Source organism: Curtobacterium sp. VKM Ac-2887 (assembly GCF_015350935.1).
In the GTDB taxonomy this organism is placed as follows: domain Bacteria; phylum Actinomycetota; class Actinomycetes; order Actinomycetales; family Microbacteriaceae; genus Curtobacterium.
In genome coordinates, this window is sequence record NZ_JADKSB010000012.1 from 1 (window position 1) to 56,021 (window position 56,021).

General features: G+C 70.9%; 56 protein-coding genes and 4 tRNA genes (1 of these 60 running past the window's edge). 18 read left to right on the top strand and 42 right to left on the bottom strand.

All coding sequences use genetic code 11. The features are described from left to right. The first annotated feature begins 122 nt into the window (after nt 1-122). Nucleotides 123-248, top strand: coding sequence for a hypothetical protein (locus ITJ69_RS20765; protein ID WP_260154802.1), 126 nt, complete (start codon nt 123-125; stop codon nt 246-248). 609 nt (nt 249-857) lie between these two features. Here the strand turns inward: ITJ69_RS20765 and ITJ69_RS14010 are convergent. Beyond that, complete coding sequence (locus tag ITJ69_RS14010; RefSeq protein WP_123938073.1) at nt 858-1,088, bottom strand: hypothetical protein; 231 nt, start codon at nt 1,086-1,088, stop codon at nt 858-860. A 647-nt stretch (nt 1,089-1,735) separates the two neighbouring features. Then, nucleotides 1,736-1,951 (bottom strand): hypothetical protein, encoded by a 216-nt coding sequence (locus ITJ69_RS14015; RefSeq protein ID WP_194673063.1) that lies wholly within the window; start codon nt 1,949-1,951, stop codon nt 1,736-1,738. A gap of 78 nt (nt 1,952-2,029) precedes the next feature. On the opposite strand from ITJ69_RS14015, the gene ITJ69_RS14020 reads away from it, so the two are divergent. Then, nucleotides 2,030-2,290 (top strand): hypothetical protein, encoded by a 261-nt coding sequence (locus ITJ69_RS14020; protein ID WP_194673064.1) that lies wholly within the window; start codon nt 2,030-2,032, stop codon nt 2,288-2,290. 157 nt (nt 2,291-2,447) lie between these two features. On the opposite strand, the gene ITJ69_RS14025 is transcribed toward ITJ69_RS14020, so the two are convergent. Beyond that, nucleotides 2,448-3,026, bottom strand: a complete 579-nt coding sequence (locus ITJ69_RS14025) for an NADPH-dependent FMN reductase (RefSeq protein ID WP_228505728.1) — start codon at nt 3,024-3,026, stop codon at nt 2,448-2,450. Nucleotides 3,027-3,353: 327 nt separating this feature from the next. Between ITJ69_RS14025 and ITJ69_RS14030 the strand changes: the two genes are divergently transcribed. Further along, the gene (locus ITJ69_RS14030; RefSeq protein WP_260154805.1) at nt 3,354-3,467 is read left to right on the top strand and encodes a hypothetical protein; all 114 of its coding nucleotides are present in this window, start codon (nt 3,354-3,356) and stop codon (nt 3,465-3,467) included. A gap of 875 nt (nt 3,468-4,342) precedes the next feature. On the opposite strand, the gene ITJ69_RS14035 is transcribed toward ITJ69_RS14030, so the two are convergent. The 3 genes from ITJ69_RS14035 to ITJ69_RS14045 form a co-directional block, all read right to left on the bottom strand. Beyond that, nucleotides 4,343-4,417: transfer RNA gene (locus ITJ69_RS14035), tRNA-Val, on the bottom strand. A 48-nt stretch (nt 4,418-4,465) separates the two neighbouring features. Next, nucleotides 4,466-4,539 (bottom strand) — tRNA-Cys (locus tag ITJ69_RS14040). A gap of 82 nt (nt 4,540-4,621) precedes the next feature. Further along, nucleotides 4,622-4,693, bottom strand: a tRNA-Gly gene (locus tag ITJ69_RS14045). A gap of 359 nt (nt 4,694-5,052) precedes the next feature. Between ITJ69_RS14045 and ITJ69_RS14050 the strand changes: the two genes are divergently transcribed. The 5 genes from ITJ69_RS14050 (at nt 5,053) to ITJ69_RS14070 (ending at nt 11,565) form a co-directional block, all read left to right on the top strand. After that, nucleotides 5,053-5,125, top strand: a tRNA-Val gene (locus ITJ69_RS14050). A gap of 100 nt (nt 5,126-5,225) precedes the next feature. Continuing rightward, entirely contained in the window at nt 5,226-6,755 is a 1,530-nt protein-coding gene (locus ITJ69_RS14055) for a DUF3375 family protein (protein WP_123938077.1), read from the top strand. Further along, nucleotides 6,752-7,540 carry a DUF4194 domain-containing protein gene (locus tag ITJ69_RS14060; protein WP_194673065.1) on the top strand — a complete coding sequence of 263 codons (789 nt, stop codon included), beginning with the start codon at nt 6,752-6,754 and terminating at the stop codon, nt 7,538-7,540. The genes ITJ69_RS14055 and ITJ69_RS14060 overlap by 4 nt, the downstream gene beginning before the upstream one ends. Beyond that, nucleotides 7,537-10,902 (top strand): ATP-binding protein, encoded by a 3,366-nt coding sequence (locus ITJ69_RS14065; protein ID WP_194673066.1) that lies wholly within the window; start codon nt 7,537-7,539, stop codon nt 10,900-10,902. The genes ITJ69_RS14060 and ITJ69_RS14065 overlap by 4 nt, the downstream gene beginning before the upstream one ends. A 363-nt stretch (nt 10,903-11,265) precedes the next feature. Further along, complete coding sequence (locus tag ITJ69_RS14070; RefSeq protein WP_194673067.1) at nt 11,266-11,565, top strand: hypothetical protein; 300 nt, start codon at nt 11,266-11,268, stop codon at nt 11,563-11,565. 181 nt (nt 11,566-11,746) lie between these two features. Here the strand turns inward: ITJ69_RS14070 and ITJ69_RS14075 are convergent, their stop codons facing one another. Then, a complete protein-coding gene (locus ITJ69_RS14075; protein ID WP_131846848.1) occupies nt 11,747-13,210 on the bottom strand; it encodes a peptide MFS transporter in 1,464 nt (487 codons plus the stop codon). A gap of 215 nt (nt 13,211-13,425) precedes the next feature. Between ITJ69_RS14075 and ITJ69_RS14080 the strand changes: the two genes are divergently transcribed. After that, nucleotides 13,426-15,561 (top strand): acyl-CoA dehydrogenase, encoded by a 2,136-nt coding sequence (locus tag ITJ69_RS14080; RefSeq protein WP_194673068.1) that lies wholly within the window; start codon nt 13,426-13,428, stop codon nt 15,559-15,561. A 95-nt stretch (nt 15,562-15,656) separates the two neighbouring features. Here ITJ69_RS14080 and csrA read toward each other — a convergent pair whose 3' ends face one another. From csrA to ITJ69_RS14145, 13 genes are all read right to left on the bottom strand, one after another. Then, nucleotides 15,657-15,932 carry a carbon storage regulator CsrA gene (gene csrA / locus ITJ69_RS14085; RefSeq protein ID WP_123938082.1) on the bottom strand — a complete coding sequence of 92 codons (276 nt, stop codon included), beginning with the start codon at nt 15,930-15,932 and terminating at the stop codon, nt 15,657-15,659. Nucleotides 15,933-15,936: 4 nt separating this feature from the next. Then, nucleotides 15,937-16,869 (bottom strand): hypothetical protein, encoded by a 933-nt coding sequence (locus ITJ69_RS14090; RefSeq protein ID WP_194673069.1) that lies wholly within the window; start codon nt 16,867-16,869, stop codon nt 15,937-15,939. After that, nucleotides 16,844-18,898, bottom strand: a complete 2,055-nt coding sequence (locus tag ITJ69_RS14095; protein WP_123938084.1) for a flagellar biosynthesis protein FlhA — start codon at nt 18,896-18,898, stop codon at nt 16,844-16,846. Before ITJ69_RS14095 ends, ITJ69_RS14090 begins: the two co-directional genes overlap by 26 nt. Next, complete coding sequence (locus ITJ69_RS14100) at nt 18,895-20,088, bottom strand: EscU/YscU/HrcU family type III secretion system export apparatus switch protein (protein WP_194673070.1); 1,194 nt, start codon at nt 20,086-20,088, stop codon at nt 18,895-18,897. The genes ITJ69_RS14095 and ITJ69_RS14100 overlap by 4 nt, the downstream gene beginning before the upstream one ends. Nucleotides 20,089-20,094: 6 nt before the next feature. Continuing rightward, nucleotides 20,095-20,853 (bottom strand): flagellar biosynthetic protein FliR, encoded by a 759-nt coding sequence (locus ITJ69_RS14105; protein ID WP_123339580.1) that lies wholly within the window; start codon nt 20,851-20,853, stop codon nt 20,095-20,097. After that, a complete protein-coding gene (fliQ, locus tag ITJ69_RS14110; protein WP_111084131.1) occupies nt 20,853-21,128 on the bottom strand; it encodes a flagellar biosynthesis protein FliQ in 276 nt (91 codons plus the stop codon). The genes ITJ69_RS14105 and fliQ overlap by 1 nt, the downstream gene beginning before the upstream one ends. Nucleotides 21,129-21,137: 9 nt before the next feature. Then, nucleotides 21,138-21,956 carry a flagellar type III secretion system pore protein FliP gene (gene fliP, locus ITJ69_RS14115; protein ID WP_123339579.1) on the bottom strand — a complete coding sequence of 273 codons (819 nt, stop codon included), beginning with the start codon at nt 21,954-21,956 and terminating at the stop codon, nt 21,138-21,140. After that, nucleotides 21,953-22,492, bottom strand: coding sequence for a FliO/MopB family protein (locus ITJ69_RS14120; protein ID WP_194673071.1), 540 nt, complete (start codon nt 22,490-22,492; stop codon nt 21,953-21,955). The genes fliP and ITJ69_RS14120 overlap by 4 nt, the downstream gene beginning before the upstream one ends. Before the next feature lie 7 nt (nt 22,493-22,499). Beyond that, on the bottom strand, nt 22,500-23,204 hold the full coding sequence (gene fliN / locus ITJ69_RS14125; protein ID WP_194673072.1) for a flagellar motor switch protein FliN: 705 nt from the start codon (nt 23,202-23,204) through the stop codon (nt 22,500-22,502). Then, complete coding sequence (locus tag ITJ69_RS14130; protein WP_133936637.1) at nt 23,204-24,082, bottom strand: flagellar motor switch protein FliM; 879 nt, start codon at nt 24,080-24,082, stop codon at nt 23,204-23,206. Before ITJ69_RS14130 ends, fliN begins: the two co-directional genes overlap by 1 nt. An 88-nt stretch (nt 24,083-24,170) precedes the next feature. Beyond that, nucleotides 24,171-25,100 (bottom strand): OmpA/MotB family protein, encoded by a 930-nt coding sequence (locus ITJ69_RS14135; protein ID WP_159573533.1) that lies wholly within the window; start codon nt 25,098-25,100, stop codon nt 24,171-24,173. Between the two features lie 2 nt (nt 25,101-25,102). Further along, nucleotides 25,103-25,927: a motility protein A gene (locus tag ITJ69_RS14140; protein ID WP_194673073.1), complete on the bottom strand. Its 825-nt coding sequence runs from the start codon at nt 25,925-25,927 to the stop codon at nt 25,103-25,105. 1 nt (nt 25,928) lies between these two features. Beyond that, complete coding sequence (locus ITJ69_RS14145) at nt 25,929-26,210, bottom strand: flagellar FlbD family protein (RefSeq protein ID WP_111084138.1); 282 nt, start codon at nt 26,208-26,210, stop codon at nt 25,929-25,931. 127 nt (nt 26,211-26,337) lie between these two features. On the opposite strand from ITJ69_RS14145, the gene ITJ69_RS14150 reads away from it, so the two are divergent. The 3 genes from ITJ69_RS14150 (at nt 26,338) to ITJ69_RS14160 (ending at nt 30,251) form a co-directional block, all read left to right on the top strand. Continuing rightward, complete coding sequence (locus ITJ69_RS14150) at nt 26,338-27,282, top strand: hypothetical protein (protein WP_194673074.1); 945 nt, start codon at nt 26,338-26,340, stop codon at nt 27,280-27,282. A gap of 107 nt (nt 27,283-27,389) precedes the next feature. After that, the gene (locus tag ITJ69_RS14155; protein ID WP_185002989.1) at nt 27,390-28,958 is read left to right on the top strand and encodes a helix-turn-helix domain-containing protein; all 1,569 of its coding nucleotides are present in this window, start codon (nt 27,390-27,392) and stop codon (nt 28,956-28,958) included. A 147-nt stretch (nt 28,959-29,105) separates the two neighbouring features. Next, a complete protein-coding gene (locus tag ITJ69_RS14160; RefSeq protein ID WP_194673075.1) occupies nt 29,106-30,251 on the top strand; it encodes a DUF475 domain-containing protein in 1,146 nt (381 codons plus the stop codon). Nucleotide 30,252: 1 nt separating this feature from the next. On the opposite strand, the gene ITJ69_RS14165 is transcribed toward ITJ69_RS14160, so the two are convergent. Continuing rightward, nucleotides 30,253-31,593: an MFS transporter gene (locus ITJ69_RS14165; RefSeq protein ID WP_323743115.1), complete on the bottom strand. Its 1,341-nt coding sequence runs from the start codon at nt 31,591-31,593 to the stop codon at nt 30,253-30,255. Nucleotides 31,594-31,809: 216 nt separating this feature from the next. Here ITJ69_RS14165 and ITJ69_RS14170 point away from each other — a divergent pair, with 216 nt between their 5' ends. The 3 genes from ITJ69_RS14170 to ITJ69_RS14180 all read left to right on the top strand — a co-directional run bounded on the left by ITJ69_RS14170 (nt 31,810) and on the right by ITJ69_RS14180 (nt 36,934). Next, nucleotides 31,810-34,782: a glycosyl hydrolase gene (locus tag ITJ69_RS14170; protein WP_194673076.1), complete on the top strand. Its 2,973-nt coding sequence runs from the start codon at nt 31,810-31,812 to the stop codon at nt 34,780-34,782. Further along, nucleotides 34,779-35,273 (top strand): MarR family winged helix-turn-helix transcriptional regulator, encoded by a 495-nt coding sequence (locus tag ITJ69_RS14175; protein WP_173168525.1) that lies wholly within the window; start codon nt 34,779-34,781, stop codon nt 35,271-35,273. The genes ITJ69_RS14170 and ITJ69_RS14175 overlap by 4 nt, the downstream gene beginning before the upstream one ends. A gap of 80 nt (nt 35,274-35,353) precedes the next feature. Continuing rightward, nucleotides 35,354-36,934, top strand: a complete 1,581-nt coding sequence (locus ITJ69_RS14180; protein WP_123292869.1) for a Na+/H+ antiporter — start codon at nt 35,354-35,356, stop codon at nt 36,932-36,934. A 58-nt stretch (nt 36,935-36,992) separates the two neighbouring features. Here ITJ69_RS14180 and ITJ69_RS14185 read toward each other — a convergent pair whose 3' ends face one another. From ITJ69_RS14185 to ITJ69_RS14205, 5 genes are all read right to left on the bottom strand, one after another. Continuing rightward, on the bottom strand, nt 36,993-37,841 hold the full coding sequence (locus ITJ69_RS14185; protein ID WP_131880222.1) for a formylglycine-generating enzyme family protein: 849 nt from the start codon (nt 37,839-37,841) through the stop codon (nt 36,993-36,995). A gap of 50 nt (nt 37,842-37,891) precedes the next feature. Continuing rightward, nucleotides 37,892-39,433: an arylsulfatase gene (locus ITJ69_RS14190; protein ID WP_123292748.1), complete on the bottom strand. Its 1,542-nt coding sequence runs from the start codon at nt 39,431-39,433 to the stop codon at nt 37,892-37,894. A gap of 103 nt (nt 39,434-39,536) precedes the next feature. Then, nucleotides 39,537-39,800 (bottom strand): hypothetical protein, encoded by a 264-nt coding sequence (locus ITJ69_RS14195; RefSeq protein WP_228505730.1) that lies wholly within the window; start codon nt 39,798-39,800, stop codon nt 39,537-39,539. Between the two features lie 38 nt (nt 39,801-39,838). Further along, a complete protein-coding gene (locus ITJ69_RS14200) occupies nt 39,839-40,345 on the bottom strand; it encodes a DUF1269 domain-containing protein (RefSeq protein WP_194673078.1) in 507 nt (168 codons plus the stop codon). Further along, nucleotides 40,342-40,761 (bottom strand): SHOCT domain-containing protein, encoded by a 420-nt coding sequence (locus ITJ69_RS14205; protein ID WP_123339567.1) that lies wholly within the window; start codon nt 40,759-40,761, stop codon nt 40,342-40,344. The genes ITJ69_RS14200 and ITJ69_RS14205 overlap by 4 nt, the downstream gene beginning before the upstream one ends. A 154-nt stretch (nt 40,762-40,915) precedes the next feature. Between ITJ69_RS14205 and ITJ69_RS14210 the strand changes: the two genes are divergently transcribed. The 3 genes from ITJ69_RS14210 to ITJ69_RS14220 are packed head-to-tail and all read left to right on the top strand — an operon-like array spanning nt 40,916 to nt 43,539. Then, nucleotides 40,916-41,833 carry an HAD family hydrolase gene (locus ITJ69_RS14210; RefSeq protein WP_194673079.1) on the top strand — a complete coding sequence of 306 codons (918 nt, stop codon included), beginning with the start codon at nt 40,916-40,918 and terminating at the stop codon, nt 41,831-41,833. Then, the gene (locus ITJ69_RS14215; protein ID WP_194673080.1) at nt 41,830-42,891 is read left to right on the top strand and encodes an alpha/beta hydrolase; all 1,062 of its coding nucleotides are present in this window, start codon (nt 41,830-41,832) and stop codon (nt 42,889-42,891) included. The genes ITJ69_RS14210 and ITJ69_RS14215 overlap by 4 nt, the downstream gene beginning before the upstream one ends. An 18-nt stretch (nt 42,892-42,909) precedes the next feature. Then, a complete protein-coding gene (locus ITJ69_RS14220; RefSeq protein WP_228505732.1) occupies nt 42,910-43,539 on the top strand; it encodes a hypothetical protein in 630 nt (209 codons plus the stop codon). A gap of 86 nt (nt 43,540-43,625) precedes the next feature. On the opposite strand, the gene ITJ69_RS14225 is transcribed toward ITJ69_RS14220, so the two are convergent. The 16 genes from ITJ69_RS14225 to fliD all read right to left on the bottom strand — a co-directional run. Beyond that, the gene (locus ITJ69_RS14225) at nt 43,626-44,168 is read right to left on the bottom strand and encodes a DoxX family protein (RefSeq protein WP_123292743.1); all 543 of its coding nucleotides are present in this window, start codon (nt 44,166-44,168) and stop codon (nt 43,626-43,628) included. 160 nt (nt 44,169-44,328) lie between these two features. After that, a complete protein-coding gene (locus ITJ69_RS14230; protein WP_123292728.1) occupies nt 44,329-45,504 on the bottom strand; it encodes a flagellar hook protein FlgE in 1,176 nt (391 codons plus the stop codon). Nucleotides 45,505-45,560: 56 nt separating this feature from the next. Continuing rightward, nucleotides 45,561-46,004 (bottom strand): flagellar hook assembly protein FlgD, encoded by a 444-nt coding sequence (locus tag ITJ69_RS14235; protein ID WP_123292727.1) that lies wholly within the window; start codon nt 46,002-46,004, stop codon nt 45,561-45,563. Between the two features lie 25 nt (nt 46,005-46,029). Beyond that, nucleotides 46,030-47,487 (bottom strand): flagellar hook-length control protein FliK, encoded by a 1,458-nt coding sequence (locus tag ITJ69_RS14240; RefSeq protein WP_194673081.1) that lies wholly within the window; start codon nt 47,485-47,487, stop codon nt 46,030-46,032. After that, nucleotides 47,484-48,209: a C40 family peptidase gene (locus ITJ69_RS14245; RefSeq protein WP_194673082.1), complete on the bottom strand. Its 726-nt coding sequence runs from the start codon at nt 48,207-48,209 to the stop codon at nt 47,484-47,486. Before ITJ69_RS14245 ends, ITJ69_RS14240 begins: the two co-directional genes overlap by 4 nt. Continuing rightward, nucleotides 48,206-48,637, bottom strand: a complete 432-nt coding sequence (locus ITJ69_RS14250; protein ID WP_194673083.1) for a flagellar FliJ family protein — start codon at nt 48,635-48,637, stop codon at nt 48,206-48,208. Before ITJ69_RS14250 ends, ITJ69_RS14245 begins: the two co-directional genes overlap by 4 nt. Next, nucleotides 48,637-49,980, bottom strand: a complete 1,344-nt coding sequence (locus ITJ69_RS14255; protein WP_194673084.1) for a FliI/YscN family ATPase — start codon at nt 49,978-49,980, stop codon at nt 48,637-48,639. Before ITJ69_RS14255 ends, ITJ69_RS14250 begins: the two co-directional genes overlap by 1 nt. After that, nucleotides 49,977-50,639 (bottom strand): hypothetical protein, encoded by a 663-nt coding sequence (locus tag ITJ69_RS14260; RefSeq protein ID WP_194673085.1) that lies wholly within the window; start codon nt 50,637-50,639, stop codon nt 49,977-49,979. The genes ITJ69_RS14255 and ITJ69_RS14260 overlap by 4 nt, the downstream gene beginning before the upstream one ends. Next, nucleotides 50,632-51,708 carry a flagellar motor switch protein FliG gene (fliG, locus tag ITJ69_RS14265; protein WP_260212467.1) on the bottom strand — a complete coding sequence of 359 codons (1,077 nt, stop codon included), beginning with the start codon at nt 51,706-51,708 and terminating at the stop codon, nt 50,632-50,634. Before fliG ends, ITJ69_RS14260 begins: the two co-directional genes overlap by 8 nt. After that, on the bottom strand, nt 51,705-53,378 hold the full coding sequence (gene fliF / locus ITJ69_RS14270; protein WP_194673086.1) for a flagellar basal-body MS-ring/collar protein FliF: 1,674 nt from the start codon (nt 53,376-53,378) through the stop codon (nt 51,705-51,707). The genes fliG and fliF overlap by 4 nt, the downstream gene beginning before the upstream one ends. Further along, complete coding sequence (fliE, locus tag ITJ69_RS14275) at nt 53,378-53,713, bottom strand: flagellar hook-basal body complex protein FliE (protein WP_194673087.1); 336 nt, start codon at nt 53,711-53,713, stop codon at nt 53,378-53,380. Before fliE ends, fliF begins: the two co-directional genes overlap by 1 nt. Then, nucleotides 53,713-54,108: a flagellar basal body rod protein FlgC gene (locus ITJ69_RS14280; RefSeq protein ID WP_235035933.1), complete on the bottom strand. Its 396-nt coding sequence runs from the start codon at nt 54,106-54,108 to the stop codon at nt 53,713-53,715. The genes fliE and ITJ69_RS14280 overlap by 1 nt, the downstream gene beginning before the upstream one ends. After that, nucleotides 54,105-54,449: a flagellar basal body rod protein FlgB gene (locus tag ITJ69_RS14285; RefSeq protein ID WP_123292719.1), complete on the bottom strand. Its 345-nt coding sequence runs from the start codon at nt 54,447-54,449 to the stop codon at nt 54,105-54,107. The genes ITJ69_RS14280 and ITJ69_RS14285 overlap by 4 nt, the downstream gene beginning before the upstream one ends. A gap of 216 nt (nt 54,450-54,665) precedes the next feature. Next, nucleotides 54,666-55,022 carry a hypothetical protein gene (locus ITJ69_RS14290; protein WP_194673088.1) on the bottom strand — a complete coding sequence of 119 codons (357 nt, stop codon included), beginning with the start codon at nt 55,020-55,022 and terminating at the stop codon, nt 54,666-54,668. Beyond that, nucleotides 55,012-55,485 (bottom strand): flagellar export chaperone FliS, encoded by a 474-nt coding sequence (gene fliS / locus ITJ69_RS14295; protein ID WP_131879945.1) that lies wholly within the window; start codon nt 55,483-55,485, stop codon nt 55,012-55,014. Before fliS ends, ITJ69_RS14290 begins: the two co-directional genes overlap by 11 nt. 10 nt (nt 55,486-55,495) lie before the next feature. Further along, nucleotides 55,496-56,021 carry the 3' end of a flagellar filament capping protein FliD gene (gene fliD / locus ITJ69_RS14300; RefSeq protein WP_194673089.1) on the bottom strand. It continues 875 nt past the right edge of the window, so 526 of the gene's 1,401 nt are visible here — the last part of the coding sequence; the start codon falls outside the window, past its right edge; its stop codon occupies nt 55,496-55,498.

Here is a 56,021-nt window from a genome sequence, read left to right on the forward strand (position 1 = left end):
TGCGGAAACGACGACACCGAACGACCCCGCTCACAGGCGGCGTGTTGCGCGAGTCTGACGGTGTCCGGAGGACGATCCGTCATCGAACCTCCCGTGCCTCACATCCGGTACAAAGTGGGATCATGAGCGACGAAGAACGCCGGGCTGACCGGCTGGCGGCAATCATCGGTTGCGTAGCCGCTTTCGTCGCCATCATCGTTGTGATCGTGTGGGCTCTCGCGACCCAGTCCTCCGCCATCGCGACCTGACCAGTGGACCGTGGTCGACGACGGGCTGACGGTGAAGCTGTCGCGTTTCGCGACCCTCCACCGGGCGAAGCCACGCGGGCTGGGCGGCGTTCGTTGAGCCACCGGTCATCGGGACGGTCGGTTGCCGACCCTGGGAGCTATGTTGAGGGCCATGAGCAACCCGAATGCTTCTCAACATTCCAAGACGACGCTGGTCGTAGCCGGATTCATCCTGTTTGTGGCAGGAGTCGCCATGGCTGTCGTTGGATTCACCGACACGGGCCCATTCCTCGGTGCGGTGGGGTCATCATCGCCGTGTGCGGGGTCGTCGCAGTGATCGTGGCGGTCAGTAGGACGCCGGTCCGCTGAAGGATCGATTAGCGGGCACCGAGCGATGACCTGCCGGTGCTGTCAGCGGCCTGACCGACCAGCTCGTTCAGAAGAGATCAACACCACGAACGCCATAACGACGCACGCTGCTCCGATGATTTTTGTCGGTACACCTGGTGGCAACACGAAGAGCCCAACTCCGCAAGCCGCGAGCACGATCAGGAGCGTGAGAGTCCAAGGGCGGATGCGCATGCGTCTGCTTACCATCAACAGCGCCTCGCCGGCTCGATAGCCGATCTGCTAAGGGGCGCTCGAGTGGTCTGCGGGACGCCGAGGGAGCACGGCGGTGAGCACACCGCCGACAAGGAGGACGAGACCGAGGCCGGCGATGAAGAATTCGCCGATGACGTCCGGGGCATCAAAAACAGCATGCTCGTCGAACCAGGTCCCGAGGATCGCGCCGTCGACGTAGTCGACGGCCAGGATGACCAGGCCCAGGAAAGCCGAAATCCAAGCCCACAACCGCTGCATGCATCCGAGCATGGCCGATGGATCCGCCGCGCTGCTGAGAGCGTCGACGCCTAGCCAAGGCAAGCGATGGAAGCAGCTCCGGCCCGCCCTGCTGGCGGATCCTTCGCCGGGCGTTCGCGGCGTTGACCGGCTCTACTTACACGCTGGCAGTGCTAGGAATTCCGCGCAGCTATGTACGGTCCAACCGCTCTGACCGTAGGAGTCGTATGCAGATGTGGAAGCGACCTTGACTGCGGTGCCATTCACTTGCGCGAAGAACGGGACGGGATCGCCTTCGGTTGTTCGCTGGATCCAGGTAAGGGTGGCAGTTCGTCCGTGACGTGCAACCTGATCGAGGCACCGCAGTGCCTCTCCTGGCAGTTCACCGTTCCCGTGAACTTCCACCTGCCCGCAGTCCTTCCCCGTCGGTACGTGTACCCAGCTCGGTGCTCCGTCGAGTTTCCGAGCGGCGTCGACGGGATCAGCGGGGGTGCCACTGCAGGCTGCGAGGAGCGCCACAACGACGAGCGCGAGCCCTGCCCCGATGATCTGACGCTTGTCCACGAGATGAGCATGGCCGATATGGAAGCGCTCAACGGTCACGATCCAGCAACGTGTCGATAGCCGCTCGGTCAGCGGGACGGTGACGCGACGCCGCCGCGGATGGGTCAGTAGCCGCGGCGGTAGAGCGTTTGAAACACGAACACCCAGACGACGAGGGCGGCCAACCCGACCCCGCCGATCCACTTCGCGGTCGTGCCACCGGTGAACAGCAGCCAGAAGCACAGCGCGGTCAAGAACCCGGTGCCGACTGCAATGGGGATTCGATAGCGCGTTGTCCATGTCTTTGGGATGGGGTCGTCAGGTTCGTCAACATCGCTCACGACGTGAGCGTAGTTCCGGCGACGACAGGCAAAGTGGCCTCGGCGAACTTGTGCGGCTTCACGCCTCGACGAGTTCCGTTGGCCGATCAGCTGCCGGACGCCGCGAGTGGAGGGTTGAATGCAAGCATGTTGTCCCGCCTGCCGCCTCGTGTGCTCGGCCTTGCAATCGACGCGGGGGCTCTGGCCGCAGGACTCGTCATTGCGCTCATCGGCGGCGGCGTCGGGTACGTCGGGCTCATGGCCGGAGGGCTGGTCATCAGCGCGATGGGATTCGTGGCCGCGATCGTTGGTGCGATTGGCTTCGCACTGCACGGGTCCGCCCGATCCGACGGTGAGTGAACGGAACAATCCTGAGCCGATGGGAGTGTCCGATCGGCGATCGGCGATCGGCTACCGGCCGCGCTGGTTGTCGCTTCCTCGTCGCCACTCTCCGCCGGCGCACACCCCAATCCGCGTCCCGATGAGCGATCGCTCACCGAACACCGAATTGGCAGGCTCACACCTCCCAGTCCGACCGGTAGGTTCTGCCGCTGAGCAGACTCGCGAGCTCAGCGTGCACCGTCATGGTCTTGCTCAGGCGGGCGGCCCGGTCCTCGCTGAGCGTGTCTGCTTCCCAGTCCCGCTCCGAGAAGTACGCCGTGTACGGGTTCACCACGCATTTGAAGTCCAACATCAGGGACTGTGTGAGCGCGCCGGTCGCCATGTAACTGTGTGGCAGACCGGCAGCGCACACGAAAGTGACCACTTTGTCGAACCAAGCCGCACAACGGCCGTCGCCGGTCGCGCCTGTGGCCTCGATGAGCGATTTAACGGTGGACGACGGAGCCCAGTTGTAAATCGGGAACGCCAGCACCACCCCGTCAGCCTCACGGACGAGACTGTGGAGCGCGCCGAACGCATCACTGTCGAACACCCGGTCGTTGTCGAAAGCCGGCAACGCGACCGATGCGAGGTCAATGACGTCGGATCGGTGTCCCGTCGCGGTCAGGAGGGCTGCCGATTGCTCGGCGAGACGGCGACTGCAGCTGGCGGGGTCGAGGCTGCATGAAATGACGGGCAGGCGCAGGGAGACCATCAGGTCACGGTACCGAGTTGTTCGCAGGTCGAACTGGCGCGATCTGTACGGCCGGTGTCACGACGCTCGCTGGTGCCGCAGGACCGAGTCCGATTGGCTGATCGTGTGACCGACAAAGACGTCCGCGACTCTCGCAAAGCGGCGAGCCTGGGCACTCGACCGCCTCCAGTACGATCTCTCCTCGCCGCCCTTGCACGCCAAGCGAACGTGTCGGCGCGGACGTTCTCACGCCGGTTCACGGCCGACACCGGCGTCACCCCGATGTAGTGGGTCCTCCGCGCCAGGATCGACCTGGCCAGAGAACTCCTCGAACGCACCGACTTCACCATGACCCAGATCGCCGAAGCGACCGGGCTGCGATCCGACGCAAACCTCCGCCGCCACTTCGGCAGCATCGTCGGCGCCTTCCCCACCGCGTACCGAACCACGTTCCAGGAATGAAACCCTGTCGCAGTAGCGCATCGGTCATCGGGACATGCATGCTGCAGGTGCTGCGACGAGTACAACGACGTCAGCCCTGGGTCCCTTCTTGCGACCGTTGTGGTCTTCGCGCCGACGGCGCATGGTGGCCAGGCAATTCCGCAGCCCCTCACGAGGCCGTCCGCTGGCTCACCAGGTCAGTGAGCGCGCGTCCCCTGATCTGTGTCACGTCGGGCCCTACGCCTCGTTGCCCGACGGAAGCCCATGAGCACGGCGCCGCACACAACCGTCGCGATGATGCCAATGGCCGTGTCGCCGGTCGACTCGCTTCCGTAGTTTGACCAGGGCAGTCCGAGAGTCCATTGCAGTGCAGGGCCCGCTACGAGTAGCGCTCCGGCCGGTACGACGACGATGAGCAAGGCGCGGCGGCCGCTCCAAGCAGGATGAAGCAGAACGACCAAGGAGGCCGCGGCGACGACCGCGAAAGCACCGTAGATTCACGATGCTCCGGACATCCGCCAGCCGTCGTGTGCGAACCAGTCTTGGACCCCACGGATGGTCCGTGCCCAAGCATGCTGACCTCGGCCATGTGTCGACGAGATGACAGGCAACGGCCACCCGATGATCGCGAGAACTCCGGCGATTGCGCTCGCGATTCCAAGCAAGACCGCCCCGGAGCGCGACCCGGTTCTGGGCTCGACGTCGAAGTCGGAGATGCTCACGCGGAGGAGGCTATCGGGCGAGAGCGACGCGCGGAGGGACAGCGCGGTTCCGATGCGGTGGGACAGCAGAACGTGCCAGATCCGTGCCGAGTGTCCTGTGTGAACCAGAGGACGTGGCCGCAGGAACACGAAAACCCCCGGCCGGACCTGATGGTCCTGCCGGGGGCTTCTCGGTGGTGGGCGATACTGGGATCGAACCAGTGACCTCTTCCGTGTCAGGGAAGCGCGCTACCGCTGCGCCAATCGCCCAGATTCCCTGTCTGAACCGGAGTTCGCACAGGATCTGGAGGGTGTTGCTGGAGGTGGGGACGGGATTCGAACCCGCGTGGACGGCTTTGCAGGCCGCTGCCTAGCCTCTCGGCCACCCCACCATCGAGGTTCACGTCTCCGTGAGTACCCGAACGGTGGGATACCCTCTGGTGAGTCGCAGGGCTTCGAAAAGCCCCACACTCGAGCGGATGACGAGATTCGAACTCGCGACCCTCACCTTGGCAAGGTGATGCGCTACCACTGCGCCACATCCGCATTTGTCTTTCCGCTGTCGCGGCGACGACGTAAACTCTATACGAACCCAGGGTCATCCACCAAAATCCATCCCGTTCACCGGGCGTGTCCCCCGAGTTCATGCGGATTCGGCCGGTTCGAGCCCCCTCGCACGGCGCAGTCTTCGCCATGTGGTGCGCAGTTGCGTGCTCCGTGCCTGCTTTCAGGCCCGCACCATGCGGTCAAGCTCGCACGGAGGCGCCAATGCCGCACCGTGCGAACGTGCCCCAACGCCGCACGGTGCGCCGCTGCACACGCGCAGCGCGCCACACCCGGGGCGCGCGCCGTGTTCGATGCACCGCCGGACTTCCGCTACTATCGACTCGCACGAACAGTGCAGGGGGCGATTGGCGCAGTTGGTAGCGCGCTTCGTTCACACCGAAGAGGTCATCAGTTCGAGTCTGGTATCGCCCACCCTTGAGACAGAGCCCGACGCAGCAGCGTCGGGCTCTTGTCATCTCACCCGGCCGCAGTACGCGGGCCACACCACCAGCACGATCGGACGAAGGGGCGCATGACCGACGTCGACCTCGAGTTCGCCCGGGTCCGAGCGGTCCTCGACCGTCCGACCCTGCGCCTCATGTCCCGCCCGACGAGCGCGACGGTCCTCGCCGTGTTCCGCACGGTGTTCGACCGCGACGTCCAGTACGTCCCCGCCGACCGTATGCACCTGCAGGTCGAGGAGCACGTCGCGCGCCTGCAGGCATCGGGTGCACGCGTGCCGGCGAGCGAACAGCACGAGCAGAGCGAGCAGGACCCCCGACCGAACGGCCGTGCCCTCTGCCGTGAGTGGGTGGCGGCCCAGTGGCTGGTCCGCTCCAACTCCCCCGACGGCGACGAGCAGTACTCCCTGACGAGTCACGCGCTCGAGGCCCTGAGCCTCGTCGACGCCCTGTCGGCCGACCGCGCATTGATCAGCGAGAGCCGCCTCGCGATGATCGTCGACGCCGTGCACCGCTGGGCCGCCCGTGCCGAGCCGGACCCCGACGTGCAGATCCGCCGCATCGACGCCCAGATCGCCGAACTGCGGGCCGAGCGTGAGCGCCTCGAGCACGGCGACGACGTCGTCACCGTCGAGGACGACCGGATGCGCGACGGGTACACGAACATCTCCGACCTGATCCGGCAGCTGCCGAGCGACTTCAAGCGCGTCGAAGAGGCCGTCGCGACGATGCACCGCTCGATCGTCGAGGACTTCCGACAAGAGGTCCGCCCGATCGGCGAGATCCTCGACGACTACCTCGCGCGCACCGACAACCTGATGCAGGCGACGCCCGAGGGCCGCGCGTTCGAGGGCGCCTTCGAGCTGCTGCGCGACGACGCCCTGCTGCTCCGCCTGCGCGACGACATCGCGACGATCCTGTCCCACTCGTTCGCCGACGGCCTCGGAGCCGGTGAGCGTCGCGCGTTCCGCAACACCGTGACGATCCTCCGCCAGGGCATCGAGGACGTCCTCGCCCAGCGGCGTCAGCTCACCGCGACCCTGCGCGACCAGATCGTCGCCCACGACGTGGTCCGCGACCGTGAGCTCGACGCCGTGATCCGCTCGATCAACCGCGGCCTGGCGACGCTGATGGACCAGGGCGGTGCGCGCGACCGCATCCCGCTCCCCCTGCTGCCGGCGGCGGCCGAGGTCGGCACCCTGCGCGAGCGCTTCTACGACCCGGACGCCGAGTCGGTGCCGCCACCCATCGAGGAACCCGACGACGACGTCTTCGAGGACCTCGACGTCGAGATGCTCCGCAAGCACGGCGGACCGCTCCTGACCGAGCTGCGCGCCGCGCTCCGGTTCGCCGAGGCCGACTCGAGCGTCGACGCCTTCCACGGGCTGCCGCCAGAGCAACGTCGACCGGTCGAGCTGTTCGGCCTCGCCCACCTGCTCACCGGACGCGACGACTTCGAGTCCGCCGCGCACGTCGCCGAGCACCGCACGGTGCGCCCGGACGGCAGCCCGGTCACCTTCCACATGCCCACCGCTGCGCTCGCTGCCGAGCACGCGCCGGTCGGCGATCCCCACGACGACAACGCACAGGAGGCACGGTGAGCGACACGACGCCGGCACCGGTCGACGAGACCGTCCCGTACGACGACCCCGCAACGGTCGTGCAGGACGACGAACGCGACGAGTCCAGCTTCGCCCTCTTCGAGGGCGACGAGGGCCGGCTCGACGAGCACCAGCGCCGCGCGCTGGTGGCGCTGCTCCGGCACTCGTACGTCAGCTCCCGGACGCACCCCGACGAGTGGCGTGCGGTGCTCGACGCCGAGTACCAGTTGCGGTCGCGTCTGAACGACCTGTTCCTCGAGCTGCACGTCGACCGTGACCGCGAGGTCGCGTGGAAGCGCCAGGCCCGTTCGGAGAGCCAGCGCCGCACGTTCCCGACGTTGCTGCGCGACCTGCCGTACACCCGCGAGGAGACGATCGTCCTCGTCTACCTGCGGATGCGCCTGCGCGCCGACGCCCGACCTGGTCCGGACCAGGTGGTCGTCGACCGCGCGGAGATCCTCGGGCACGTCGCCGGCTTCCGACCAGCGACCGCGACCGACCGCACGCGCGACGAAGGCCGGGTGGCGAAGGCCGTCGAGCGCCTCGTGACGGCACGCATCCTCATCCGCACCTCGGACCCGGACCGCTTCCGGGTGGCGAGCGTCGTCGAGGTGCTGCTCCCCCTGGAGCGCCTGCTGGAACTGGACACGTGGCTGCGGACCACCACCGCGCACGAAGACGCGACCGACCAGGGCGGCGAGCCGACCGACGGAGCCGCCACGGGCCTCCCGGCAGACGGCGAAGCCGAGACCGACACCGATGACGACGGCGAGACGGAAGCATGACCGACACCTTCCAGATCCCCGCGCTGTTCGACACGGTCGCGCAGTGGCGCGCCGAGTCGATGCAGGTCGTGAACTGGGGCGGGTTCCACGGCCACCGGCAGGTCGAGCTGTCCGGCACCGCGACGCTCATCTCCGGCGCGTCCGGCACCGGCAAGTCCACGCTGATGGACGCGTACCTGGCCGTGATGATGCCGTCCGACGTGCCGTTCAACGGCGCCTCGAACGACGCCACGACGGGTCGCGCGCGCAGCGCCGACCAGCGCAACCTGCTCACGTACCTGCGGGGCAAGGTCGACACCCGCCGTGACCCCGAGTCCGGTGCCCTGCGCGACGTCAACCTGCGCGGCGACGACCAGACCACCTGGGGTGCGGCCGCGGTCACGTTCCGGAACGACGACGAGCGGCGCTTCACGGTGCTGCGGGCGTACATCGTGCCGAGGCGTGCGCGGGGCGTCGGCGACATCCAGATGACCATGGCGACGGTCGACGACACCTTCGACCTGCGTCGGCTCGAGGAGTTCGTGCCGACCCGCTTCCACCACCTCGAGCTGACCGGACGCGTACCGGGGCTGGTGATCCGCGACACCTACCAGGAGCTCGCGTACACGCTGCAGACCCGGCTCGGCATCGGCGACTCCGGCGGCGGGAACCGGGCGATGCGCCTGCTCGCGCGCATCCAGGCCGGGCAGCACCTGCCGACCGTCGACGCGCTGTACAAGTCGCTCGTGCTCGAGACCCCGGGCACCTACGAGGCGGCCGACCGCGCCCTCGCGCACTTCTCCGCGCTCGACGAGGCGTACGAGGCGATGGACACCGAGGAGCGCAAGGTCCGCATCCTCTCCCCGATCACCGACCTGCACGACGAGATCGAACGCTCGAAGGCCGCGGCCGAGGCCCTGGACGGCATCGCCACCGGCGCCGAGGTCTCCCCGTTCGCGCACTGGACGGCCTCGCGGAAGCGGGACCTGCTCGACGCCGAGGTGGACCGCAACGGCCGGGAGCGTACCGCCTCCCGCGCCGAGGTCGCCGCCGCCGAGGCCCGGCACGCCGCCGTGGAGATCGAGCTGCGTGACGCCGAGGCGCGGCTGCGCGACCAGGGCGGCAACGCGCTCGCCCAGCTCGAGGACCGCATCGAGCGACTCACCCGTGAGCGCGACGCGGTGGTCCGGACCCGGGCGACGTTCGACGAGCGCACAGCGGTGCTCGGCACGTCCGTCGCGACCGAGGCCGACTTCACTGCCGCGCAGCGCAGCTCGCACGAGTTCCTCGGTTCCTACGCTGCTTCGCGCTCGTCGTTGGACGACCGCCGCGACGCCCTGACGCGCGAGGAGTACCCGCTGCTCGACCGGGAGCGCTCGCTGCGCCAGGAGCGGCAGTCGCTCGAGCACCGTCAGGGCGCGATGCCCCTGCCGATGCACGAGGCCCGGCTCGCGATGGCCCGGGCCGCCGGCATCGACCCCGCCGACCTGCCGTTCGTCGCCGAACTGCTCGACGTGCAGCCCGGCGAAGAGCGCTGGCGCACGGCGATCGAGTCCGTGCTGGCCCCCGTCGCCCGCACCCTGCTGGTCGACCAGGACCGCCTCGGCGCGTTCAGTGAGGCGATCGACGCGCTCCGCCTGCCCGTCCGCGTGCAGTTCGAGGGCGTACCGACCGGACCACACCTGGACCTCGACGGCGATCCCGCGATGGTCTCCGGCAAGCTCGCCATCAAGCACTCGCCGTTCAGCACCTGGGTGCGGGAGCGGATCGAGTCGGACCGCACCGACGCCCGTTGCGTCACCGACGCCTCGGAGCTCGGTGGTGGTGGCCGGCGCGTGACCGAGTCCGGCCAGCTCCGCGACGGCCGGCGTGGTGCGCACGGTGACCGCCGCCAGGCGAACGTCATCGGCTTCACGAACGAGGCCCGCGTCGCCGCCGTCGAGCAGGAGCTCGCGTCGATCGCGCAGGACCTCGCCACGCTCGAGGCCCGTCGCACCGACGTCGCACAGGACCTCACCGCGCTCGACGTCCTCCGCGCCGCGCACCAGCACGTGGTCGACGTGACGTGGGACGCCATCGACGTCCAGGGCGTCGAGACCTCGCTGGCACGCCTCGACGAGGAACGGCAGGCACTCCTCGCCGCCGACGACGGCCTCCGGACCCTGCGCGCCTCGGTCGCCCGCCTGCGGAAGTCGCTCGACGAGACCGCGGACCGCCGCTCCGCTGCACGGCTCTCCGTGCAGCGCCTCGAGGAGCGGCACGCCGTGCTCGTGGACGGCCAGGACGCCGCCGCCGAGATCCTGTCGCGTTTTGACGACACCCCCGAGTCGTTGCCCGACGACGAGCAGTCGCGACTCCTCGCCGAGACGTTCGCCGAGGTCGGTGCACCGGACGGTGTGGACGGTTTCGACGACGCCACCCGACGGCTCCGACGGCGCCTCGAGGAGCGGCTGTCGCAGGCACTCGACGGTGCCGCAGCGGCCTCGACGTCGTTGACGCTCACGTTCCAGCGGTACCAGGACGCCTGGGCGGACCCGAACCTCGGCACCGGCGTCGCGTCGTACCCGGACTACCACGCCATCCTCGACCAGATCGTCGCGACCGGCCTGCACGCCCGCCGCACCGAGTGGCGTCGCCGGCTGTCGCAGTGGAGCGGCGAGGACCTCGTGCCGCTCGCCGGAGCCTTCGACCGGGCCGTCGTCGAGATCGAGGAGCGCCTCGAACCCGTCAACGAGATCCTGCGGGACCTGCCGTTCGGCGCGAACCGCGACCGCCTGAAGATCCAGATCCGGCGGGTCACCCGCGAGGACGTCACCGCGTTCCGCCGCGAGCTCCGCGCCCTGTCCGCCTCGGTCGACGCCGAGCTGACCGACGACGTGCTCGAGACCCGGTTCCGCCGGCTCCGGCGCTTCATGGCCGTCATCCGCCCCGACCCCGACGCTGCCCGTGGCCGCACCACCCAGCGCGACGCCGTGCTCGACGTCCGGCGGCACATGGAGATCACGGCGGTCCGCTACGACACGTCGGGCAACGACCTCGGTGTGTACTCGTCGCTCGGTGACAAGTCCGGTGGAGAGACGCAGGAGCTCGTGGCGTTCATCGTCGGTGCGGCGCTCCGCTACCAGCTCGGCGACGAGACCCGGCCCCGGCCGCGGTTCGCCCCGGTGTTCCTCGACGAGGCGTTCATCAAGGCGGACTCGGAGTTCGCCGGTCGTGCGGTCACCGCGTGGCTCCGGCTCGGTTTCCAGCTGGTGGTGAGTGCGCCGCTCGACAAGGTCACGGCGCTCGAGCCCTCGATGGAGCGGCTGCTCTCGATGCGCAAGCACCCCGAGACCGGTCACTCGTCCATCACCGAGATCGCCCGGGTCCCCGCCGACGCCTGACGCTTGCCGAGAGGTCACGAACTGTCGGATGGCGGCGGCGCCGCCGACAGTTGGTGACCACTCGACGCGCGGCAGGCGGCGTGTCCTGACCACCCGGCACACGCTGTGGGAACGGCCGACGGCGGCCTGGAGGCGCGGTGCGGGCCCGCCACGGGCGTCCCGGCCGCTCGTCCGCCGGTCGCAACACCCTGCTCACCTTCGCGCACTGGTCACGATGCGTCGCCTGGCGGCGCCGCCGCCGACGGCCTGCGACCACTCGGAGCACGGCCGACGGGATGTCGTGGCCACCCGGCGGGTGCTTCGTCAGCGTGTCGACAGGCGCCGCACAGACGATCCTTGACCACTCGCCGCTACGGTGATGCCGTGTTCGGACGCCGCTCCCCCAAGCCCCGCCCCGACGACGCCCCCGGCCTCGGCATCGGTGCGCTCGTGCAGGTCATCGACTCCGCGGAGGTCGGCGAGCGGTGGGCCGACGAGCCGATCGGTGTGATCGTGGCTCCCGGTGGCAACCAGATCGTCGGCTACCCCGGCGTCGGCGAACCGCTGTCGTGGACCGTCGCGTTCGAGGAGCCCGTGTACACGAAGGACGGCCGCGGCCCATTCGAGCGCGCGACCGTCCTGAGTCGTCAGTTGGTGCCGATCACGACCGGCAGCGGCGAGTAGCCCAGCGGGCTCAGTACTCTTCGGAGCCGCTCTTCATCATGGCGGCGACCGCCATGCAGCAGCCCACACCACCGAGGACGCCGATGCCGATGATGATGCCGGCGATGAGTTCGAGCATGGGGTGACTCCTTGGTTGCTTCGGCCGTGTGGCTTCCCTCAGGTTAGCGGATGCCGCGACGGATCAGCGGATACCGCGCATGAGCTTCAGGACCGGCTTGGCCAGGACGAGCAGGACCACGCCGACCGCGACGGCGACGAGACCGAGCACGGCGAAGTACGGCGCCTCGTTCGCCGGGTCGTAGTACTGCGACAGCACCCCGGTGACGGCTGTGCCGAGCGACACGGACAGGAAGAACAGCGCGACCATCTGCGTCTGGAACTTCGGCGGCGCGAGCTTCGTGGCGACGGACTGCCCGACGGGTGACAGCAGCAGCTCGGCGAGCGTGAAGACGAGCAGGATGCCGACCAGGGCGAGCAGCGGCGTGCCGTTCTGGCCCGAGCCGACGAAGGGCAAGAACAGCAGGAACGCGACGCCCATGATGCCGGTGCCCAGGCCGAACTTCGTCGGGGTCGACGGCTGGCGGTCGCCGAGCTTGGTCCAGAGCGCCGCGAAGACCCCGGACAGCACGATGATGAAGACCGGGTTGATCGACTGCACCCACGAGACCGGCATCTCCCACCCGAAGAGCGAGCGGTTCAGTCGCTCGTCGGAGTACACCGTGACGACGGTGAACTGCTGCTGGTAGAGCGACCAGAACACGGCGCTGCCGATGAAGAGCGGGATGAACGCGAACACCCGCGACCGCTCCTGCGCCGTGATGCCGCTCGTCAGGATGACGACGAAGTACCCGATCGTGGCGAGGATCACGATCGCGACGACCACGGTGGGCAGGTTGCCGACGTTCAGCAGCCCGGTCAGGACGGCGACCGCGATCACGACCAGGGCGACGACGACCCCGATGCCGATCAGCGGCAGGCGTCGGCGGTCGACCGGGTTCGTGACGTGGCGCACCGTGTCGGGCAGGTTCTTCCGACGGATGGCGTACTGGACCAGGCCGGCTGCCATGCCGACGGCGGCGAGCCCGAAGCCGTAGTGGAAGCCGAGCGAGCTCTGCAGCAGCCCGGTCAGGAGCGGCCCGAAGAACGCACCGAGGTTGACGCCGAGGTAGTACAGCGAGAAGCCGGCGTCACGGCGGGGGTCGTCGCGGCTGTAGAGCCCACCGACGATCGTCGTGGCGGTCGCCTTGAGTCCGCCGGACCCGAGCGCGATGAGCACGAGCCCGACGCCCACGCCGGCCACCCCGGGGATGAGCGCCAGGGCGATGTGGCCGAGCATGACGACGATCGCGCTGCCGAACAGTGTGCGGTCGGCACCGAGCAGCCGGTCGGCGATCCACGCGCCGATGATCGTGAACAGGTACACGGCGCCGCCGTACGCGCCCATGATCCCGGTCGCGATGCCCTTGTCGATCCCCAGGCCGCCCTGCGTGACCGTGTAGTACATGTAGATCAGGACGATGCCCTGCATGCCGTAGAACGAGAACCGCTCCCAGAGCTCCACCGCGAAGGGCGTCGACAGCTCGAACGGCTGTCCGAAGAAGGTGCGTTTGGGCTTGGGATCGTGTCCCGTGGTGGAGCCTGACATGTCGGCCAGTCTGCCCCGCGGGCCGGTGGCGCGCCCAATCGTTGATGGGTGCTCATCAAATCGATCGACGCGTGCAGTTGGAGGGTTCCCACCATCGTGGTCGGTCCGTGCCGGGCAGCGTTGTGCGGCCCGCACGGCGTTCCGTCGGCTCCCGGCGGTGGTGTCTAGCGTGGGGAGCGCAACACCGGACACCGCAGTTCAGGAGGACTCCGACCATGGTCGACACCGCATCCGCGCAGCACACCGGCACGCCCACGGCGAAGCACGACGCCGGCGTGAACCCGGGCACGAACGCCAGCGAGAACTCGGGCAAGAACGCGAGCAAGCACACGAGCGACAACGCGGGCAAGCACACCGACATCCGCATCGACGTCGACATGGTCGAGACCCTCCTGCTCGGCCGCTGGGCCGAGGACCGCCGGATCTCCCGCCGCCTCGTGCTCGACCCCGCACTGCACAAGACCGAGGGACTCGGCACCATCGAGCACCGTGCCCGCGCGTTCGAGCAGCTGCAGATCCTGGTCGACGCCGGAGCCATCCAGCGCCCGTACCCGCCCGAGCTCGGCGGCCAGGACAACCACGGCGGCAACCTGGCGGCGTTCGAGGAGATCACCACCGCCGACCCGTCGCTGCAGATCAAGGCCGGCGTGCAGTGGGGCCTGTTCGGCTCCGCGGTGCACCACCTCGGCACCGCACGGAACCACGAGGAGTTCCTGCCCGGCATCATCGGGTTCGACGTCCCCGGCTGCTTCGCCATGACCGAGACCGGCCACGGTTCGGACGTGCAGAACATCGCCACGTCAGCGACCTACGACCCCGCCACGCAGGAGTTCGTCGTGCACACGCCGTTCCGCGGGGCGTGGAAGGACTACATCGGCAACGCGGCCCTGCACGGCAAGGCGGCCGTCGTCTTCGCGAAGCTCGTCACCCAGGGCGTCGACCACGGCGTGCACGCGTTCTACGTGCCGCTCCGTGACGACGACGGCGCGTTCCTGCCGGGCGTCGGCGGCGAGGACGACGGCGTCAAGGGCGGCCTGAACGGCATCGACAACGGCCGGCTGCACTTCGACCACGTCCGCGTCCCCCGCACGAACCTGCTGAACCGCTACGGCGACGTCGCCGAGGACGGCACCTACAGCTCGCCGATCGACTCGCCCGGACGCCGCTTCTTCACGATGCTCGGCACCCTGGTGCAGGGCCGCGTGTCGCTCGACGGTGCCGCGGTCGTCGCCCAGAAGATCGGGCTGCAGATCGCGCTGACGTACGCGATGCAGCGCCGGCAGTTCCCGACGGCGGGCGGTGTCGAGGGCGTCCTGCTCGACTACGGCCGGCACCAGCGCCGGCTCATCCCCCGTCTGGCGACGGTGTTCGCGCAGTCGTTCGCGCACGAGCAGCTGCTCCGCACCTTCGACGACGTGTTCAGCGGGCGTGCCGACACCCCGGAGCGCCGCGAGGACCTGGAGACCCAGGCCGCCGCGTTCAAGTCACTGTCGACGTGGTCCGCGCTCGACACCCTGCAGGAGTGCCGCGAGGCCTGCGGCGGCGCCGGCTTCCTCGCGGAGAACCGCCTGACGAGCCTGCGCGCCGACCTCGACGTCTACGTGACGTTCGAGGGCGACAACACCGTCCTGCTGCAGCTCGTCGGCAAGCGTTTGCTCACCGACTTCCGGAAGCGCGCGCCGCGCGACGCCGCGTCGACCGCCAAGTTCGTCGCGTCGCAGGTGGGCGCGAAGCTCGCGGACGCCTCGGGCCTCCGCCGGCTGGGCCAGACCGTCGCCGACCGCGGGTCGCTCGCCGCGAGCGTCACGGACCTGCACGACCCCGCCACGCAGCGCGCGCTGCTCGCCGGCCGCGTGGACACCATGGTCACCGAGATCGGGCTCCGGCTGAACACCGCCGGCAAGGACCGCGCCCGCCAGGCCGTGCTCCTGAACCGGTCGCAGCACGAGCTGATCGAGGCTGCGCGCGCCCACGCGGAACTCATGCAGTGGGACGCCTTCACCGAGGGGCTCGACGCGGTCCCCGAGGGCGACACCCGTCGGGTCCTCGTGTGGCTGCGCGACCTGTTCGCGCTGGGACTGCTCGAGCAGCACCTCGACTGGTACCTGGTGCACGGCCGTCTGAGCGCGCAGCGTGCCCGTGCGGTGTCGGCGTCGATCGACCGGCTCGTGGCGCGGCTCCGTCCGGTGGTCCCGCAGCTCATCGAGACCTTCGGCTACGAGCCCGGCCACGTGCGGGCGCCGATCGCGCTCGGCGAGGAGCAGGCGCGCCAGGACGAGGCCCGTGCGTGGTTCGCCGCCGAGGCGGCAGCCGGACGACTCCCTGAACAGGAGAAGAAGCCCCGCGCGTAGCCGCCCGTCGTTCCGTCCGGTCCGCGCCCCGCCATCGTCGTCGCGCCCTGAAGAGTCGGGGCGCGATGCCCGCCACGGGGCGCGCCCGCGAGCGACTACTCGGTCGGGTCCGTCGGCTGGGCGGACCCGCCGAGCGCGGCACGCAGCCGTGCCTCGGCGTCGTCACCGGAGGCACCGGTCGCGCCGGCAGCCGCAGCGGCCTCGGCGTTCGCCTCGGTGACCGCCCGCACGACCTCTTCACGCTGGATCTTCACCCCGCGTGGTGCGTCGATGCCGATCCGGACGCCGTCGCCCCGGGCGTCGAGGACCGTGATGACGATGTCGTCACCGACGAGGATCCGCTCGCCGACCTTCCGCGTGAGTACCAGCACCCGCTCAGCCTAGCGACAGGACGGGGACCCCCAGCAGGTCGACGGACTCCGGCGTGGCGGTCTCCCCCGCGCCGATCGCGACGACACCGGCCACCGGCAGCCGTGCGGCCACCGCGGACACCATCGCCGCGGTGTCCTCGGGCTTCCGTCCGACGTCGACGACCACCCAGACCTGGTCGGCCTCGATCCCTTCGCCGGTCGCCCGGTCGTCCCACGCGGCGACGGCGAGCACCGCGTGGCCGTCGCGCACGCCGTCGGCACGCGCGAGGATGGCGGACCGCCGGTCGGCGGCGTCCGTCGGCCGCAGCGCGTGCCGGACGGCGAACAGCCCGGCCGCGGCGTCGACGTCGTTCGCCCGGCCGACCAACAGGACCAGGTCACCGTCAGCAGACCGCACTACCGGGACAGCAGATCGCACGGCAGGCGCCGTGGACCGGGCCGCGCGCCGGCCGGGCGCGACGTCGGGGACGGTGGCCGGGCCTCCTGGCAGGGTGTCGGTGACGGCCTGGAGGCGCGGGTCGACGTCCGCAGGCCCGTCCGCTCCGGGCAGGGCGCGCGTCGGGCGCGGGGCGCTCCCCGTGATCCCGTCCGCCACGAAGCCGTCGAGCACCGACGCGAACGCGTCGGCACGCGTCGCCTGGGTGCCGTCACCGCGCGCGATGCGGGCCTCGGCCGCGTCGGCGTCGGCGAGCAGCGCCGCGATGCCGATCCGCTGGACGGGTGAGTCGGCGATCACGACGCGTGCGGTCGGGGTCTCCCCCGGTTCCGGCACCTCGACGGTGGCCTCGACGTGCGCCTTGCGGAACAGCCCGCCGATGCCCGGCGTGGTGACCCGCTCGGCGGCGACGATCCGTGCACCCGCGCCGAACTCGGTCCGGACGGCGTCGCGGACCTCGTCGAGCGTCGCGCCGTTACGCTGCAATCGGGTCGGCGGCACGGACCACTCCCACGGTCTCGATGGTGGAGCCCGCGGCGGTGGCCTCCTGGTACGACAGCACCGGGAGCCCGTTCGACTGGGCGGCGACCATGCGGTGCACGGCCGGGCGGAGCTGCGGGGCGCAGACCAGGACGGCGGACAGGCCCTGGTCCTCGATGCTGCGCACGGCATCGCGGACGGAGCCCAGGACCTGCTCGATGCGGTGGGCGTCGAGGACGATCTGGCTGCCCTGTTCGGATGGTCGCAGGCCCTCGAGCATCGACTGCTCGAGCAGCGGGTCGATCATGATGACGCGCAGGGTGCCCTGGTCGGTGTACCGGGCTGCGAGGGCGGGGCCGAGTGCGGCGCGGGCGGCCTCGACCAGGCCCTCGGGGTCGGTGGAGGCCTTGGCGCGCAGGGTCAGCGCCTCGCAGATCCGCCCGAGGTCGTTGATCGGCACGCGTTCGGCGAGCAGGCCCTGCAGCACGCGCTGGAGTTCGGCCATCGAGAGCATGCCCGGCACGAGTTCCTCGACCGCGGCGGGGTTGACCTGCTTGACGCCCTCGGTCAGGACCTTGACGTCCTCTCGGGTGAGCAAACGGGCGGCGTTGTCGCCGATGACGGCCTGCAGGTGCGTGACGAGCACGGACACCCGGTCGATCACCGTGGCGCCGGTCATCTCGGCGGCGTGCCGGAGTTCGGCGGGCACCCACTTGCCGGTCAGGCCGAACACGGGCTCGACCGTCGAGGTGCCCGGCAGGCCGTCCAGGTGGTCGCCGAGCGCCAGGACGCTGCGGGCCGGGGCGGTGCCGCGGCCGGCCTCGACGCCGGCGATCCGGATGGCGTAGGTCGACGGCGGCAGGTCGATGCTGTCGCGGGTGCGGACCGGCGGCACGACGATGCCCATGTCGACAGCGATCTTGCGACGGAGGGCACGGACCCGGCCGAGCAGGTCGTCGGAGGCGCCGGACACCATGTCGACCAGGTCGGGCGCCAGCAGGATCTCGAGGGCGTGCACGCGCATCTGCTCGATGAGGTCCTCGGGGGTGTCGCCGGAAGGCGCGGCGGCCTCGAGGGCCTGCTGCTCGGCGGCGGCCGACTCGGCGTTCGCGGCGTTCCGGCCGATGCGCCACGCGGTGAACAGCAGGGTCGCACCGACGAGCAGGAAGGGCAGGATCGGCATGCCGGGGATGAACCCCATCGCGATGGCGGCGACGCCGGCGATCATCAGGGCGTTGCGCGACTGCGACAGCTGGGTGGCGGCCGAGGCCCCCATCTCGGACTCCGCGCCGGAGCGGGTGACGATCATGCCGGTGGAGACCGCCATGAGCAGGGCCGGGATCTGCGTGACGAGGCCGTCGCCGATCGTCAGGATGCCGTACTTCGACAGGGCGTCGGTGGCGGAGAGCCCGTTCTGCAGCATGCCGATCGCGATACCGCCGACCAGGTTGATGATGATGATCAGGATGCCGGCGATCGCGTCGCCCTTGACGAACTTCGAGGCGCCGTCCATCGCGCCGTAGAAGTCGGCCTCGGCGGAGACCGCGGCGCGGCGGTCCTTCGCCTGCTGGTCGGTGATGAGCCCGGCGTTCAGGTCGGCGTCGATCGCCATCTGCTTGCCGGGCATGGCGTCGAGGGTGAACCGTGCCCCGACCTCGGCGACGCGCTCGGCACCCTTCGTCACGACGACGAACTGGATGACGATGAGGATCAGGAAGATCACCGCGCCGATGATGATCGACCCGGACACGGCGACGTGGCCGAACGCCTGGATGACGTCGCCGGCGAAGCCCTCGCCGAGCACGAGCCGGGTCGACGCCACGTTCAGGCCGAGGCGGAACAGCGTCGCGACGAGCAGCAGCGACGGGAACACCGAGAAGTCGAGCGGCTTCTTCACGAACAGCGTCGTGAGCAGGATCACCAGCGCCAGCAGGATGTTGATGATGATCAGGAAGTCGAGCAGGAACGACGGCACCGGCAGGATCAGCAGCAGGATGATGCCGACGATGAACACCGGGACGACGAGCTTCGGCAGGTCCTTGCGGTTCATGCGGGGAGTCCTTCGGTCGGGGTCTCGGCGATGCGCGGTGCGCGGAGTTTGCGGGGGCGGAGGTCACCGGTCAGCGTGGCCGGGTCGATGACGCTCGCCACCTCGTCGGGCGTGGTCGGCCTCGGCGGTGCGTGGGTGCCGGCAGCGGCGCCGCGGGCCTTCAGGGCCATCACGAACGACAGCACCCGGGCGACCGGCGTGTACAGGTCGACGGGGATCTCGTGCCCGAGCTCGCACGCGGCGTGCAGCGCTCGGGTGAGTGGGACGTCGCGCACGATCGGCACACGGTCCGCTTCCGCCCGGGCACGGATGACGTCGGCGACGGGCCCGGCGCCCTTCGCGACCACCCGCGGTGCGGCCTTGCCCGGCTCGTACTTGAGCGCGACGGCGTAGTGGGTCGGGTTCGTCATGACGACGTCCGCGGTGCCGACCGCCTGGATCATCCGGTTGCGGCTCATCGCGAGCTGGCGGGAGCGGCGCTGACCCTTGACGAGCGGGTCGCCGTCGCTCTTCTTCTGCTCGTCCTTGACCTCGCGCTTGGTCATCATGGTGCGCTTGCGGTTGCGGCGGATGACCACGAGCACGTCGATCGCGGCGAGGACGAGGCCGGCGGCGATCGCGGCGCGGAGCAGGGTGCCCGCGCCGTCCGCTGCGGCCTCGAGCACGGCGGACAACGGCAGCGAGCCGCTGGTCATGAGCACGGGCATCAGGCCCTGCACGGCGAACCAGAGCACGAGGCCGACGACGGTGGTCTTCAGCAGCGCCTTCGCCCCGTTCCAGAGCGCCTGGACGCCGAACACGCGCTTCAGGCCCGCGATGGGGTCGAAGTGCGACGCCTCGGGCGCGAGCTTCCGGATGTGCACCCCGCCCTGCGCGACGGCGGCCGCGGTGACGGCGACGAGCACCACCGCGAGCATCGGGCCGAGGGTCGCGCCGACACTGGCCATCGCGTCGCCGAACACGTGGTTCATGGTGCCGATCGTCGGGTTCGCGATGACGGACTGCACGGCGACGAGCTGTGCCGTGCCGGCGGCCGCCGCGTTGCCGATCATCGACGGCACCATGAGGGCGACGACGGCGATGCCGATCCACGCACCGAGGTCCTGGGACCGGCCGAGCTGGCCCTTCCGGTGGACCTCCTGCATGCGTTTCTGGGTGGCCTTCTCGGACTTCTCACCACTGTCGGACACGGTGCCTCACCCCCGTCCCGTGATCGCCTGGACGGCGTCGCCGGTCAGCGACGACACCACCGAGGGCAGGGCCATGAAGAGCGCACCGGCGAACAGGACCGTCAGCCCGATCTTGATCGGGAACCCCATCTGGAACGCGTTGAGGGCCGGCGCGACACGGGTGAGCAGGCCGAGGCCGACGTCCGCCAGGAACAGCACGACCACCAGCGGTCCAGCGATCTGCAGCGTCGCCAGGAACATCTGCGACATCGCCGCCACGAGCAGGTGGGCCAGACCGTCGACCGCGAAGCTGCCGGTGAGGGGCACGGCGTCGAAGGACCGCACGAGCCCACCGACGATGAGCTGGTACCCGCCCGAGGTGAACAGGAGCGCGAGCGCCGCCATCTGGAACAGCCGGGTGAACTGGGCGCCGTTGACCTGCGACTGCGGGTCGAACGCCTGCGCGAGCGTGAACCCGCCGAACAGGTCGATGAGCGCACCGGCGGACTGCACCGCGGCGAACACCAGGAACACCAGGAAGCCGAGCGACAACCCGACGACGAGCTGGGTGAGCAGCGCGAGCAGGAAGGGCCCGGTGTCGAGCGACTCGTAGCCGACGGCGACGCGGGGGGCGACGCCGATCGCCAGGCCGAGCCCGAGGATCACCTTCACGGTGCCGGGGAACGCCCGGTACGAGAACGGCGGCGCGATGACGAAGAACGCGACGAGCCGGACGCCGGCGAGCATGGTCGCCTCCAGACGGTCGGCGTTGATCGCGAGCTCCATCAGCCGCTGCCGAGGAGCTTCGGGATCATGTCGAAGGCGACGTGCGTGAACGCCACCATCTCCGAGATCATCCAGTTGCCGCAGACGACCAGGGCGATCGCGACGGCGACGGCCTTCGGCACGAACGAGAGCGTGACCTCCTGGATCTGGGTCACGGACTGGAACAGCGAGATCGCGAACCCGACGACGAGCGACGTGACGAGCACCGGAGCGGCGAGCTTGCCCGCGACCAGGAGCGCCTGGAGGACCAGGTCGATGACGGCCTGCTGGTTCATGCCCGCCCCCTAGACAACGTGGTAGCTCTCGATGAGCGACGTGATGATGAGGCCCCAGCCGTCGACCAGGACGAAGAGCAGGATCTTGAAGGGCAGCGAGATCATGACCGGCGGGAGCATCATCATGCCCATCGACATGAGCGCCGCCGAGACGACGAGGTCGATCACCAGGAACGGGATGAAGATGACGAACCCGATGATGAACGCGCTGCGGAGCTCCGAGATGATGAACGCCGGGATGACGGTCGTCATCGGCACGTCGGCCATCGACTTCGGGTTGTCGAGCCCTGCGGCGCGGGTGATCAGGGCGACGTCCTCGTCACGGGTCTGGTGCAGCATGAAGGTCCGGAGCGGCTTCGTGCCGATCTCGACGGCCTGGTTGAAGTCGAGGTGGCCGGCCAGGTAGGGCTGCAGGGCGTCGTCGTTGATGTGCCCGAGCACCGGCGCCATCACGAACAGCGACAGGAACAGCGCCAGGCCCGCGATCACCTGGTTCGGCGGGATCGACTGCAGCCCCAGGGCGTTCCGCGTCATCGCGAGGACGACGAAGATCTTCGTGAACGACGTCATCATGAGCATGAGCGCCGGGGCGACGCTCAGCAGCGTGATGCCGATGAGCGTCACGACGGCCGACGACGGGGTGCCGTCCGGACCGTTCACGCTGACGCTGAAGTCGCCGTTCGCGGGAGCGGTCGGCGTCGCGGGGGCGGTCGGTTCGACGACGCCGGCGGCGTGGGCACCGGTCGCGGTGAGCATGAGGAAGCCGGCGACGACCGCCAGCCCGAGCAGGACGAGGGCTGCGGTGCGTCCGGTGCGGACCGCGGTCACCCGGCGCGCCGGTTCCGCAGGGCGGCGGCCGCCTGCCGCCAGGTGTCGACCGACAGGATCGAGCCCTGCAGCTGCTGCGCGGTCGGCACCGTGGTGCGCTGCGGACGACGGTTGCGCGGGCGCATCGGCAGGGGCTGCGCCGTCGCTTCCGTTCGGTCGGACGGGAGGCCCGTGGGGGCGTCCGCCTGCAGCGCCAGTTCCTGACCGAACACGTCGGCCGACGGGGCGGGCCGCACGGGCAGCTGCACGGGTCCGGTCACGATGGTGAGCTCCGGAGCGGGCGCCTGCCCGCTCGTCAACAGGCTGACGCCCTGCTCGGAGACCCCGAGCACCAGGCGCTCCCCCTCGACGTCCACCACCACGACGCTCGCCTTGCCGCCGAGGCCCTGGCGACCGACGACCTCGACGGTCGCCGCACGGCGCCCGGAGGTCTTGCCGGCGAAGCGCTTCTTGCTGGCACGGTGCAGCACCCACATGAGGGCGAGCACGACGCCGAGCGACAGCGCGACGCGGAGCGTGATGAGGAGGGTGTCCACGCGGGGCTCAGAGGGATTCGGCGACGTCGAGGATGCGGGTGATCCGGACGGCGTAGTCCTGGTCGACGACGACGACCTCGCCGTGCGCGATGAGACGACCGTTCAGCAGGACGTCGGCGGGCGCACCGGCGCTGCGGTCGAGTTCGACGACCGCGCCGGGCTCCATGCCGAGCACGTCGCGGACCGACATGCGGGTGCGACCGATCTCCACGGTCAGGGTCATCTCGACGTTGTTGATGCGGCCGAGGTTGCTGGCGGGCACCCCGACGGGTGCGGCGGCCGAGACCGTGCCGTGCTCGCGCACCCGGATGCCGAACCAGCCGCTCGGGACACCACCGGCGGTCAGCTCGAACACCACCGTGTCGGGGTCGGCCAGCAGCGCCGCCGCCGACTCGCGGCTCGCCTCGCCGAGGACCCCCACGCCGAGCACGGACGCGGCGGCCTCGAGCGACGGACGCAGCACGTCGGTGACGGCCACGATCCCGTGGTCGGTGCCGCCGGCCGCGATCACGGCCTCGAGGTCGGTGAGCACGAGGGCCAGATCGGCCGACAGGCCGCCGACGAACGACGCGACCACGGCGTCGGTCGCCGCTTCGAGCACGACCGGGGTCGCGCCTCCCGGCAGCAGCAGCGCACCCAGCGGGACGGCCGTCGGGAGCTGCGCCGCGAGCGACTCGGCGGCGGTGGTCTGGAGGGTGGTCGTTTCGGTCATCAGTGCTGCTCCGTGCTCGTGGTGGTGACGACGATGCCGGCGAGGCGCGAGCCGTTCGCGCCGACCGCGGCGGTGCCGACGGGTTCACCGTCGACCGCGATGGTGAGGGGGCGGTGCTGCGGGTGCGGCAGCGGCAGGACGTCGCCGACCGCGAGCCGGAGCACCTGCGTGGGCAGGACCGTCGCCGGGGCGAAGCGCAGGCTGACGCCGACGGGGACGCCTGCGAGCTGCGCGTCGAGCAGGGCCTGGGCGTCGGCGGGCGACACGTGCGCGGCGGCCTCGCCGAGCTGCGGCAGCACGGCCTCGGCCGGCAACGCGAGCGTGCCGGGGGCGACGCGGTCGCCGACGCGGATCGAGAACGCCGCGACGATCATCAGGTCGCCCTTCTGGGCGGCCTGGGCGAACTGCGAGTTGAACTGGAAGCCACCAGCCGTGACGTCGTGCGCGAGCAACCCGCCGAACGAGTAGCGGAGGTCGTCGAGGGCGTCCTCGACGATCTTGCGCACGAGGGCCTGCTCGATGGGCGTGAAGGTGCGCTCCGGGGTCGGCAGCGGCTTCGAGGCGCCGAGGGCGTGCGAGACCCAGGTCAGCGCGGCGTCGAGCGGGACCTGCAGGACGCCCTTCGGGGCGACGTCCGCGATCGGCAGCAGCACCATGCCGGTGAGCGCGGGCAGCGAGGCGGCGTACTCGTCGTACGTCACCATCTGCACCTGCTCGCAGGTGACCTGGCTCACGGCGCGCACCTTCGCGGTGAGCTGCGTGCCCCACTGCCGCGCGAAGGTCTCGAACGCGAGCTCGAGGACCCGGGCGTGCTCGCGGGCGAGCGTCGACGGGCGCGCGAAGTCGTACACCTCGGGCGCTGGCAGGGTCTCGGTCACGGGTGCGTCTATCGGTCGCCTGTGCGGCACCCGTCAGTGCTGTACCCCGTACTGGGGATGCGGGGTCTCCAGCCCCGTCGGTCGTGCGTCAGCCCTGGCGTGCTCCGTCCTGCGCCTTCGCCAGTGCCGGCATCAGCGCGCTGACGTCCTGGTCGGCGTTCGACAGCACCACGATGTCGACCCGTCGGTTCAGGGCGAGGTCCTGGTCGGTCCCGCCCTTCGCGAGCGGCCGGCTCGACCCGAAGCCGACGCTCTGCACGTGGTCGCCCGGCATCCCGCCACGCTCGACGAGGTCGCGCAGCACCCCCGTCGCCCGGGCCGCGCTGAGCTCCCAGTTGGTGGCGTACGGCGCCGTCGAGTTCCGCTGGTCGGCGTGCCCCTCGACACTGACGTCGTGGTGGCTCGTCTGCAGGACCGGGGCGATCGCGTCCATGATCGACCTCGCCTGGTCGGACAGGTCCGCGCTGTTCGTGCCGAAGTAGGTCTCACTGCCGACGAGCCGGACGATCAGGCCACGGGCGTCGACGGTGAACTGCACGTTCGCGGTCTGCCCCGCCTTCGCGAGGTTCTGCTTGATCGCCTGCTCGATCGCGGTGAGGTCGTCGAGCTCCTTCTGGGCGTCGGCGAGGTCCTGCTTCGTCGCGGTCACCGGCACGACGGTCGACGCGGGGTCGACGTTGGTGTCCTTCGTGCCGGACGACGCCGTCGAGTGGTCGGCCTGCGACTTGTCGGTCGAGTACCCGGAGCCGTCCTCGACCTGGTCCTTCGTCACCACCGTGCCGCTGGCGGTGTCGACCTTCTGCGACTTCACCTCGCCGAAGCCGGTCGCCAGGGAGTTCTTCAGGGCGATGTACTTCTCCTGGTCGACCGTCGACATGGCGAACAGCACCAGGAACATGCACATCAGCACCGTGATCATGTCCATGTACGAGGCCATCCAGCGCTCGTCGGGGTGCTCGGCGTCGTCGTGGCCCTTCTTCGCACGACCGCGGCCGCGCCCACGGGGGTTGGCGCTCATCGTCAGGCCGCCAGCTGCTGGTCGTCGGCGTCGGCGTCCTGCTTGTTCTTGCCGGCCTTGCTCTTCGAGGTGTCGGCGCGCGCGGCCGGCGGCACCATCGCCTTGAGGCGTTCACCGAGCAGGCGGGGCTGGCTGCCGGCCTGGACCGCGAGCAGCCCTTCCATCAGGAGCGTCTGGCGGTCCGACTCGAGCTGTGCGAGCTTCCGGAGCTTGCCGCCGATCGGCAGCCACATGAAGTTCGCGGTGAGCAGGCCCCACAGGGTCGCGACGAACGCACTCGCGATGAGGGGGCCGAGCTCGTCGGGCTTGCCGAGGTTCGCGAGCACGTGGGTCAGGGACACGACGGTGCCGATGATGCCGACCGTCGGGGCGAAGCCGCCGAGCCCCATGAAGAACGCACTCGCACTGCGCGTGGGGGCCGCGTTCGACTCGATCTCGTCCTCGAGCAGGATCCGCAGCTCGTCGCCGTCGGTGCCGTCCGCGATGTTCTGCAGCGCCTTCTTCATGAACGGGTCGTCGTGCTTGTCGGCCTCCTGCTCGAGGGCGAGCAGACCGTTCGAGCGAGCCGTCTCCGCCAGGCCCACGACGTCGTCGATGACCGATTGCGGCGGCGTGACCTTGCCGGTGAACGCCTTCGGGACGGCCTTGAAGCTCGCGATGGCGTCCTTCAGCGTGGTGCTCGCGATGCCGCAGCCGATGGTGGCACCGAACACGAGCAGCATCGGCGCGGGCAGGAACAGCCCGGCGAGCTCGACGTGCTCCATCTCGACCATGCCGAACAGGGCGCCGAAGGCGAGCAGGATCCCGATGATCGTCGCGATGTCCACGTCAGCGTCCCCCGTCCTGCGTGCGGAGGGGTGCGACCGCGGTGAGCGTCGGCTGGGGGCCGGTGGCGTTCCGCGTGTTCGGCAGGTCGGTGCCGTAGGCCATGCCGACGATGCGGGCGCGGTACGCGGCGATCAGGTCGATGACGTCGGCCATGGACTCGCGGACGATGTACTTCGCCCCGTCGACCATGATGAGCGTCGTGTCCGGCGTCTCGTGGATGCGCTCCACGAGGTCGGGGTTGACAGCGAATGCGCTGCCGTTGAGTCGTGTGACGACGATCATGGCCCGTCCTGGTTCTCGATCGTCCCGCCGCCGTCCGTGGGGCGGGATGCTGCCCGTCCGTGGGCCTGCACGGAGGTCTATCGGCGGGTGGGGCCGGGGCGTTAGCAGCGGTCACTAGCCTTGACTGGTGATCACCGCAGCGGACCTGCTCGACCACCCGCGGGGGCGCCGGTTCTGCTTCGAGCTCGTCAACGGGGTGCAGCAACCGGACGACCCCGACGCCGTGGCGAGCGCGCTCGCCGCCGTGCCCCTGCCGGTCCTCAGCGAGGACAGCGTCGTGGTGGCACTCGAGTCGACTGCCGAGAGCGCGCTCTGGTGGCAGCCGGCGGATGCGACCGATGCGCTCCTCAGCCGTCCCGAGTTGCGGCCGGCGCTGACGCGGATCGCGCGCTGGGCGGTGGACAGTCCGGTCGTCCGACAGCTCGCCGAGCCGCAGGGCGGAGCGTGGACCGTCGTGTTCGACGACGACGACCAGCCGCGCCGCCCGAGCACCGGGCAAGCGCTCCGCGACTGGGCGCAGCAGCTGCGCGACGAGGTCGCTGCCGGCAGTCCCGGCGTGACGAGCGGCGTCTGGTGGACCACGCCGCCGTGGCCGCTCCTGCAGACGACCCGGGCTCCCTTCCCGTCCGCCGGTCCCCTTGCACTGTGGGCGGTGGAGGATTCCTTCGGCCATGAGCACGCTCGTGCGCTGTCCACACCGATCGACCCCGCTGCTCGCGTGTTCACCGTCGACGGCCCCGACGACTGGGCCGCGCTGTGCCGTCGTTGGCCGCTCGACGTGACCACGACCACCCGACGGAACGACTGGCGGCTGGCGACCGGACGGCAGGGCACCTGGGTGCTGCCCGACTGGTCCGGGGTGGCCGCCGAGTACGACGTCGTCCACCTCACCGTCGCGGGGTGGTTCCGCACCTCGGGGGACGCGGTGAAGGTCGACGACGACCGCGCGAGCGTCGTGGCCGGCTGGACGCCGGACTCGGCCTACCGCCTGACCGAGCACGATCGGGCTGCGGGCGCCGGGGAGGCGTGGGCTCGTCCCGGCAACTTCGGCGTCTGGCGGCGACTCGACTGACATCTTCGTCCCCCGAATTCTCAGCTGTGACGTATTCGAGACCTCGGGGCGCGCAACGGGTGTCGTTCTCCAGTCCTTTTATCTCATGAGCGTGTTACGTTGGCGCCATGTCCGACACCACCACCGTCGTCTCGCCGGCCACCCCGGCATCCGCCGCCCCGCTTCGCGAGGTCGGTGCCCTCATCCGGGGCGCCCGCAAGGGCCGCAGCATGACCCAGGCGCAACTCGCCGAACGCGTCGGCACCAGCCAGAGCGCGATCAACCGCATCGAACAGGGCGGGCAGAACCTGTCCCTCGAGATGCTCACCCGCATCAGTGACGCCCTCGACCAGCAGATCGTCTCGATCGGCGGCGCCCCGCAGCGTGCCCACCTGCGCGTGCAGGGCGGCCGGAAGCTCAGCGGCTCCATCGCCGTCAACTCGAGCAAGAACGCCGCCGTCGCGCTGCTCTGCGCCTCGCTGCTCAACCGCGGTGTCACCCGCCTGCACAAGGTCGCCCGGATCGTCGAGGTCGACCGGATCATCGACGTGCTCCGCAGCCTCGGCGCGAGCGTCACGTGGTCCGAGGACGGCGAGACCCTCGAGATCGTCGCCCCGTCCGACCTGCACCTCGACGCGATCGACGCCGACGCCGCCCGCCGCACCCGCAGCGTCCTGATGTTCCTCGGCCCGCTCAGCGGCCGGTACGAGTCCTTCCGGCTCCCCTACGCCGGCGGCTGCGACCTCGGCACCCGCACGGTCGAACCGCACCTCATCGCGCTGCGCCCCTTCGGCGTCGACGTCGAGGCGACCTCCGGCTGGTACGAGGTCGGCGTCGCGAACCAGGACGTCCCCACGAAGTCCGTCGTCCTCACCGAGCGCGGCGACACCGTCACCGAGAACGCGATCCTCGCCGCGGCCGCCCGCGACGGCGAGACCGTCATCCGCAACGCCAGCCCCAACTACATGGTGCAGGACCTCTGCTTCTTCCTCGAGCTGCTCGGGGTGCAGGTCGAGGGCATCGGCACCACGACGCTCCGCATCACCGGCAAGAGCCGCATCGACGAGGTCGTGGACTACTGGCCGAGCGAGGACCCGGTCGAGGCCATGAGCCTGCTGACCGCCGGCATCGTCACCGACTCCACGCTCACCGTCACCCGGGCGCCGATCGAGTTCCTCGAGATCGAGCTCGCGACCCTGGCCGAGATGGGGCTGCGCTTCGACGTCACCGACGAGTACCCCGCCGCGAACGGCCGCACCCGGCTGGTCGACATCACCGTGCACCCGTCCGAGCTGCACGCCCCGATCGACAAGATCCACGCGATGCCGTTCCCCGGGCTGAACATCGACAACCTGCCGTTCTTCGTCGTCATCGCCGCGATGGCCGAGGGCACCACGCTCGTGCACGACTGGGTCTACGAAGGCCGGGCGATCCACCTGCTCGACCTGACCCGCCTCGGCGCGAGCGTCACCCTGCGCGACCCGCACCGCCTCGACGTCACCGGTCCGACGCACTTCTCCGGCGCCGAGATCAGCTGCCCGCCGGCGCTCCGGCCCGCGGTGGTCATCCTGCTGGCGATGCTCGCGGCGAAGGGCGAGAGCGTGCTGCGGAACGTGGGCATCATCGCCCGCGGCTACGAGCAGCTGCAGGAACGGCTGAACTCCCTCGGCGCGTCCATCGAGACGTTCCACGACTGAGGCGACCGCCTGCCCGCGTGACCCGACGGCCCGTCCCCGCAAGTGGGGACGGGCCGTCACCCGTTCTGCGCGGATCGACCCGTGCCTCCAGGCTGATGCGCAGGAGCGCTCCACCACCCACCCAGGCGACCGGTGCTGGATGGGGTGATGGCCACGAGATCGCTCTTGACCGTCCCCCTGCTCATCACCGTCGCGGCCGCCGCGGCGGCCTGGTTCGTCCTCGGCCCCGCCGCCGCCCTGGCGTTCGTCGCGCTCGCGCTCCTCGAGATCGCGATGGCCGCCGACTCGTCGGTGCCGATGGCCGGCATCGCCGGACGGCTGCACTCCCCCGCCCGACGGCTGTTCCTGTCGCTCGGGATCGTCGCGGGCGTCCTCGCGATGCGGCTGCTCCTGCCGCCGGCGGCGGTCGCGGTCGGCGACGCGACCGACCCCGCGAGCTCCGTGCAGGAAGCCGTCTTCGCGCCTGGCTCGTTCTCGGCGCACCTCGCCGAGGTGCGACCCGCCCTCGCCGCCTTCGGCGCCGCCTTCATCTGGCTCGTGTTCGCCGAGTACCTGTTCAACACGGACCGTGCGTCGCGCAGGTCCTGGCTGGGCCGCCTGGAGGCCCGGCTCGCCGCCGTCGCGCGTCCTCGCGTCTGGTCGCTGGTCACCGCTGCGACGGGGGTCGCCGTCACGGCCGTCCTCGTCGGTGTCGACCGCGCATGGTCGCCGGGAGCCCTGCTGCCGGTCGTGCTCGGCGGTGCGGCGGGCATCGTCGCGTACCTCGGGTCGAAGCGCGTCGCCGCCTGGGCGCTCGACGGCGTCGGCTCGGACACCGCGTCGATCGGGGTCGGGCGGGGTGCCTGGCGGATCCACGCCTACGCGTCGACGGTGGTGTTCGAGCGGGGGCTCGTGGTGTTCATGCTGTTCGAGATCCTGGACGGTGTGTACAGCCTGTCCGGGTCCGGGACCCTCGGCGCCGACGGCCTCGGAGCGCTCGAACAGGCGGCGGTCGCCGTGGCGGCGATCGGTGTCGGTGCCGTGTTCCTGGCGCGGTTGACCTCGCGGTTGGACGAAGCCGCGGGGCTGAAGCGGCTGCGGTACCTGAAGGCCGGGGCGGCGTACGTGCTCGGGGTGCTCGCGGTGCTGCTGTGGGCGAGCCTGCTCGTGCCGATCCCGGGGGTCGTCGTCGCCTGGTTCGGCAGCGTGGTGATCGGTTCGGCGCTCGCGAGCTCGTTGCCGTGGCGGGCGTGGTGGCGTCGGGTGGCGCGGGGATCCGCGAGGTCGCGCAGCAGCAGCGGTCTCGCTCCGTGAGTCAGCGGTGGTCGCGGCGAGCGGCGGCTGCGGGAGCGTCATCGCGGACACCGGCGGCGAAGAGTGCCTCCTGCGCGTCGGCGAGGTCCTTGCCCTCGATCGAGAACGCGTCGAAGACCGCGTGCCGGAACCCGAGCCACCCGACCACGACACCGACCGCGACGAGCGCCGTGAGGATGCCGTACATGACCTCGGGGTGGTCGAGGAGCAGCGGGGTCACGAACGCCAGCAGCGCCGCGGCGATCCGGGCCACCGCGATGATCGTTCCCTGGACCGAACCGCGGAGCAACGTCGGGAACGACTCCTGCGACCAGACCTTCATGATCGCCTCGAAGGCGAACGCGTTGCCCACCGCGCCGAACGCGAGCATCGCGACGAGGGTCGGCAGCGAGAAGCCGAACACGAGCGGCAGGCCGTAGCTCACCACGAGGCACACGGCGCCGACGATGTAGAACGGCATCCGCAGCCGACCGTCGACGATGCGCATGAACCAGAACGCGAGCAGCATCCCGATCGGCACGCTGACCAGGTTCATCGTCGAGAAGAACGGCACCGACAGCCCGACGACGTTGACGGCCACGTAGGCGCCGAACTGCCCGCCGGTGTTCGCGCCGAGGTTCGTCAACGTGTAGAAGACCAGCAGGGACAGGAACGGCAGCAGGAAGATGCGCTGCGTCAGCACGTCGCGGATGCCGTGGCGGGCAGCACGGACGGTGTGTGCGCCCGCGGCCTTCTCGGCATGGGCGTCGGACCACGTGGTGGACTCCGGGATCGTGAAGCGCAGGACCATCACGACGAGTGCGACGACCCCGACGTGCGCGAACATGATCTGACCACCGGCACGGCCGAGGTCTCCGACGCCCGCCGAGATGGCGTAGGTCGCCAGGATCCCGGCGAACCAGAGCACCTGGGAGAAGCCGACGAGCCCGCCCCGGTTCTCGTCGGTCGCGGCCTCGGAGATCGTCGCGAGCGAGACCGGCAGGTCCGCTCCGGTGCCGAGGCCGACGAGGATCGTGCCGATGAGCAGTCCCGTGAACGCCGGGCTCGCCACCAGGACCCCTGCACCGACGACGGTCATGGCCATCGTCACGATGAACACCGCGCGCCGGCCGAACAGGTCGCCGAGCCGCCCGCCGGAGAGCGCGCCGATCGCGATGCAGAACGTGAGCGCGCCGGAGAGCACCCCGATCTGCGTGCCGGTGATGCCGATCGACTGCTGGTACAGGACGAGCGCGGTGCCGGAACTCACGATCGCGGCCGCGTCGATGTACGAGGCCATCCCCGAGACGACGGCGACCCACCAGGGGTGCGGTCGCCGGGCGGGCTGCTGGGGTCGGTTCACTGCGTTCTCCCTTGAACGTCGGCCGAACACCGGATGAAACGGTTCAACCGGTCGGCGGCACTGTAGCTCGCCGAGTGCCGCAACCGCAAGGATCGTTTACTCCGCCTGCTGCCCACAGCCTCGCTGTTCGTTTCCTGAGGACATTGACTTCTGCGACTCCCAGAACCTACGGTCATCGCAGCGGCACCGTCGCCGCGCGTTCCCGAGGAGAACACCATGTCGATCGAGCACCTCGCCCGTGGCGTCGCCCATCCGGCCATCGAGTACCGTCCGGAGCTGCGGTGGTGGCTCGCCGAGGGGCTGCACACCGACGTGACCCTCCGACGCGAGGTCGACACCGCCCACGCACTCGGGTTCGGCGGCATGGAGTTCCTGGCGATGGACGAAGGGGCGATCGACCACGGCCGGTACGGCTGGGGATCCGAGGAGTGGGTGCACGACTCGCAGATCGTCGTCGAGGAGACCACCGCCAGGGGCATGTCGGTGAGCTTCACGTCCGGGACGAACTGGTCGAACGCGAACCTGCCGACGATCGACGCAGACCACCCCGCCGCTGCGCAGGAACTCGACGTCGTGCACGAGGACCTGCCCGGCGGGACGAGCCGCTCGGGTGCGCTCCGTCGGATCGACCTCGACGCGCCGATCGCACACACGACGCTCCCCGGTGAACGCGGGACGGTGCGCGTCCAGACGCTCGTCGCGGTGGTCGCGACGCGCGTCGTCCCGGACTCCGCCGGTTCCGGCGCCGCAACCGTGCTGGACCCCGACTCGGTGGTGGACCTGACCAGCGCGGTCACCGACGAGGCACTCGACTGGACCGCACCGGAGGGCGGCACCTGGCGGTTGTCCACGTTCTGGAGCCACGGCACCGGCCAGACGGCGTCACCGTCGGCGACGGTCAACTGGACGGTGAACTACCTGGAGCGAGCGGGCGTGGATGCCGTGATCGACTACTGGGAACACGTCGTCCTAACCCCTGGCCTCCGCGCCGAGATCGCCCGCAATCCCCGTGCCCAGATGTACATGGACTCCCTCGAGCTGTCGACCTACGGCGACGGTGGCCTCTTCTGGGGAGCGCACGTCGCCGAGGAGTTCCGGACGCGCCGCGGCTACCCGATCACGCCGTGGCTGCCGTTCCTGACCCGCAGCGCTCCGTTCATGGCGTCGAGCACCACGTACCACGCCGAACCGGTGCCGGACCGGGCGGTCGACGTCGAGAAGGTCCGCTTCGACTACGTCCGGACGCTCACCGACCTGTACATCGAGAACATGCTGCGCCCGTTCGCGGCGTTCCTGCACGCCAACGGCATGACGCTGCGGTCCGAGATCAGCTACGGGCTGCCGTTCGAGTTGACGCGCCCCGGGCCGGAGGTCGACGGGATCGAGACGGAGTCGCTCGAGTTCGCCGCGCAGATCGACGCGTACCGGCTGCTCGCGGGGCCGGCGCACCTGTTCGGCAAGCAGTACTCGTCGGAGACCGGTGCGACGACCCGTAACCACATGCTCGACCACCGGTTCTACGACCAGATCGTCGCGACGCAGCTCGCCGCCGGCATCACGAAGACCGTCCTGCACGGCTGGGCGAGCACCACGGGCGCCGAGGGCGTCACGAGCTGGCCGGGACACGAGGGCATGTGGAGCATGTTCTCGGAGCGCTTCGACGCCCGGCAGCCCGCTGCCGAGTTCTACCCGCTCTGGAACGACGCGATCGGCCGGTACCAGTACGTCCTGCGCCAGGGACGCCCGCGGATCGACGTCGGCATCCTGCACACCGACCACTTCACCGACAACGCGTCCGGCATGGTGTTCCGCGACGCCGACGGTGGCCGCGTCCCCGACGAGGTCGCCTACGGCCAGTACTGGATGCGCGACCGGCAGAACCACTGGTGGCGCGACCTCGGCATGCAGGACGCCGGGTGGACGTACGAGTTCCTCGACGGGTCGCTGCTGCTCCGCGACGACGTCCGGGTGGACGGCGGCCTGGTGCAACCGGACGGCCCCGGGTACCAGGCACTGCTCGTCTTCCAGAGCGCGCTCGATGCCGACGTCGCAGCACGCCTGCTCGCCTGGGCCGAGGACGGCGTGCGGATCCTCGTCGTGCACGGCACGCGTGAGCTCAAGTCGCTGATCGCCGGGACGGACACGCACCACCCCCGAGCGGCCGCCCGCACCCCGGGCCTCGACGGACGCGACGCCGAGCTCGCGGACACCGTCGAGCGGCTGCTGGCCCTGCCGTCGGTGACCGCGATCGACGACGCCGCCGACACCGTCGCCGCCCTGCGCGGCCTCGGCGTGACCGGCCGCGCCGAGTTCGTGACAGAGGACCGGAGCATCCTGTCGCACCTGCGCGAGGACGGTGACCTGCTGCACGTGTACCTGTACCACTTCCTGTACGAGACGACCTCGGCGACCACCGTGGAGGTCGCGCTGCCCGGCACCGGCGCGGTGTACCGCGTCGACGCCTGGTCCGGCGCGGTGTTCCCCCACCCGGCCGCACGGACCGAGGGCGACCGGACGATCGTCACCGTGGACCTCGCGCCCGGTGAGACCGCGCTGTTCACGCTCGACCGCAGCGGGCCTGCGCGCGAGACCGCACTCGACGCCCGGCTCGGCGGACGCACGACGACCGACGTCGTCGTCGAGATGACCGACTGGCGGATCGCGGTCGAGAGCTGGGACGCGGGCGGTGAGGAGCTCATCACCGAGGACCGCGGCCACGGCTACGTCACGCGCGAGGTCCGGCCGCTGACCGACGTCCGACGACTCGACGCCGGTACCGGTCCGCTCCGTCCGTGGAAGGACCTGCCCGCCGTGGGACCGGAGGTCTCCGGGGTCGGCGAGTACGCCACGTCGTTCTCCGTCGACACGGTGGACGACGACGACGCCCGGTTCCTGCTGGACCTCGGGTCGACGGCCGGCGGGCTCGGTTCGGTCGTGCTCAACGGCGGACCGGCACGCGGGTTCGACACCTCGCACCCGGTGGTCGACGTCACCGACGACCTGCGCACGGGAGAGAACACGGTGGTCGTCCGCGTCGCCAGCTCACTCAACAACCGGTTGCTCGCCCGCGGGTACTACGAGGACGTCCCCGACATCATCGCGCAGCTGCTCGGCGACCCCGACGCGGTGCAGACGACACACGTCCGCGACCACGGCCTACTCGGTCCCGTTCGTCTGGTGGTCGGATGACCCGTCGCGGCGGACGACCGAGCGGTGTGGACCTGCGCCCCGTCATCACCCCCGACCCGTTCGACATCCGGGTCGCACTCGCGGGCATCGTGCACTGGGCGGACAGCCCGCAGGTCCGGCAGCGCATGATGACCGCGATCGACTTCCCGGTGGCCGATCTGTCGATGTTCCTGGTGGTCAACCAGCTGACCTACCGCGGAGCGACGAAGCCGAGCGTGCTCGCGGGGGCGTTGGGCACCGGTCGTGCCAACCTCACGAAGATCGCGAACCGGCTCGAGGACATCGGGCTCGTGGTCCGGGTACCGGCTCCCGATGACGAGCGCAGCGTGTTGATCGCGCTCACCGCCGAGGGCCGCGGGTACGGCGAGCGGATCAGCGACCAGCTCAGCCAGGACCTCGACGCGGTCCTCGCCCACTGGGGTCCGAAGGACGTCGACGCCCTCCGGCGGGTGCTCGCGCGCCTGCGACACGACGCGGCGAACGGGCCCTGAGCCGAGCGTCGCTCCGGCTCCCGTGTGCACGATCACCGTCGGCCGCGTTGACTGGAGTGTCGGTCGAACGAGGAGTGCACGTGCTGGGTCCTGAACTGGTGGTCGTCCTCGGCCTCGCCATCGCACTGACGGCGGGGATCGCGGACCGGATCCGGGTGGCCCCTCCAGTCCTGCTGCTCGTCTTCGGCGCTGCGCTGGCCTTCGTGCCGGAGTTCGCGGACGTCGAGCTGCCGGCCGACGCCGTCCTGCTGTTGTTCCTGCCGGCGCTCCTGTACTGGGAGAGTCTGACGACGTCGCTGCGCGAGATCCGGAAGAACCTGCGCGGCATCGTCCTGATGGGCACGCTGCTCGTCGTCGCCACGGCGGGCGCCGTCGCCGTCCTGCTCCACCTGCTCGGCATGCCGTGGGGTCCGGCCTGGGTGCTCGGCGCCGCCGTGGCTCCGACCGACGCGACCGCGGTCGGGGTGCTCACGAAGATGCTTCCGCGCCGCAACGTCACCGTGCTGCGGGCGGAGAGCCTGGTGAACGACGGCACGACCCTCGTCGTGTACGGCATCGCGGTCGCCGTCACGGTGGGCACGCAGGAACTCACGTTCTGGGGCGTGTCGGGGATGCTCGTCCTGTCGTACCTCGGTGGGGTGGCCGCGGGGCTCGCCGCGGCGTGGGTCGGCACGCTCGTGCTGCGCCGGGTCGACACCGTGGTGCTCGAGAACCTCGTCACGCTCCTCGTGCCGTTCGGTGCGTTCCTGGCTGCCGAGGCGATCGGTGCCTCCGGTGTGCTCGCCGTGGTGGCGGCCGGCATCGTCGTCAGCCAGGTCGGGCCGAAGCTCGACCGCGCCGAGACCCGGCAGCAGGTCCGCGCCTTCTGGTCGTTCCTGACGTTCCTGCTCAACGGTGCACTGTTCGTCCTGGTCGGCATCGAGGCGATGGTCGCGGCCCGGGCGCTGACGCCGTCCGAGCTGCTCCGCGCCGTCGGCGTCGTCCTGGCCGTCGCGGTCGTGCTCGTCGTGGTCCGGTTCGCGTTCCTCAACGCCGCGGGCGGCACCGTCTGGCTCGTCACCCGTCGCACGGGAGGCGCGCCCCGCGAGGGCCACCGCGACCGGCTCGTGAGCGGCTTCGCCGGGTTCCGCGGCGCGGTCTCGCTGGCGATGGCCGTCGCCGTCCCCCGCGTCCTGGAGTCCGGAGCGGACTTCCCGGACCGCGACCTCATCGTCTTCGTCACGGCGGGCGTGGTCGTCGTCACCATCGTCGGTCAGGCACTCGTGCTGCCGGCGGTCCTGCGGCGGGCTGCGCTGCCCGAGGACGAGTCGGTCGGTGAGGAACGTCGCTACGCCGAGCGGACCGCGATCGAGGAGGCCCTCGACGCCCTGCCGCGGTTGGCACGGTCGACCGGAGCCGACCAGGCCACCGTCGACCGGGTGCGCAAGGACTACGAGGCGCACTTGGATGTGATCCAGGCGCGCGAGGAGGACGACGACGACCACCCGGCGGTGCAGCGGCACGACACCGCCGTCGCGCTCGAGCTCGCCCTGGTGCAGCACAAGGCCGCGACCCTGCTGCGGCTCCGTGACTCGGACGAGATCGACGACCTGGTGCTCCGCCAGGTCCGCGCCGGCTACGACGCGGAAGAGGCGCGACTCGACGGCATCACCCCCGCGTAGCGGGACACCGGACGGGGCGGTCAGACCGGTCGCGCGCGGTCAGACCGGTCGGGGGCGGTCAGCCCGCGATGCGGAAGCCGATGTGGCTCATCCCGGTGTCGGACTCCTGGCCACGCCGTGCCGCCGGACGGTACCGGCGGCAGTAGCTGTCGGCGCACAGGAACGATCCGCCCTTCACGACCCGGCGCTCGACGGTCACGGCCTCGGACGCCGGCGCACAGCAGTCGTGCTCGGCGGCGGGGTCCACGTACCGGTCGCTCGTCCACTCCCAGACGTTGCCCGCCGTGTCGTGCAGACCGTAGCCGTTCGGTGGGAACGACCCGACCGGCGACGTCCGTCCGTACCCGCGTTCCGCGCGCCAGGGGAAGTCGCCGTGCCAGTAGTTCGCGCGCCGCTCCCCGGGGCGCTCCGCCTCGTCCCCCCAGGTGAACTCCGCGCCCTCGAGGCCACCGCGCGCCGCGAACTCCCACTCGGCTTCGGTGGGCAGTCGCCCGCCCGCCCACACCGCGTAGGCAGCCGCGTCCTCGTGGGCCACGTGCACGACCGGGTGGTCGGCGCGGTCGGCGATGGTCGAGCCGGGACCGGAGGGACGACGCCAGTTCGCGCCGGGCGTCCACGCCCACCACTGGCTGAGGTGTCGGAGGTCCACCGGCCCGCTCGTCCCGGTGAACACCATCGAGCCGGCGTGCAGGTTCTCGGCCGGGGCACCGGGGAACTGCGCCGGGTCGAGGGGCCGCTCAGCCACCGTGCGGTACCCGGTGGCACGGACGAACGCCGCGAACTCCCGGTTCGTCACGGCCTGCGGGGCGATCTCGAACGCGGCGACGGTGACGCTGCGCGCCGGGGACTCCTCCGGGTAGTGCTGGTCGGAGCCCATCGTGAACGCGCCGCCGGCGATCCGCACCATCGAGGAGCGGATCGCCGTGGCGGTGGCCGGGCCGGTGGTGGTCGGCACCGTCAGTCGCCGCCGGCCAGGAACGACTGCAGCTTGTCGACCGCCTGGTCGATGCTGAACGTCGCCGCGCGCTGTCGTGGCGGGAACTCCTCGAAGGTGTCCAGGAACTGGGTGACCAGCGTCGTGGCGGCGAGCAGCAGGTAGTCGTTCTCGAACAACCAGTCGAAGTACGTGTTCGACGTCTGGTCCGCTCGTTCGAACGGGTCGGTCCGCAGGTTGTAGAGCTTCGGGACCCGCAGCACGACGAACGGATCGAACCAGACCTGCAGGGTGCCGGTGACGCGCTGCTCCATGAACACCGCCTTCCAGTTGTCGAACCGGAGCGCGAGGACGTCGCCGTCGTCCGAGAAGTACACCAGGCCCGGTCGCGGACCCTGCTCGACCTCCCCGGTCAGGTACGGCAGGAAGTCGTAGCCGTCGATGTGCACCTTGTAGGTCCGGTCGCCGATCGTCTTCCCTACCTTGAGCTCCTCGACCGTGGTCGTGTCCCCCACCGCCGCCAGGAACGTCGGGAGCCAGTCGTGGTGCTGGATGATCGCGTTCGAGATCGACCCCGCCTCGATGTGGCCGGGCCAGCGGATCATCTGCGGGACCCGGAACGCGCCCTCCCAGTTCGTGTTCTTCTCACTGCGGAACGGGGTCATCCCGCCGTCCGGCCACGTGTTCATGTGCGGGCCGTTGTCCGTGGAGTAGATCACGATCGTGTCGTCCGCGATCCCGAGCTCGTCGAGCTGGTCGAGGAGCGAGCCGACCACCAGGTCGTGGTCGATCATCGTGTCGTGGTACGGCGACTGCCACCGGCCGGCCTGCCCCCGGCTCTCCGGCTTCGGGTGCGTCCGGAAGTGCATGTGGGTGGTGTTCATCCAGACGAAGAACGGGGTCTCGGACTCCGCCTGACGCCCGATGAAGTCCATCGCGGCGTCCGCGAACTCCTCGTCGATGGTCTCCATGCGCTTCTTGGTCAGCGGGCCGGTGTCCTCGACGCGCTGCTTGCCACGTCGTCCGTATCGACCGTCCTCGGTGTCGTCGTCCTCGTCGGTCGACCACGAGTGGATCACGCCGCGCGGCCGGGCCCGCTCGTTGAAGGCCGGGAACTCCTCGATGGACGGCCAGTTCGCCGACTCGGGCTCCTCCTCCGCGTTCAGGTGGTACAGGTTGCCGTAGAACTCGTCGAACCCGTGCGCCGTCGGCAAGAACTCGTTCTTGTCGCCGAGGTGGTTCTTGCCGAACTGCCCGGTGGCGTACCCGTGCGGCTTCAGCACCTCGGCGATCGTCGGGTCCTCGGCGCGGAGCCCCAGGTCCGCGCCGGGCATGCCCACCTTGCTGAGCCCCGTGCGGAACACGCTCTGCCCCGTGATGAAGGACGACCGGCCGGCGGTGCAGCTCTGCTCCCCGTAGGAGTCGGTGAAGCGCATGCCCTCATCCGCGATCCGGTCGATGTTCGGTGTGCGGTAGCCCATCAGGCCATCGCTGTAGGCGCTCAGGTTCGTGATCCCGATGTCATCGCCCCAGATGACCAGGATGTTCGGCTTGTCCTTCGGCATCGCTGTCCTCCTCGTTCGTGTGGTCGTGCTCGTGCATGGATCGTGCTCGGGTGCGCTCCGGTGCGGGCCACCCCGACCGGGTGAGATCGTGGACGTCGTCTGCTCAGCCCGTCAGCAGCGCGACGGCCACCGCGACGGCGGTCGCCAGCGCACACGCGATCGGCAGGAGCCCGAGTCCCTGGGCCGCCGTGGCGGTCGACCGCACCACCAGGTGCCGACCGTCGAACCGGCGGAGCAGGAGCCCCAGGATCACGACGACCACGAGGCCGACCCCCGCGACCGGGAGCGTCCACCACCAGTCGAGGGGCGCCACGAGACCGAAGGCGACGAAGAAGGCCACGGTGGACACGAGTGACGCGGCCGTCACGAGGACGAGTGTCCGAGCCGACGGACCGACTGCGCTCGTCACGGGCGCCCGCCCAGGTCGTGCGCGATCGCCCGGAGGTCCTCGTCGGAGAGCGTCGTCCGGAGCACCGTGCCGCCGAGGTCCGTCATCGCGCCGACGAGCCGGTCCCCGTCGCCAGACGCCACGGAGACGACGACGGCCGCCCCGCCCCGCGCCAGCTCGACGGCGAGACGCTCCCGGAAGTCCGCGTCCACGCCGGCACGGTCCAGGCTCGCGAAGAGCGCCCCCACCGCACCGCCGACGACGAGCCCCGCGAACGGCATGAGGAACAGGAACCCGAGCACGGTGCCGAACACCGCGCTCGAGGCCGCCCGCGCACCACGCTGCGAATCACGCCCGGTGGAGTCGACGTGCGTGCGACCGTGCTCGTCGACGTGCACGACGGCGATGCCGTCGAGGGCGATCTCCGCGCGGCGGTCGAGGCGCAGTGCGGCGTCGTGCGCCGCCCGGGCACCGTCGTCGTCGTCGAAGGCGATGACGACGAGCTCGGTCGCCCGGTCGCTCACGCCGCAGCCGGTGCCGGTGCCGCGCGGGTGCTGCCGACCGCGTTCGCCTTGATCGCGTCGAACTCCGCCGCCGTGATCGTGCCGGCGTCGAGGAGCGCGCGCGCCTTGGCGATCTCGTCGGACGGGGACGTGCCCGCCACGGTGCGGATGTAGCCGTCGGCGGCGTCCTTCTGCCGCTGGGCGGACTCCGCGCTGCGGTCCGCCATCCCACGACCGCGTGCGATCAGGTAGACGAACGTCGTCAGGAACGGCACGAAGACCAGGAAGAAGACCCAGATCGCCTTGTACCACCCGCTGAGCGAACGATCCCGCACGAGGTCCGCGAGGACCGAGAAGAGCGCCATGAGCGAGGCGATGAGCGCCGAGATGAGCAGCCCGTACCAGATCACTGCCCAGAACGTGTACCAGAAGTCCATGATCGTGTTCCCTTCAGGAGTGCGTGGGACTGCTGTCTAGCGCCGACGGCGCGCGGCCGGCACCACCCGCTTCGGGCGATCCGGCGCGACGGGCGTTCCGGTTCACCCGATCAGGATGGTGCGCACCTGCCTGCGCGGCCGGACGATCCCGGGCATGGACACACTCCCCTCCTGGCGCCCGGGGCACGCCCGCGACGCCGTCGAACGGTTCCTGACCCGCACGACCGGCGGGGACACCCCGCTGCCGGTCGACGACCGCGTCGCCGTCTTCGACAACGACGGCACGCTCTGGAACGAGAAGCCGATGCCGACCCAGCTGCACTGGCTCGTCGAGCAGTGGGCCGCTGCTGCGTCCGCCGATCCGGAGCTCGCTCGCACGCAGCCCTACGCGGCCGCGCAGTCCGGTGACCTGTCGTGGATCGGGGGCGCCGTCGACCGGCACGCGAGCGGGGACGACTCCGATCTCCGGCTGCTGCTGGCCGCGGTGGGGCGTGTGACCGCCGGCATGAGCGTCGACGACTACGGACGGCTCGTGTCGGACTTCTACGCGCACGCCGAACACCCCGTGCTCGGCGTTCCCTACGCGGCGACGGTCTACCAGCCGATGGTCGAGCTGGTGCGGCTCCTGCACGAGCACGGGTTCACCTGCTACGTGGTGTCTGCGGGGGAACGCGACTTCATGCGTCCCATGACGGAGCAGAACTACGGCATCGCCCCGGAGCACGTCATCGGCTCGGCCATGGGGTTGGAGTACGTCGACGGCGAGGTCCGCTACGTCGACGCACTCGCGTTCTTCGACGACGGCCCGGAGAAGCCCGTCCGGGTCTGGAGCCGGATCGGGCGGCGGCCGGCGGTCGCGGTCGGGAACTCCGACGGCGACCGGGAGCTGCTCGAGTACACGGTGCCGGGCGACCGGGGACTCCGGCTGCTCGTCCACCACGACGACGACACCGGCCGTGGCGACCTGCCGTACGACAAGGGCGCCGAGGTCGTGCTCCGCGAGGCCGACAAGCGCGACATCACCGTGGTCAGCGTCCGCGACGACTGGGCAACGGTGTTCCCCACACCGTGAGCGGATCGACTGCGCGCCCGGAGGGTCACGGCGCTCGCTCGGACCGGTGGGCCCCGGACGTGCTCGGTCCCGACTTCGAGGCCCGCTCCCTGCCGCTCGAGGACGACGACGAAGGACCGGTGACCGCGACCCTGGTGCGACGGACCCGGACCCACCGGCTCCCGCGACGGTGGCGGACCGCGATCCCGTGGCGGTCGGACCACCTCCCGCTGGGCGGCGCCGACGTGCTCTACGTCCACGGATGGTCCGACTACTTCTTCCAACGCGAGATGGCGGAGCACCTCGAGGCGCTCGGCGCGCGCTTCTTCGCCCTGGACCTCCGGAAGTACGGCCGGAGTCTCCTGCCGCACCAGACCCCCGGGTACGTCGACGACCTCACGGTCTACGACGAGGACATCGCTGCGGCACTCGACACCATCGGGCACGGTGACCCCGAGCACGGACGTCGACGACTCATCCTGTTCGGCCACTCGACCGGCGGGCTGACGTTGGCACTCTGGAACAGCCGCCACCGGGGTGTGGCCGCCGGGCTGGTGCTCAACAGTCCGTGGCTGGAGTTCCAGGCGACCGGCTTCGCCCGCGAGCTGATCGCGCCGCTGATGAAGCTCGGCGCGCGGCGCAATCCCCTCGCACCGCTCCCGACCGTCGACCCCGGCTTCTACACCCGCACCGTGTCGAGCGGGTCCGACGGTAGCTGGACCTACAACCAGGCCTGGCGTCCGGAGCGCGGTTTCCCGCTCCACCCGGGGTGGCTCGCAGCGGTGTTCGCCGGTCAGGACCAGGTCGCCCACGGGCTCGGTGCCGAGACCCCGACGCTCGTGCTGCTCAGCACGCACAGCCTGCTGTCCCCGAAGTGGTCGGAGGAGATGACCCACGTCGACGTCGCACTCAACGTCGACGCCGTCGCGCACCGAGCGCTCTCGTTGGGCGACGACGTCAGCGTCGCCCGCATCCACGGCGCCCTGCACGACGTGATGCTCTCGGAACCCCGGGTCCGCGAGACCGCCTACACCGCCATCCGACGGTGGGCACGCACGCTCCCGCTGCCGGGCGCCTAACCGACCAGGACGATGACGATGACGATGACCGAGAAGCCCGAGCGCCCCCACTGGACGCGCCGACGCGAGGTGGCGACCGTGGTCCTCCTCTCGATCACCGCGGTGGTGACCGCCTGGTGCGGCTTCCAGGAGTCGAAGTGGGGCGGCGAGATGTCCATCTCGTTCAGCCAGGCGTCGAGTGCCCGGATCCAGGCCGCCGACGCCGCATCCGGCGCGCGCGACGCACGGCAGTGGGACGTCACCATCTGGGTGCAGTGGGTGCTCGCCGATTCACGGGACGACGCCACGCTCCGCAGCTACGTGCAGGAGCGGTTCTCCCCGGAGCTCCGCACCGCGTTCGAGGAGTGGGACGGTACCGGTCGGACCGCGGACGGGCCGTTCGCGACGGACGCGTACGTGCCGGCCGGATCGGACCGCGCGACGGCGCTCTCGGCGAAGGCGGACCGGCAGTTCGACCGTGCCCTCGCCGACAACCAGCAGTCCGACGACTACTCGCTCCTGACGGTGCTGTTCGCCCTCGTCCTGTTCTTCGCGGCCGTGTCGGACCGAGGCAGCCGCGAGTGGGCTCGCATCGCGTTGTTCGTCGCCGCGGTCATCGGCCTCGTCGGCGGGGCGTGCCTGCTCGCCACGTTCCCCGTCCTGGTCTGAGACGGGCGCGAGCGCGGCAGGTGCGCCGCCCACGGACAGGACGGGAGGCCCGGTGCCAGCTGGCACCGGGCCTCCCGTCCGGTGGCCTACGCGTCTTCGGGCGCCGCCGCGTCGGACGCGAGCGCCTTCCGACGCTGCGCGACCTGGACCGCGATCGCGACCGGGATCGCGGCGAGGGCGACCGCCCGCAGCCACGGGCGGTCGAACACGTGCCGGGTGGCGTGGTCGAGCGACACCGGACCGGGGCCGCCGAGCGCGAACATCGCCGCCGAGAAGCCGAGGAACGCCGGGAACTCGAAGCCGCCGTCCGCGTTGAAGAAGCCGTTCGGGGTGTGCACGCTCGACGCGACACCCATCGTCGTCGCGGCGCCCGCACCGGCGATCGGGGTGGCAAGCCCGAGTGCCAGGGCGGCACCGGAGCCGGCCTCGCCGATGCCGGCCAGCACGGCGTTCCGCTTGGCCGGGCGGAACCCCATCGCGTGCATGCCCTGCGCGGTGCCCTCGATGCCTCCGCCGCCGAACGCGCCGAAGAGCTTCTGGGAGCCGTGCGAGACGAGCACGGCTCCGAGGGCGATGCGGAGCAGGGTCTTGGCGGTGACCGAAGCGGTACCGGTGGTGTGCGAGCTCATGCGCGCGACGGTACGCCGGGACCGTACGCCGCGACCGGCGATCGTGAGCAGAAATGGTCGGGTCGCCCGGAGGCACCCGACCATTTCTGCTCACGAAGCGCACGACGCGAAGCGCGACGCGAAGCGCGCAGCGCACGGCGCCGCGACGCGCGCAGCCCGCCTACCGCTTCAGGTTCGTCAGCTCCTGCAGCACCTCGTCCGAGGTCGTGATGATGCGCGCGTTCGCCTGGAACCCGCGCTGCGCCACGATCAGGTTCGTGAACTCCTGCGACAGGTCGACGTTCGACATCTCGAGGGTGCCCGCCGCGAGCGAACCGACGCCGGCCGAGCCGGGACCACCGACGGTCGCGGTGCCCGAGTTGCCGGTGGCACGGTAGCCCGAGGCGCCCGTCTTCTCGAGGCCCGCCGGGTTGGCGAACGTCGCGAGGGCGATGCGGCCGAGGGCGAGCGACGCACCGTTCGAGAACGTGCCGGTGACGGTGCCGTCCTTCGAGATGGCGTAGCCCTGCAGGGCGCCGGCCTCGCGGCCGTTCTGCGAGCCGATCGACGCGGTGTTGAGCGAGGCGAAGCCCGTGAGCTCCCCCATGTCGACGGCGATGCCGCCGACCGTCAGGGCGCCACCGGAGGTCAGCTTGCCGTCGGTGCCGAACGTGAGGGACCCGTTCGTGGTGGTCCCCTGACCGTTGCGTGCGGTGACGTCCCAGCCGGTGCCGGTGCGCGTGTAGGCGAGGGACATCGTGTGCTTGGCGCCCGAGGCGTCGTAGACGGTGGCCTCGCGGGTGATGGTGTCGCCGACGGCGGTCTCGGACGGCAGGTTGCCGGCGACCGAGGCGGAGGTGGTGCGGACGGCCGGTGCCGCGGCGTCGAGCGGGAGCGTGATGTCAGCGAGGCCACCGTTGTCGTTGACGACGCCGTTCGTGGCCGGGTAGCCCTGCACGATCTTGCCGTCGGCGGTGACCAGGCGGCCGTCCGCGTCGAAGTCGAACGCACCGGCGCGGGTGTAGACGGTGTCGTTGCCGAGGCGGGTGACGAAGAAGCCGTCGCCGGAGATCATCAGGTCGGTGGCCTTGCCGGTGGCCTGGGCCGAGCCCTGCGCGAAGTTGGTGGAGACGCCGGCGACCTGGACGCCGAGGCCGATCTGCGCCGGGTTGGTGCCGCCGACACCGGTCTGCGGTCCGCCGGCACCCTGGGTCATCTGCGACAGGGTGTCCTGGAAGACCGTCGACGAGGCCTTGAAGCCGACGGTGTTGACGTTGGCGATGTTGTTGCCGGTGACGTCGAGCATCTGCTGGTGCGAGCGGAGGCCGGAGATCCCGGAGTAGAGCGAGCGGAGCATGGTGCGTCCTTTCGGAGAGGCAGGAAGAGCAGGAAGGAGAAGGGGAAGGAGAACGGTCAGGAAGCCGGAGCGGTGGTGGTGATGCCGGAGATCACGTCGAGAGCGACCTCCTTCCCGTTCACGGTGACCGTGGGCACGCTGTTCGCGTAGGACACGGCCGAGGCGGTCCCGGTGACGGCGGTACCGGTCGCAGCGTCGGTGTAGCTGACCTGCTTGCCGACGAGGTTCGCGGCGGCGATGCGCATCTGGAGCGAGAAGTTCTCGTTCCCCGTCGTGGTCTGGTTGGTGATCTGCTCCATCATCGCGAGCTGCGTCTGCTGGCTGATCATCTGGTTCGTGTCCATCGGCGACGACGGGTCCTGGTTCTGCAGCTGCGTGACGAGCAGCTTCATGAACACCTCGGAGTCCATCGTCTGGGACTTCTTCGCGGTCGAGTTCGCGGCGAGGGCCGCGGCCTGGGCAGCCTGGTCCACGCTGCCGGTGATGCCGTCGATGGGCATGGTTGCGTTCCTGTTCGTGAGCCGGTCAGGCGAGGACGTCGAGTCCCGCGGTGCGGATGGTGGAGGTGGACGTGGCGGCGGCTGAGGCTGGCTGCGCGGCGGAGGTGCGCCGTGCCTCCAGGCCGGCGTCGGCACGCGGGCGGCCGCCGGCCGGTCGCTGGTCGCGACCCGCCGACGTGCCCGGGTGGTTCTGCGACGACAGGTCGAGCGTCGTGCTCAGCCCGGTGCCGGCGGCGTCGCGCCGCAGGTCGGGCAGCACCTGGCGGACCGCGTCGCGGCCCGCTTCGGACGCCGCGAACAGCTCGACGTGCATGCCGTGCGCGGTGACGTGTGCGCGGACCGTGACCGGTCCGAGGCTGTCCGGCACGACCTGCACCGTGACGACGTGTTCCCCGGGGCCGGCCTGCGCGAGCGAGAACACCGGGCGCGCGAGCTGCTGACCGAGGGGCGCGGGCGTGGCCGTCTGGGACGTGACCGGCGCGGCGGCAGCGACGGGGGCGGGCGCGGCGGTCGGCGTGGTGGGCAGGACGAAGGGCGTCTCGCCGCCGCGCGTGGTGGTGACTGCCGGGAGGCCCGGATCACCCGCCGTCGATCCCTGCTGGTCCGTCCCGTGGCCGGTCTGCCCACCCCGCGCGGCGGTCGCCGCTGCCACGGTCACGACGGTCGGGATCGCGGGGGCGGTGGCGTCGGTGGGCTGGGTGGACTGGGTGGCCGGGCCGGTCGGCTGGAGCGTCGCTGCTGCTCCGGCTGCAGCGGCAGTGGCAGTGGGCGCGCTGCTCGTGCTCGTGCTCGTGACTCCGACGGTGCCGGTGCCTGTGCCGGTGCCGGTCGTCCCGCCGGACGGGGTGCCGGGCCTCGGGGCGGACGCCGGTGACGGTGCGGGGCCGTCCGCGGGGACTGCGGCGGTCGTACCCGGTGCCTGTGCAGTGGCGGATGGGGCGGACGCCGTGGTGCTTGCCGACAGCGGGACCACGGTGCCCGTGGCAGCGCCGGTGGCGGCGGAGACGGCAGCAGTCGTCGTCCGCGTGGTCGTCTCCGGGGCGGGCGTCGGGGCCGCCGTCGTCGCGGTGACGACCTGCGCCGTCGGCTCGGGCGCGGTCGACGTCGCCGGTGTGACCGTCTCGGCAGGGGTCGTCGTCACGATCGGAGGGACTGAGGCGGGCACCGTTCCTGCGAGTGGGAGCGGGAGCGTGGGCGTCTGGGCCTCCGCGGCGGCAGCGGTCCCGCCGTCAGCGACAGCCGCCACGTCCGTCCCGGTGCTGGTCGTCGAAGCGTTCGTCGGTGTGGTCGAACCGGTGTCGTCGGCTGCGCGGGAGTCGTCCCGGCGCGCCGGTGCACGCTCACCGGCACGACGATCCGTCGCGGCGGCCGCGGACAGGGCGGCGTCGAACGAACCGGCACCGCCGGCGTCGGACGTGGTGCGGGCGGGCGCAGCGCTGCTCGTCGGAGCGGGCGCGGGCTGGGTGGCGATGGTCAGGCTCATGCGGCGCTCCCGGACTGCATCATGGACAGCAGCGCGGCGGTCTGCAGGTCGGTGGCGCTGCTCGCGGCGGTGGTCGCGGTCGTCGCCGGGGTGGCGGACGCCTGCGCCGGCACGATGCGACGGATGGTGGCGATGTCGGCGTCCGAGTACCAGTTGTCGACGATGCGGACGTCCTTGCCGGGGCGCGGCGCGTGCAGCACCTTGCCGTCGCCGACGTAGATGACGACGTGGCCCTCGCCCTTCGGGATGATCAGGTCGCCGGGCTGTGCGTCCTTCAGGGAGCCGACCTCGACGCCCATCTTCGCCTGGTCCGGCACGACCCGCGGCATGGTCACGCCGAGGTCCTTGAACACCGTCTGCACCAGGCCCGAGCAGTCCATGCCAGCGGTCGTGGTGCCGCCGAACACGTAGGGCACGCCGAGGTACTTCTTCGCGTCCGCGACGACGTCGGAGCCGGTGGCGCCGCTGCCCGTCGCGAGGGTGCCCGCGCCAGCGTCGACCGACGTGGCGGGCGCGCTGCTGGTGGTCGCCGCAGCGGCAGCAGCGGTCGCGGTCCCGGTGTTCCCGGTCGCCGTGGCCAGGGCGTCGGCGAAGGCGCTCGACGACGCGCTGGTCGACCCGGCGGACGACGACGTACTCGTCGCCGCGGCCGAGCCACCGCGCAGGGTGTCGATCTGGGAGCGGATCTCGGAGATCCGGGAGAGCACCGCTTCGACGCTCATCGGGCACCACCTTCCGTGCGGCGTCGTGCCGCGATCTCGTCGAGGGCGTTCTGTTCGGTGCGGAGTTCCTCGGCGGCCTGCTCGGCGGCGTGCTTGCCCTCGAGCTTCTCCAGACCGACCGCGGCACGTCGTGCGGCGGTGTACTCCTCCTGTGCCCGGTCGGCGTCCGCGCGGCGGGTCCGGACCACGGCGTCGAGCTCCTCGAGCATCCCGCGGGTCGCGGCACGCGCAGCGGCGACGGCGCTCAGGGTCGCGGCGTCCTCGATCGGCTGCGCGCCCTCGGCGTCGGCGAGGCTGCGGCGCGCGGCGATCCTGGCGTCGGCGGCGTCGCGCACGCGCTCGTTCGCGGTGGCGAGCGAGGCTGCGGCGCGGTCCTGTTCGGTGTGCCGCAGGCGCAGGAGCGCCGCGAGCGGGAAGCGGCGGGCCATCACGACACCCCCAGCTGCTGCACGAGACCACCGAGTCGCTGCCAGGACGCATCGGCGGTCGCCCGCTCGTCCATCCCCTGGCGCAGGAACGCGTCGATCGCGCCCTGGTGGTCGACGGCGGCGTCGACGAGCGGGTTCGAGCCGCGCTGGTACGCGCCGACGTCGAGCAGGTCCTGGGCGGCGGCACGCGCGGCCATCACCTTGCGGAGGGTCGTCGCGGCACCGCGCTGCGCCGGGTCCGTCACCTTCGAGGCCACACGGGACACCGAGCCGAGGGCGTCCACGGACGGGAAGTGCCCGGTGATCGCGAGCTTCCGGTCGAGCACGACGTGACCGTCCAGGATGCTGCGGGCGGCGTCGGCGATCGGCTCGTTGTGGTCGTCGCCGTCGACCAGCACGGTGTACATGCCGGTGATGCTGCCGACGCGGTCCGTCCCGGCACGCTCGAGCAGCCCGGCGAGCACCGAGAACGTCGACGGCGGGTAGCCCCGGGTGGCCGGCGGCTCCCCCACCGAGAGCCCGATCTCACGCTGTGCCATCGCGACGCGGGTGAGCGAGTCCATCATGAGCACGACGTCCTGGCCGGCGTCGCGGAACGACTCGGCGATGCGGGTGGCCACGAACGCGGCGCGCAGACGCATGAGGGCGGGCTCGTCCGAGGTCGACACGACGACGATCGAGCGGGCGAGGCCCTCGGGGCCCAGGTCGTCCTCGAGGAACTCGCGCACCTCGCGGCCACGCTCCCCCACGAGTGCGATCACGTTGACGGCGGCGTCGCTCCCCCGAGCGATCATCGACAGCAGCGAGGACTTGCCGACACCGGAGCCTGCGAAGAGCCCCATGCGCTGGCCACGGCCGACCGTGGTGAGGGTGTCGAGCACCCGCACGCCGAGCTGCATCGGGGTGTCGATGCGGGTGCGTGCCATCGCGTTCGGGGTCGCGTGGTCGAGCGGCACCCAGTCGACGGGCTCGCCACCGGCACCGACGAGCGGTCCGCGGTCGTCGATCGGTCGGCCGAGCCCGTCGAGCACACGGCCGAACAGCCCGGCACCCGTCGGCACGAGCACCGGCCGGCCGGTGGGGCGTGCGGGGGTGCCGGCGGTCACACCGGTGAGGCGGCCGAGCGGCATGCAGCGCACGCCGGTGGCGTCGGTCGCGACGACCTCGACGGCGGTCTGCACGCCGTCCTCCGGTCCGACCGTGACGACCTCGCCGACGTGGGCGTCGAGCCCGGCGATCGTCAGCCCGAGGCCGACGGCGCTCGTGACGACGCCGACCCGCTGGGGTGCGGCCTGCCGCAGGGCGTCGTCGAGCCCGCGGGGGCGGAGCAGCGTGGCGGTCACGCGGACACCCCCTGCAGCTCGACACCCAGTGCCGTGCGGGCGCGGTCGAGTGCGGTGGCGATCCGGGCGTCGAGGATGCCGTCCGGCAGGTCGACGACGGCGTCGCCGTCCCGCAGCGCGGGGTCCGCGACCACGGGCACCGGCAGATCGACGTCGGCGACGCGGGCGGCGTCCGCCGGGCTGAGCCGGACGGCCACCGGGACGCTGCGGTCGATGGACGCGAGCGCCCGCCGGACGGTGGTCTCGGCACCGGACGTGATCCGGGCCTCCCGGTCGTCATCGGTACCGACCGCCGGACGGGAGGCACGGATCTCGTACCCGACGATCGCCTCGGCCAGGTCCGTGGCCGCGCTGGCGACGGACGCCTCGGCGTCACTCAGGACGGGCGCGACCGTGGACAGCATCGCGTTCGTCGCGGCGTCGAGGACGGCGATGCGGCGGACGGTGTCCGCGCGCAGCGACGCGGTCAGCGCGGCGTGTTCGGCCTGCAGGCGGGCGCGCAGGGCGTCCGTCTCGGCCTGTGCGGCGCGGAGTCCCGCCGTGTAGCCGGCGGCGTGGCCGCGGACGTCGGCGCCGGACGCACGTTCGGTCGCGGCGGCGGTGCCGATCGCGGGGAACGCGATGCGCTGCACGGTGCCGGCGGTCGTGGTGTCAGTCAACGAGCTCGTCCTCCTCGGCACGGTGCACGGTGATGACGCCCTGCGCCTCGAGCTCGCGCACGGAACGGACGACCTCGGCGCGCGCCTCCTCGACCTGCGAGACGCGGACCGGGCCCATGGCCTGCAGTTCGTCGTCGAGCAGCGAGCGGTTGCGCTCGGACACGTTCGCGCGGATCGTCTCGACGACGGGTCCGGCCGCACCCTTCATGGCGGTCGCGAGGAGCTTCGAGTCGATGCCGCGCAGCACCTGCTGGATGTCGCGCGACTCGAGCTTGACGATGTCCTCGAAGGTGAGCATGCGCGAGCGGATGTCCTCGGCGAGTTCCGGGTCGCGGGCCTCGAGCCCGTCGAGCACGGCCTTCTCGGTGGCGACGTCGGAGCGGTTGATGATGTCGACCAGGGGCGCGATGCCGCCGACGACCTCGACGCTCTCGCGCGGCGACACGACGGCGCCGGCGCGCTGCCGCAGGACACCCGCGACGATCCCGACGGCCTCCGGGGTCGCGCTGCCCATCGTGGCGAACGCCTGCGCGACGTCGGTGCGGACGCGCTCGTCGACACCGGCGAGGACGGCGCTCGCCTGACCGGGCTTGAGGTGGGCCAGGACGAGGGCGATGGTCTGCGGCAGCTCGCCCTCGAGCAGGGTGATGACCTGCCCGGGCTCGGCGTCGTCGAGGAAGTCGAAGGACTGGCCGGCCAGGTTCGAGGCGAGCCGGTCCATGACGCCCGCGGCGCGCTCGGCCCCGAAGGACGCCTCGAGCAGCCCGAGCGCGGTCTCCTTGCCGCCACGCTTCTGCAGCCGGCCGCTCATCGTGATCCGGTGGAACTCCGACATGGTCTGGTCGACGACGGTGTCCTCGACGCGGCGCATCCGGACGATCTCGGCCGAGATCTCCTCGGCCTCCATCTCGGTGAACTGCTTCATCACCTCGGCCGCGCGGTCGGTGTCCATCTGCATGAGGATGAGCGCGACCTTCTGGGCGCCGGTCAGGGCACGGTCGTTCGAACCCTTGCCGGTGCCCGGGCCGTTGCCGTTGCCGTTGCTGCCGCTCGGCATCAGGGCGCTCACACCGGTGCCCGGTCGTCGAGGAGCCCGCGCAGGAGTTCGGCCGTGCGCTTCGGGTCGCGTTCGGCCAGCGCGGAGATGTCCTGACGGCGGCGCTCGGCCGTGATCTCGTCGGTCGTCAGCACCTCGGTCGGCGGGTCACCGGCGGGCATCGTCGACAGCACGGCGGTGGGGGCGTCGCCGGCACCGAGGGTCGCGCGGTCGGCGGCGCCGTCCATCGCGAGGGGCAGCTGGAACGTCTCGCCGGCGAAGGCGTCGAGTTCGCCGAGGTCGACGGCCTCGCGCTCCTGCTTCCGGCTGCGACGGGCGATGACGAACATGACGGCGATGAGCGCGAGCAGGATGCCGATGACGATGCCGGCGGTGCGGATCGACGACCACAGGGCTTCCTGCTGGTCGGCCTTCTGCTGCGCCTCGAGGGCCTTCGCGGCCTGGTCGGCGCCGCTGGTGTCGAAGTCCATCATCGCGACCTTGACCTGGTCGCCGCGGTTCTGGTCGACGCCGGCGGCGGCCGACACCAGGTCGTTGATGCTCTGCAGGTTCGCGTTCTGCACGGCGTCGGCCTTCGAGTTCAGCGCGACCGAGATGGTCTGCCGGTCGAGGGACCCGGAGGGGATCTGCGTGGTCTCGGTGGTGTGGTCGACGGCGTTGTTCTTCGTCGCCGACTCGTTGGTGTAGCCGCCGTCACCGGTGCCGCTCGTGGCGGTGCCGTTCGGCACGGCGATGTTGTCCGGGCCGAGGACCCCGGTCGCACCGCTCGACGCGCCCGCGGCGCCGGAGCCGTACTGCTCGGTGGTGCTCGACTCGTTGAGCGCGACCGGACCCGAGGTCGGTGACGTGTAGCTCTCCGACGTGCGCGTGCCGGACTCCTGGTTCATCGTGCCGGAGACCACGACCGTCGCGTTGCCGGCCCCGAGGGTGGTGTCGAGCAGGTCCTGGATCTTCTTGCTCGTCGCGGCGTCGTAGTCGGCGGCCTGGTCGGCGCCGCTGCCGGTCGCACCGGTCCCGACGGCGGACAGCGTCTGCCCCTTGGCGTCGACGACCGAGACGTCGGTGGTCTGCATGCCCTCGACCGAGGCGCTGGTCAGGTGCACGATCGCCTGCACCTGGTCGGTGCTCAGCTGGGTGCCGTTGTCGGTGGCGATGAACACCGACGCCGTCGGGTCCTTCTCCTCGGACACGAACACGGACTTCTCCGGGATCGCGAGCTGCACGGTCGCGGTCTGCACGCCGTCCATCGCGCCGATGGTCTTGGCGAGCTCGCCCTCCATCGCCCGCTTGTAGGTGACGTCCTGCTGGAACTCCGAGCTCGTCACGCCCATCTGGTCGAGCAGCGAGTAGCCGCCCTCGTTCGACGACGGCAGCCCGTTCGACGCGGCCTTGAGGCGCTCCGAGTACACCTGCGCCTGCGGCACCAGGATCGTCGCGCCGCCGTCGGTGAGCTGGAACGGCACACCGTCGGTCTGCAGCTGGTCGGTGATGGAGCTCGCGTCGGCGGCGGCCAGCCCGGTGAAGAGCGGCGCGTAGGACGCCTTGCCGAGCCACGACGCCAGGGCGATCCCACCGAGCACGAGCGCGGCGATCACCAGGATCGCGATGGTGCGCTGGGCGGCGGAGAAGCCCTTGACGTACGCCGACAGGCGCGCGAAGACGTTCTTGACGGCGACGGGCATCAGGCCTGCATCCTCATGATCTCGTTGAACGCGTCGACGCCCTTGTTGCGGACGGCGGAGACGAGCTCGAGCGTGACCTGCGCGCGGGTGGCGGCGATGGTCGCGTCGTGGATGTCGTCGAGGTTGCCGGTGACGGCCTTGAGCGCGAGGGTCTTCGAGTCGCTCTGCAGCGCCTGCAGCCCGTCGACGGCGTTCCCGAGGCTGGCGGCGAACCCGCTGCCGTCGGTGCTGGTCGCGCCGGCGGTGCCGGTGACGTCGCTGGGGGTGCCGGACACACTGGTCAGTGCGTTCGTCATCGCGTTGGTGGTCACACCGTTGACGGCGTCGATGGGCATCAGTTCTTCCCGATCTGCAGTGCCGCCTCGTAGGCGGTCTTGGCACGGTCGACCACGGCGGCGTTCGCCTGGTAGCCGCGCTGGGCCATGATGAGGTCCGCCATCTGCGTGCCGAGGTCGATGTCCGGCATGCGGACGTAGCCCTCGTCGTTCGCGAGCGGGTTGTCCGGGTCGTAGGTCACCCGGCCGGCGGCGCTGCCGAACGCGGCGCCCTTGACGTAGGCGCCGGACACGCCGTTGCCCTCCTGGACCTCGACGTATCGGGCCTGGAACGCGGTGTCGTCCATCGACTTCACGGTGTTCGCGTTCGCCATGTTGTCGGCGACGGCGTCGAGCCACTTCCGGTGCACGGTCATGCCGGTGCTCGCGATGCCGATCGCGTCGAAGGTCGTCACGAGTTCGTCCGCATCGCCGCACGGACGCTCGTGAGCTCGGAGTTCATCGCCTGCGTGGCGAACTGGTACCGGAGCACGGTGTCGACGTTGGAGAGCGTCTCCTCGTCGAGGTTGACGTTGTTGCCGTTCGTGTTCGTCGGCTCGAGGCTGCGGGCGACCGTCGGCGCGGTGTTCCCGCTGCCGTCGGTGATCGACTTCGCCAGGGCGTCCTCGAACTGGACCTTCTCGGCGTGGTAGTTCGGCGTGTTGATGTTCGCGATGTTGTTCGCGATCACCTTCTGGCGCATCGACAGACCGTCGAGTGCGCTCTGCAGCGCGACGCTCGTCACGGAATCGAACACGGTGGTCCCCTCGTCAGGCGTCGCCGTGGGACGTCGCCGTGCGGTGGTGGCCGATCCGTGGCCGAACTGGTGAGCGATCCGTGCTCGTGTGGCGCTATCGGTGCCCGTCCCCGGCCGCGTTAGCCCTCGCCCCGAACGGGGGTGGCACCACTTCTGCGACAGACCACTCGTCGAACGACGCGTGCTTCGTCGTGGAACAGGTGGCGGGAGCGCGGGTCAGGCGGACGCGTCGAGGTAGACCGCGCCACGGGGCTCGCGGGTCGCGTCGACGGCGCGCAGCGCACCGAGGTGCTCGAGCGTCGCGCGTCGGTCCGACTCCAGTTCCGCGATGCGGTCGCGCTGCGCAGCGAGCAGCCGGGAGGCACGCCCCACCAACGCGCGCGGCACCGGACCCAGCCCGGCCGGCTCCGACCACTCCACCACGGCCGTGGGGTCGGCCGCCTGCCGGGCAGCGTCGTGCTCCAGGGAGTCGAGGAGGGCCTCCCAGGCGAGGCGGTGGTCGACCTGCTCGGGCGACACCTCCTGCTCAGGCGACGGTGTCGGTTCGGGCGACGGTGCCGGTTCACGCGACACCGAGGGCTCCGCCCGTCGACTGCTGGCGGGTCGGCGTCGCCGGCAGCGACGCCGCGGCGTCGTGCCACGACTGCCGCAGGGGTTCGAGGATCCGGATGCAGTCGCGCGTCGCCTGCACGTCACGGTGCACGTTCGCGGTGATGAGGGACGTCGACGCGTAGTTGTAGACGGCGAGCAGGCCCTCGCCCCCGTCCCAGACGTCGATCCGCAGCGTGGACGACAGCTCGCCGACGATCGCCTGCGCGTGCAGCAGCTGCTCGCGGGCGGCGTCCCAGTCGGCGCTGGTCTGTGCGGCCTCGGCGCGGTGCAGGTCGAGCAGCAACCGGTCGTAGAGCATCGTGACGAGCTGCGCCGGGGTGGCCGACAGGACGGCCTCGTTCGTGTACTGGGCGCGACGCTGGTCGGTCACGGTGCGGGGCTGCGCGGCCTGGCGGAAGGCGGCGGCCTGGAAGTCGAAGGTCATGGTGATCCCGTCAGCTCGTCGTCGCCGCGAGCTGGCTGGCGAGCCAGCTGGACTGGGACTGGAGCTTGCTGAGGCTGGTCTCGAGCGACGAGTACAGCGTCTGGAGCGATGCGCGGCGCATCGTGAGTCGGTCGGTCCAGCTGTCGATCTGGGTGTTGAGGTCCTTGGCGACCGCCTGCTGGCCGGTGATCGTCGTGGTGATGGACCCGTCGTACTTGTCGGACGCCGCGGTGGCGGCTGCACCGACGTTCGCGGAGACGCCGGACAGCATCGCCTGCGTGCCCTCGGGGTCGGTGGCGAGGGCCTTCTGGAAGGCCTCGGCGTCGAAGGTGAAGCTGCCGTCCTTGGTGATCGAGATGCCGATCGACGACGGCGACTTCCCGCCGACGGGCGCCGACATGGTGCTGCCCAGGCGCTGCACGGCGTCGCGCGTGGTGCCGTCGCCCATCAGGACCCCGGCGGTCGTGGTCGTCGACCCGCTGGTGGCACTCGTGCTGCTCGTCACCGCGGTGTTCGTCTTGTAGTAGGCCGAGACC

Bases quoted from the DNA above. Each gene is read 5' to 3' on its own strand.
- ITJ69_RS20765 (WP_260154802.1), top strand. From the start codon at position 123: ATGAGCGACGAAGAACGCCGGGCTGACCGGCTGGCGGCAATCATCGGT.
- ITJ69_RS14010 (WP_123938073.1), bottom strand. From the start codon at position 1,088: ATGCAGCGGTTGTGGGCTTGGATTTCGGCTTTCCTGGGCCTGGTCATC.
- ITJ69_RS14025 (WP_228505728.1), bottom strand. From the start codon at position 3,026: ATGGTCTCCCTGCGCCTGCCCGTCATTTCATGCAGCCTCGACCCCGCC.
- ITJ69_RS14030 (WP_260154805.1), top strand. From the start codon at position 3,354: ATGACCCAGATCGCCGAAGCGACCGGGCTGCGATCCGACGCAAACCTC.
- ITJ69_RS14055 (WP_123938077.1), top strand. From the start codon at position 5,226: ATGACCGACGTCGACCTCGAGTTCGCCCGGGTCCGAGCGGTCCTCGAC.
- ITJ69_RS14065 (WP_194673066.1), top strand. From the start codon at position 7,537: ATGACCGACACCTTCCAGATCCCCGCGCTGTTCGACACGGTCGCGCAG.
- ITJ69_RS14075 (WP_131846848.1), bottom strand. From the start codon at position 13,210: ATGTCAGGCTCCACCACGGGACACGATCCCAAGCCCAAACGCACCTTC.
- ITJ69_RS14080 (WP_194673068.1), top strand. From the start codon at position 13,426: ATGGTCGACACCGCATCCGCGCAGCACACCGGCACGCCCACGGCGAAG.
- ITJ69_RS14095 (WP_123938084.1), bottom strand. From the start codon at position 18,898: ATGAACCGCAAGGACCTGCCGAAGCTCGTCGTCCCGGTGTTCATCGTC.
- ITJ69_RS14105 (WP_123339580.1), bottom strand. From the start codon at position 20,853: ATGGAGCTCGCGATCAACGCCGACCGTCTGGAGGCGACCATGCTCGCC.
- fliQ (WP_111084131.1), bottom strand. From the start codon at position 21,128: ATGAACCAGCAGGCCGTCATCGACCTGGTCCTCCAGGCGCTCCTGGTC.
- fliN (WP_194673072.1), bottom strand. From the start codon at position 23,204: ATGACCGAAACGACCACCCTCCAGACCACCGCCGCCGAGTCGCTCGCG.
- ITJ69_RS14135 (WP_159573533.1), bottom strand. From the start codon at position 25,100: ATGAGCGCCAACCCCCGTGGGCGCGGCCGCGGTCGTGCGAAGAAGGGC.
- ITJ69_RS14145 (WP_111084138.1), bottom strand. From the start codon at position 26,210: ATGATCGTCGTCACACGACTCAACGGCAGCGCATTCGCTGTCAACCCC.
- ITJ69_RS14155 (WP_185002989.1), top strand. From the start codon at position 27,390: ATGTCCGACACCACCACCGTCGTCTCGCCGGCCACCCCGGCATCCGCC.
- ITJ69_RS14160 (WP_194673075.1), top strand. From the start codon at position 29,106: ATGGCCACGAGATCGCTCTTGACCGTCCCCCTGCTCATCACCGTCGCG.
- ITJ69_RS14170 (WP_194673076.1), top strand. From the start codon at position 31,810: ATGTCGATCGAGCACCTCGCCCGTGGCGTCGCCCATCCGGCCATCGAG.
- ITJ69_RS14175 (WP_173168525.1), top strand. From the start codon at position 34,779: ATGACCCGTCGCGGCGGACGACCGAGCGGTGTGGACCTGCGCCCCGTC.
- ITJ69_RS14185 (WP_131880222.1), bottom strand. From the start codon at position 37,841: ATGGTGCGGATCGCCGGCGGCGCGTTCACGATGGGCTCCGACCAGCAC.
- ITJ69_RS14190 (WP_123292748.1), bottom strand. From the start codon at position 39,433: ATGCCGAAGGACAAGCCGAACATCCTGGTCATCTGGGGCGATGACATC.
- ITJ69_RS14205 (WP_123339567.1), bottom strand. From the start codon at position 40,761: ATGGACTTCTGGTACACGTTCTGGGCAGTGATCTGGTACGGGCTGCTC.
- ITJ69_RS14210 (WP_194673079.1), top strand. From the start codon at position 40,916: ATGGACACACTCCCCTCCTGGCGCCCGGGGCACGCCCGCGACGCCGTC.
- ITJ69_RS14220 (WP_228505732.1), top strand. From the start codon at position 42,910: ATGACGATGACCGAGAAGCCCGAGCGCCCCCACTGGACGCGCCGACGC.
- ITJ69_RS14225 (WP_123292743.1), bottom strand. From the start codon at position 44,168: ATGAGCTCGCACACCACCGGTACCGCTTCGGTCACCGCCAAGACCCTG.
- ITJ69_RS14230 (WP_123292728.1), bottom strand. From the start codon at position 45,504: ATGCTCCGCTCGCTCTACTCCGGGATCTCCGGCCTCCGCTCGCACCAG.
- ITJ69_RS14235 (WP_123292727.1), bottom strand. From the start codon at position 46,004: ATGCCCATCGACGGCATCACCGGCAGCGTGGACCAGGCTGCCCAGGCC.
- ITJ69_RS14240 (WP_194673081.1), bottom strand. From the start codon at position 47,487: ATGAGCCTGACCATCGCCACCCAGCCCGCGCCCGCTCCGACGAGCAGC.
- ITJ69_RS14245 (WP_194673082.1), bottom strand. From the start codon at position 48,209: ATGAGCGTCGAAGCGGTGCTCTCCCGGATCTCCGAGATCCGCTCCCAG.
- ITJ69_RS14250 (WP_194673083.1), bottom strand. From the start codon at position 48,637: ATGGCCCGCCGCTTCCCGCTCGCGGCGCTCCTGCGCCTGCGGCACACC.
- fliF (WP_194673086.1), bottom strand. From the start codon at position 53,378: ATGCCCGTCGCCGTCAAGAACGTCTTCGCGCGCCTGTCGGCGTACGTC.
- fliE (WP_194673087.1), bottom strand. From the start codon at position 53,713: ATGCCCATCGACGCCGTCAACGGTGTGACCACCAACGCGATGACGAAC.
- fliS (WP_131879945.1), bottom strand. From the start codon at position 55,485: ATGACCTTCGACTTCCAGGCCGCCGCCTTCCGCCAGGCCGCGCAGCCC.